Source organism: Polynucleobacter paludilacus (genome assembly GCF_018687595.1).
GTDB classification, from domain to species: Bacteria; Pseudomonadota; Gammaproteobacteria; order Burkholderiales; family Burkholderiaceae; genus Polynucleobacter; species Polynucleobacter paludilacus.
Map to the genome: position 1 here is coordinate 1,081,293 of NZ_CP061298.1, position 57,671 is coordinate 1,138,963.

The 57,671-nt window shown below is 46.2% G+C and carries 53 protein-coding genes, 3 tRNA genes and 1 pseudogene (2 of these 57 cut by a window edge); 18 read left to right on the top strand and 39 right to left on the bottom strand.

Going from position 1 to position 57,671, the window contains the following annotated elements:
• The 15 genes and pseudogenes from AOC06_RS05740 to acs all read right to left on the bottom strand — a co-directional run.
• Nucleotides 1-51 carry the 5' end (the start) of a ParD-like family protein gene (locus AOC06_RS05740; protein ID WP_112204498.1) on the bottom strand. The gene continues 177 nt to the left of window position 1, outside the view, so 51 of the gene's 228 nt are visible here — the first part of the coding sequence; the start codon lies at nucleotides 49-51; the stop codon falls past the left edge of the window.
• A 108-nt stretch (nucleotides 52-159) separates the two neighbouring features.
• Entirely contained in the window at nucleotides 160-3,054 is a 2,895-nt protein-coding gene (gene fdhF, locus AOC06_RS05745) for a formate dehydrogenase subunit alpha (protein WP_215346500.1), read from the bottom strand.
• Nucleotides 3,055-3,091: 37 nt separating this feature from the next.
• Nucleotides 3,092-4,894 (bottom strand): NAD(P)H-dependent oxidoreductase subunit E, encoded by a 1,803-nt coding sequence (locus AOC06_RS05750; RefSeq protein ID WP_215274875.1) that lies wholly within the window; start codon nucleotides 4,892-4,894, stop codon nucleotides 3,092-3,094.
• Nucleotides 4,895-5,070: 176 nt separating this feature from the next.
• Nucleotides 5,071-5,295: a hypothetical protein gene (locus AOC06_RS05755; protein ID WP_215379367.1), complete on the bottom strand. Its 225-nt coding sequence runs from the start codon at nucleotides 5,293-5,295 to the stop codon at nucleotides 5,071-5,073.
• Between the two features lie 9 nt (nucleotides 5,296-5,304).
• Complete coding sequence (locus AOC06_RS05760) at nucleotides 5,305-6,315, bottom strand: XdhC family protein (protein WP_215379369.1); 1,011 nt, start codon at nucleotides 6,313-6,315, stop codon at nucleotides 5,305-5,307.
• A gap of 23 nt (nucleotides 6,316-6,338) precedes the next feature.
• Nucleotides 6,339-7,007 carry a nucleotidyltransferase family protein gene (locus tag AOC06_RS05765; RefSeq protein WP_215379370.1) on the bottom strand — a complete coding sequence of 223 codons (669 nt, stop codon included), beginning with the start codon at nucleotides 7,005-7,007 and terminating at the stop codon, nucleotides 6,339-6,341.
• Nucleotides 7,008-7,057: 50 nt separating this feature from the next.
• Nucleotides 7,058-7,714 (bottom strand): peroxiredoxin, encoded by a 657-nt coding sequence (locus tag AOC06_RS05770; protein ID WP_215379372.1) that lies wholly within the window; start codon nucleotides 7,712-7,714, stop codon nucleotides 7,058-7,060.
• Between the two features lie 112 nt (nucleotides 7,715-7,826).
• A complete protein-coding gene (gene modA, locus AOC06_RS05775; RefSeq protein WP_215379375.1) occupies nucleotides 7,827-8,606 on the bottom strand; it encodes a molybdate ABC transporter substrate-binding protein in 780 nt (259 codons plus the stop codon).
• A gap of 226 nt (nucleotides 8,607-8,832) precedes the next feature.
• Nucleotides 8,833-10,069 (bottom strand): annotated as a pseudogene (locus AOC06_RS05780) (integrase core domain-containing protein).
• Between the two features lie 73 nt (nucleotides 10,070-10,142).
• Complete coding sequence (locus tag AOC06_RS05785; protein ID WP_215379378.1) at nucleotides 10,143-10,763, bottom strand: hypothetical protein; 621 nt, start codon at nucleotides 10,761-10,763, stop codon at nucleotides 10,143-10,145.
• A 453-nt stretch (nucleotides 10,764-11,216) separates the two neighbouring features.
• Complete coding sequence (locus tag AOC06_RS05790) at nucleotides 11,217-12,224, bottom strand: FAD-dependent oxidoreductase (RefSeq protein WP_215379380.1); 1,008 nt, start codon at nucleotides 12,222-12,224, stop codon at nucleotides 11,217-11,219.
• Between the two features lie 112 nt (nucleotides 12,225-12,336).
• Complete coding sequence (locus AOC06_RS05795; protein WP_215379382.1) at nucleotides 12,337-13,443, bottom strand: hypothetical protein; 1,107 nt, start codon at nucleotides 13,441-13,443, stop codon at nucleotides 12,337-12,339.
• Between the two features lie 213 nt (nucleotides 13,444-13,656).
• The gene (locus AOC06_RS05800; RefSeq protein WP_215379384.1) at nucleotides 13,657-14,238 is read right to left on the bottom strand and encodes a recombinase family protein; all 582 of its coding nucleotides are present in this window, start codon (nucleotides 14,236-14,238) and stop codon (nucleotides 13,657-13,659) included.
• 173 nt (nucleotides 14,239-14,411) lie between these two features.
• A tRNA-Ser gene (locus AOC06_RS05805) sits at nucleotides 14,412-14,502 on the bottom strand.
• Between the two features lie 47 nt (nucleotides 14,503-14,549).
• Nucleotides 14,550-16,523 (bottom strand): acetate--CoA ligase, encoded by a 1,974-nt coding sequence (gene acs / locus AOC06_RS05810; protein ID WP_215379386.1) that lies wholly within the window; start codon nucleotides 16,521-16,523, stop codon nucleotides 14,550-14,552.
• 145 nt (nucleotides 16,524-16,668) lie between these two features.
• Between acs and AOC06_RS05815 the strand changes: the two genes are divergently transcribed.
• Genes AOC06_RS05815 through AOC06_RS05835 form a run of 5 tightly spaced genes read left to right on the top strand, consistent with a single transcriptional unit; the run spans nucleotide 16,669 to nucleotide 20,875 of the window.
• A complete protein-coding gene (locus AOC06_RS05815) occupies nucleotides 16,669-18,192 on the top strand; it encodes a fumarate hydratase (protein WP_215379388.1) in 1,524 nt (507 codons plus the stop codon).
• 26 nt (nucleotides 18,193-18,218) lie between these two features.
• Complete coding sequence (murI, locus tag AOC06_RS05820) at nucleotides 18,219-19,043, top strand: glutamate racemase (RefSeq protein ID WP_215379390.1); 825 nt, start codon at nucleotides 18,219-18,221, stop codon at nucleotides 19,041-19,043.
• Nucleotides 19,043-19,762, top strand: coding sequence for an energy transducer TonB (locus AOC06_RS05825; RefSeq protein WP_215379393.1), 720 nt, complete (start codon nucleotides 19,043-19,045; stop codon nucleotides 19,760-19,762). Before murI ends, AOC06_RS05825 begins: the two co-directional genes overlap by 1 nt.
• A 4-nt stretch (nucleotides 19,763-19,766) precedes the next feature.
• Entirely contained in the window at nucleotides 19,767-20,459 is a 693-nt protein-coding gene (locus AOC06_RS05830) for a MotA/TolQ/ExbB proton channel family protein (protein ID WP_215379395.1), read from the top strand.
• A gap of 2 nt (nucleotides 20,460-20,461) precedes the next feature.
• Entirely contained in the window at nucleotides 20,462-20,875 is a 414-nt protein-coding gene (locus AOC06_RS05835) for an ExbD/TolR family protein (protein WP_215379397.1), read from the top strand.
• On the opposite strand, the gene AOC06_RS05840 is transcribed toward AOC06_RS05835, so the two are convergent.
• Entirely contained in the window at nucleotides 20,859-21,347 is a 489-nt protein-coding gene (locus tag AOC06_RS05840) for a hypothetical protein (protein ID WP_215379399.1), read from the bottom strand. The two genes, AOC06_RS05835 and AOC06_RS05840, sit on opposite strands and share 17 nt — an antisense overlap.
• A gap of 9 nt (nucleotides 21,348-21,356) precedes the next feature.
• Nucleotides 21,357-21,445, bottom strand: a tRNA-Leu gene (locus AOC06_RS05845).
• Between the two features lie 138 nt (nucleotides 21,446-21,583).
• Between AOC06_RS05845 and AOC06_RS05850 the strand changes: the two genes are divergently transcribed.
• The 4 genes from AOC06_RS05850 (at nucleotide 21,584) to purU (ending at nucleotide 25,760) form a co-directional block, all read left to right on the top strand.
• A complete protein-coding gene (locus AOC06_RS05850) occupies nucleotides 21,584-24,043 on the top strand; it encodes a penicillin acylase family protein (RefSeq protein ID WP_215379401.1) in 2,460 nt (819 codons plus the stop codon).
• Between the two features lie 66 nt (nucleotides 24,044-24,109).
• Complete coding sequence (locus AOC06_RS05855; protein ID WP_215379403.1) at nucleotides 24,110-24,514, top strand: surface-adhesin E family protein; 405 nt, start codon at nucleotides 24,110-24,112, stop codon at nucleotides 24,512-24,514.
• Nucleotides 24,495-24,866, top strand: coding sequence for a hypothetical protein (locus AOC06_RS05860; RefSeq protein ID WP_215379405.1), 372 nt, complete (start codon nucleotides 24,495-24,497; stop codon nucleotides 24,864-24,866). Before AOC06_RS05855 ends, AOC06_RS05860 begins: the two co-directional genes overlap by 20 nt.
• Before the next feature lie 39 nt (nucleotides 24,867-24,905).
• Nucleotides 24,906-25,760: a formyltetrahydrofolate deformylase gene (gene purU / locus AOC06_RS05865; protein WP_215379407.1), complete on the top strand. Its 855-nt coding sequence runs from the start codon at nucleotides 24,906-24,908 to the stop codon at nucleotides 25,758-25,760.
• Here purU and soxA read toward each other — a convergent pair.
• From soxA to AOC06_RS05895, 6 genes are read right to left on the bottom strand one after another with little or no spacing between them, the layout of a single operon-like run.
• Complete coding sequence (soxA, locus tag AOC06_RS05870) at nucleotides 25,757-26,527, bottom strand: sulfur oxidation c-type cytochrome SoxA (protein ID WP_255879897.1); 771 nt, start codon at nucleotides 26,525-26,527, stop codon at nucleotides 25,757-25,759. The genes purU and soxA overlap by 4 nt on opposite strands.
• A complete protein-coding gene (soxZ, locus tag AOC06_RS05875; RefSeq protein WP_215271663.1) occupies nucleotides 26,524-26,853 on the bottom strand; it encodes a thiosulfate oxidation carrier complex protein SoxZ in 330 nt (109 codons plus the stop codon). The genes soxA and soxZ overlap by 4 nt, the downstream gene beginning before the upstream one ends.
• Nucleotides 26,850-27,326, bottom strand: a complete 477-nt coding sequence (locus tag AOC06_RS05880) for a SoxY-related AACIE arm protein (protein ID WP_215379409.1) — start codon at nucleotides 27,324-27,326, stop codon at nucleotides 26,850-26,852. Before AOC06_RS05880 ends, soxZ begins: the two co-directional genes overlap by 4 nt.
• Before the next feature lie 4 nt (nucleotides 27,327-27,330).
• Nucleotides 27,331-27,789: a sulfur oxidation c-type cytochrome SoxX gene (gene soxX / locus AOC06_RS05885; RefSeq protein ID WP_215379411.1), complete on the bottom strand. Its 459-nt coding sequence runs from the start codon at nucleotides 27,787-27,789 to the stop codon at nucleotides 27,331-27,333.
• Between the two features lie 29 nt (nucleotides 27,790-27,818).
• Nucleotides 27,819-30,038, bottom strand: coding sequence for a xanthine dehydrogenase family protein molybdopterin-binding subunit (locus tag AOC06_RS05890; RefSeq protein WP_215379413.1), 2,220 nt, complete (start codon nucleotides 30,036-30,038; stop codon nucleotides 27,819-27,821).
• 10 nt (nucleotides 30,039-30,048) lie between these two features.
• Entirely contained in the window at nucleotides 30,049-30,498 is a 450-nt protein-coding gene (locus tag AOC06_RS05895; protein ID WP_215272562.1) for a (2Fe-2S)-binding protein, read from the bottom strand.
• A 154-nt stretch (nucleotides 30,499-30,652) separates the two neighbouring features.
• Between AOC06_RS05895 and AOC06_RS05900 the strand changes: the two genes are divergently transcribed.
• Together AOC06_RS05900 and AOC06_RS05905 are read left to right on the top strand one after the other, a co-directional pair.
• Nucleotides 30,653-31,003, top strand: a complete 351-nt coding sequence (locus AOC06_RS05900; RefSeq protein ID WP_112294444.1) for a CidA/LrgA family protein — start codon at nucleotides 30,653-30,655, stop codon at nucleotides 31,001-31,003.
• Nucleotides 30,996-31,724 carry an LrgB family protein gene (locus tag AOC06_RS05905; protein ID WP_215379415.1) on the top strand — a complete coding sequence of 243 codons (729 nt, stop codon included), beginning with the start codon at nucleotides 30,996-30,998 and terminating at the stop codon, nucleotides 31,722-31,724. The genes AOC06_RS05900 and AOC06_RS05905 overlap by 8 nt, the downstream gene beginning before the upstream one ends.
• Before the next feature lie 21 nt (nucleotides 31,725-31,745).
• Here the strand turns inward: AOC06_RS05905 and AOC06_RS05910 are convergent, their stop codons facing one another.
• The 4 genes from AOC06_RS05910 to AOC06_RS05925 form a co-directional block, all read right to left on the bottom strand.
• Nucleotides 31,746-32,564, bottom strand: coding sequence for a hypothetical protein (locus AOC06_RS05910; protein ID WP_215379417.1), 819 nt, complete (start codon nucleotides 32,562-32,564; stop codon nucleotides 31,746-31,748).
• A gap of 90 nt (nucleotides 32,565-32,654) precedes the next feature.
• Nucleotides 32,655-33,980 (bottom strand): ATP-dependent DNA helicase, encoded by a 1,326-nt coding sequence (locus tag AOC06_RS05915; protein WP_215379419.1) that lies wholly within the window; start codon nucleotides 33,978-33,980, stop codon nucleotides 32,655-32,657.
• A 34-nt stretch (nucleotides 33,981-34,014) separates the two neighbouring features.
• Entirely contained in the window at nucleotides 34,015-34,836 is an 822-nt protein-coding gene (locus tag AOC06_RS05920; protein ID WP_215379422.1) for a GGDEF domain-containing protein, read from the bottom strand.
• A gap of 3 nt (nucleotides 34,837-34,839) precedes the next feature.
• Nucleotides 34,840-36,060: an HD domain-containing phosphohydrolase gene (locus AOC06_RS05925; RefSeq protein WP_255879898.1), complete on the bottom strand. Its 1,221-nt coding sequence runs from the start codon at nucleotides 36,058-36,060 to the stop codon at nucleotides 34,840-34,842.
• A 139-nt stretch (nucleotides 36,061-36,199) separates the two neighbouring features.
• Between AOC06_RS05925 and AOC06_RS05930 the strand changes: the two genes are divergently transcribed.
• The 5 genes from AOC06_RS05930 to AOC06_RS05950 all read left to right on the top strand — a co-directional run bounded on the left by AOC06_RS05930 (nucleotide 36,200) and on the right by AOC06_RS05950 (nucleotide 43,509).
• A complete protein-coding gene (locus AOC06_RS05930; RefSeq protein ID WP_215379424.1) occupies nucleotides 36,200-36,691 on the top strand; it encodes a hypothetical protein in 492 nt (163 codons plus the stop codon).
• A 128-nt stretch (nucleotides 36,692-36,819) separates the two neighbouring features.
• Nucleotides 36,820-37,923 carry a non-hydrolyzing UDP-N-acetylglucosamine 2-epimerase gene (wecB, locus tag AOC06_RS05935; RefSeq protein WP_215379427.1) on the top strand — a complete coding sequence of 368 codons (1,104 nt, stop codon included), beginning with the start codon at nucleotides 36,820-36,822 and terminating at the stop codon, nucleotides 37,921-37,923.
• Nucleotides 37,924-37,925: 2 nt separating this feature from the next.
• Nucleotides 37,926-40,145 carry a glycosyl transferase family protein gene (locus AOC06_RS05940; RefSeq protein WP_255879900.1) on the top strand — a complete coding sequence of 740 codons (2,220 nt, stop codon included), beginning with the start codon at nucleotides 37,926-37,928 and terminating at the stop codon, nucleotides 40,143-40,145.
• Nucleotides 40,142-42,610 (top strand): NfrA family protein, encoded by a 2,469-nt coding sequence (locus AOC06_RS05945; RefSeq protein WP_215379430.1) that lies wholly within the window; start codon nucleotides 40,142-40,144, stop codon nucleotides 42,608-42,610. The genes AOC06_RS05940 and AOC06_RS05945 overlap by 4 nt, the downstream gene beginning before the upstream one ends.
• A complete protein-coding gene (locus AOC06_RS05950; RefSeq protein WP_215379432.1) occupies nucleotides 42,604-43,509 on the top strand; it encodes a DUF4434 domain-containing protein in 906 nt (301 codons plus the stop codon). The genes AOC06_RS05945 and AOC06_RS05950 overlap by 7 nt, the downstream gene beginning before the upstream one ends.
• Here AOC06_RS05950 and AOC06_RS05955 read toward each other — a convergent pair.
• The 5 genes from AOC06_RS05955 to AOC06_RS05975 form a co-directional block, all read right to left on the bottom strand.
• Nucleotides 43,493-45,046, bottom strand: a complete 1,554-nt coding sequence (locus tag AOC06_RS05955; RefSeq protein WP_255879901.1) for a sensor domain-containing diguanylate cyclase — start codon at nucleotides 45,044-45,046, stop codon at nucleotides 43,493-43,495. The two genes, AOC06_RS05950 and AOC06_RS05955, sit on opposite strands and share 17 nt — an antisense overlap.
• Nucleotides 45,047-45,052: 6 nt before the next feature.
• Nucleotides 45,053-46,363 (bottom strand): HD-GYP domain-containing protein, encoded by a 1,311-nt coding sequence (locus AOC06_RS05960; protein WP_215332231.1) that lies wholly within the window; start codon nucleotides 46,361-46,363, stop codon nucleotides 45,053-45,055.
• 77 nt (nucleotides 46,364-46,440) lie between these two features.
• Nucleotides 46,441-46,516: transfer RNA gene (locus AOC06_RS05965), tRNA-His, on the bottom strand.
• A 54-nt stretch (nucleotides 46,517-46,570) separates the two neighbouring features.
• Nucleotides 46,571-47,653: a tRNA dihydrouridine(20/20a) synthase DusA gene (dusA, locus tag AOC06_RS05970; protein WP_215379435.1), complete on the bottom strand. Its 1,083-nt coding sequence runs from the start codon at nucleotides 47,651-47,653 to the stop codon at nucleotides 46,571-46,573.
• On the bottom strand, nucleotides 47,653-47,952 hold the full coding sequence (locus tag AOC06_RS05975) for a hypothetical protein (RefSeq protein ID WP_215379438.1): 300 nt from the start codon (nucleotides 47,950-47,952) through the stop codon (nucleotides 47,653-47,655). Before AOC06_RS05975 ends, dusA begins: the two co-directional genes overlap by 1 nt.
• Nucleotides 47,953-48,033: 81 nt before the next feature.
• Between AOC06_RS05975 and AOC06_RS05980 the strand changes: the two genes are divergently transcribed.
• Together AOC06_RS05980 and AOC06_RS05985 are read left to right on the top strand one after the other, a co-directional pair.
• The gene (locus AOC06_RS05980; RefSeq protein WP_215379440.1) at nucleotides 48,034-48,807 is read left to right on the top strand and encodes a TSUP family transporter; all 774 of its coding nucleotides are present in this window, start codon (nucleotides 48,034-48,036) and stop codon (nucleotides 48,805-48,807) included.
• A 9-nt stretch (nucleotides 48,808-48,816) separates the two neighbouring features.
• Nucleotides 48,817-50,007, top strand: coding sequence for an MFS transporter (locus AOC06_RS05985; RefSeq protein WP_255879902.1), 1,191 nt, complete (start codon nucleotides 48,817-48,819; stop codon nucleotides 50,005-50,007).
• Nucleotides 50,008-50,022: 15 nt separating this feature from the next.
• Here AOC06_RS05985 and AOC06_RS05990 read toward each other — a convergent pair whose 3' ends face one another.
• The 7 genes from AOC06_RS05990 to nusA all read right to left on the bottom strand — a co-directional run.
• Nucleotides 50,023-50,439 (bottom strand): type II toxin-antitoxin system VapC family toxin, encoded by a 417-nt coding sequence (locus tag AOC06_RS05990; protein ID WP_112204560.1) that lies wholly within the window; start codon nucleotides 50,437-50,439, stop codon nucleotides 50,023-50,025.
• Entirely contained in the window at nucleotides 50,439-50,693 is a 255-nt protein-coding gene (locus AOC06_RS05995; RefSeq protein ID WP_215379442.1) for a type II toxin-antitoxin system Phd/YefM family antitoxin, read from the bottom strand. The genes AOC06_RS05990 and AOC06_RS05995 overlap by 1 nt, the downstream gene beginning before the upstream one ends.
• A gap of 127 nt (nucleotides 50,694-50,820) precedes the next feature.
• Nucleotides 50,821-52,638: a translational GTPase TypA gene (gene typA, locus AOC06_RS06000; RefSeq protein ID WP_215379444.1), complete on the bottom strand. Its 1,818-nt coding sequence runs from the start codon at nucleotides 52,636-52,638 to the stop codon at nucleotides 50,821-50,823.
• A gap of 63 nt (nucleotides 52,639-52,701) precedes the next feature.
• Nucleotides 52,702-53,613 carry a tRNA pseudouridine(55) synthase TruB gene (gene truB / locus AOC06_RS06005; protein ID WP_215379446.1) on the bottom strand — a complete coding sequence of 304 codons (912 nt, stop codon included), beginning with the start codon at nucleotides 53,611-53,613 and terminating at the stop codon, nucleotides 52,702-52,704.
• Nucleotides 53,614-53,617: 4 nt separating this feature from the next.
• Nucleotides 53,618-53,986: a 30S ribosome-binding factor RbfA gene (gene rbfA / locus AOC06_RS06010; protein ID WP_215351312.1), complete on the bottom strand. Its 369-nt coding sequence runs from the start codon at nucleotides 53,984-53,986 to the stop codon at nucleotides 53,618-53,620.
• Nucleotides 53,987-54,004: 18 nt separating this feature from the next.
• Entirely contained in the window at nucleotides 54,005-56,743 is a 2,739-nt protein-coding gene (gene infB / locus AOC06_RS06015) for a translation initiation factor IF-2 (RefSeq protein WP_215379448.1), read from the bottom strand.
• A gap of 13 nt (nucleotides 56,744-56,756) precedes the next feature.
• On the bottom strand, nucleotides 56,757-57,671 hold the 3' portion of the coding sequence (nusA, locus tag AOC06_RS06020) for a transcription termination factor NusA (RefSeq protein WP_215335870.1). The gene runs 567 nt beyond the window's last position; only the last 915 of its 1,482 coding nucleotides appear in the window; the start codon falls outside the window, past its right edge — the gene reads right to left on this strand; its stop codon occupies nucleotides 56,757-56,759.

Here is a 57,671-nt window from a genome sequence, read left to right on the forward strand (position 1 = left end):
TGATTTCGCTAACTCATACAAGTCGTCTTCTATTCGTACTGGCATTCCCATAAGACCTCCTATCGATAAGCTCATTTTACTACAAAAGTAGTAATACAGAAATAAGGGTCTTTAAACGAAAAAACCGCCCGTAGGCGGCTCTTTCAATGTGGCGGCTAATTAAGACGTTGCCACTACCGTCTGACGCTCAGGATCGTTGGTACCATAACCCAGAACGACTGCAGCCTTACCGCCTTTCACCAGCTTGACAGCGCAGTACTTGAATTCTGGAATCTTACCTACAGGATCCAAAGCCGGATTGGTCATCATATTCGCAGCTGCTTCATAGTAAGCAAATGGAATGAAGACAACGCCGCGTGGTGTGCCATCATCTCTACGCACGTGAATACCGACTTCACCACGTCGAGACTGAACGGTAATCACATCACCTGCAGAAACGCCAAGCTGAGTCATATCTTCACCATTCATGGAGACGGTAGCCATAGGCTCAATCGCATCCAATACAGTGGCACGGCGCGTCATACTGCCGGTATGCCAATGCTCTAATTGACGACCCGTAATCAACACAAATGGATAGTCCGCATCAGGACGCTCGTTCGCAGGAATGATATCTGCAGGGACAAGCTTCACTTTTCCATCAGCGGTTGCAAAGGCATCATCAAATACGATTGGACGACCTGGATCTTCCGGAGTTAAGCATGGATAAGTCACGCTGGACTCACGCTCCAAACGATCCCAAGTAATGCCGCTAATCGCTGCGTGCATTGCTTGACGCATTTCTTCATAAACTTCAGCCACACCCGCATCAGGACCTTGATAGTTCCAGTTCAAGCCCATGCCTTTAGCAATTTCCTGAATGATCCACAAATCCGGCTTAGCATCGCCGGGAGGATTGATTGCTTTTTTACCCATCTGCACCATACGGTCAGTATTGCTAACCGTACCCACCTTCTCAGGCCAAGCGCTAGCTGGCAGAACTACGTCCGCAAGCAAGGCTGTCTCAGTCATGAAAATGTCTTGTACAACTAAATGCTCTAAAGAAGCCAAAGCATGACGGGCATGATTCAAATCAGGATCGCTCATCGCAGGGTTCTCACCCTCGACATACATGCCGCGAATCTTATCTGGATCGCTATCAGGCGCAGTAATCTTGTGCATGATCTCAACCACGGTATAACCAGGCTTCTTATCTAATGGAGTGTCCCAGAACTTCTCGAACCAAGTGTGCGCGGCTTCGTTATCAACCCGCTGATAGTTCGGGAACATCATGGGGATCAAGCCAGCATCACTCGCACCCTGCACATTGTTTTGACCACGCAGTGGATGCAAGCCAGAGCCTGGCTTACCAATCTGACCGGTAATACTGACCAAAGCAATTAAGCAACGGGCGTTATCGGTGCCGTGAACGTGCTGGCTAATACCCATACCCCACAGAATCATGGCTGACTTCGTCGTTGCGAACTCACGGGCCACTTCACGCAAGAGTTCTGGTGGAATGCCACAAATTGGAGCCATTGCTTCTGGGCTGTAACCCTTGATGTTTTCTTTGAGGGCTTCGTAGTTATTAGCGCGATCATTCAAGAATTTTTGATCCACTAAGCCTTCTTCAATGATCGTGTAAATCATGGCATTGAGCATCGCCACATCAGTATCCGGCTTGAATTGCAACTTCCGCCAAGCGTGTTTGCTGATCTCGGTCATACGGGGATCAGCCAGAACAATCTTAGCGCCGCGTTTGGCGGCATTCTTAAACCACGTTGCTGCCACTGGGTGGTTTGCAGTTGGGTTTGAGCCAATCAACAAAATCATGGTTGAATGCTCAACATCATTCACCTGGTTGCTAACCGCGCCAGAACCAACACCTTCCAGCAAAGCAGCCACTGAGGACGCATGGCATAAGCGTGTGCAATGGTCGACGTTATTGCTACCGAATCCAGTACGCACTAATTTTTGGAAAAGATAGGCCTCTTCGTTACTACCCTTTGCAGAACCAAATCCTGCCAATACTTTATTACCGTATTGGTCTTTAAGTTTCTTGAGGCCGCCGGATGCAAAGGCTAAGGCCTCTTCCCAGGTGGCTTCACGGAAGATCTCTGACCAGTTCTGTGGATCTTGAGTCGCAGTTTCATCTTTAGGTACGCCTGCTTTACGAATCAGCGGCTTAGTTAAACGCTGAGGACTATGAATGTAGTCCATGCCAAAGCGTCCTTTAACGCAAAGACGCTCGTGGTTGGCTGGGCCATCACGACCCTCTACGCTGACGATCTTGTCATCTTTAACGTTATAGGTAATCTGGCAACCGACGCCACAGAATGGACAGACTGAATCCACCTTCGCATCGACGGTTTGTGAGCCAATCAAACCCTTAGGCATCAATGCACCAGTTGGGCAAGCCTGCACACACTCTCCGCAACCCACGCAGGTACTATCACCCATAGGGTCATTCAAGTCAAATACGATCTCACTATGGTGACCACGATTGGCATAACCAATCACATCATTAACCTGCTCTTCGCGACAAGCACGCACGCAACGATTACATTGAATACAGGCATCCAGATTGACTGCCATCGCTGGGTGTGAGTAATCCGCACCCACCTGCTCACGGCGGATCGCCTTGAGTTCAGGACGTACTGTCACGTCCATCCGGGTAGCCCAAGTACTGAGTTCACCGTGCTGCTGCTTTTGCTCCTCTGCGGGAGTGTCTCCTACCCATTTAAATCCTTCGTCCGGCATATCGGAGAGCAACATCTCCAAAACCAGTTTTTGACTCTTGACTGCGCGCTCACTTTTGGCCTTGACTTCCATGCCAGCAGTTGCACTGCGGCAGCAGCTAGGGGCCAAGGTGCGCTCGCCATTAATTTCGACAACGCAAGCACGGCAGTTACCGTCTGCGCGATAGCCATCTTTAAAGCACAGATGGGGAATATCAATGCCGTGGCGCTTAGCCGCTTTGAGAATGGTCTCACCTTCGTATGAAACGATGGTCTGGCCGTCGAGCTTGAACTCGACGGTTTGTAGTTGGAGTTCTTTTGGATTGGTTGGTGCGTTCATATTCTGTCTCTTCCCGTTTTTTCTTTAAGTAACTTCCTTATGCGACTTCATTCGGGAAATATTTATTAGTGCAACGAATTGGATTGGGGGCCGCTTGACCTAAACCACAGATCGAAGCATCGACCATCACCGTAGCGAGATCTTCTAAAGTACTTTGATCCCAGGATTTGGCTTCCATGAGTTGGGCTGCTTTACCAGTTCCAACGCGGCAAGGCGTACATTGACCACAGCTCTCGTGTTCGAAGAAGCGCATCACATTAAGAGCTACATCACGTGCACGATCTTTATCACTAAACACCACTACTGCAGCGGAACCAATGAAGCAACCATAAGGTTGCAAGGTGTCAAAGTCGAGTGGAATGTCATTCATAGTGGCTGGCAAGATACCGCCCGATGCGCCGCCAGGCAAGTAACCATAGAAAGTGTGACCGTCTTGCATACCGCCACAGTAATCATCAATCAGTTGCTGAATCGTGATACCAGCTGGAGCCAATTTGACACCAGGGTAGTTCACGCGTCCGCTGACGCTAAAGCTGCGCAAACCTTTACGCCCGTTTAAACCAAAGGCACTGAACCAATCAGGGCCACGTTGCACAATATCGCGCACCCAGTAGAGGGTTTCCATATTGTGCTCAAGGGTTGGGCGACCAAATAAACCAATTTGAGCAATGTATGGAGGACGCATCCGTGGCTCACCACGTTTACCTTCAATACTCTCGATCATGGCGGATTCTTCACCGCAGATGTATGCACCAGCGCCACGACGCAATTCAATTAATGGCAACTTGCAAGGCGGATTGGCTTTAAGCTTCTCCAGCTCGGCTTCGAGCAATTCTCTGCAACCATGATATTCATCGCGCAGGTAGATATAGCAAGCATCAATTCCGACGACTTGCGCCGCTACCAATAAACCTTCTAGGAAGCGATGGGGATCGCGCTCTAAATAAGTGCGGTCCTTAAATGTTCCGGGCTCACCTTCGTCGATGTTTACTGCCATCAATCTTGGGGCTGGATAATCTTTCACAATGCGCCACTTACGACCCGCTGGGAAACCAGCGCCACCAAGACCGCGCAGGCCTGAGTTTTCCATGGCCTTAATTACGCTCTCAATGCTGTGCTTACCTTCAGCAACTTCTTTAGCTAGTACATAACCACCTTTAGCCTTGTAAGCCTCAAAGCCTACATAGTTTGGCGACAGCAATTGATCGGCTCCTTTTGGAGAAACGCTCTTCTCCGCCAACGCTGCAGGATCAAATTGAGCATCATCACGCGCCATTGGCTGTGTGACCATATCGTTTTTCACGGCAGCAGTGATTTTGTCCAGAGTTGCAAATAAGACCGGATGTTGATGTACAACTGCGATAGGAGCTTGCTCACAGCGACCCACGCAAGGCGCTGGAATGACCTTCACTTTGGGGTTGCCTAAAAGGCTAGGCAATTTTTCAAGGAGATTTTTAGCCCCTGCTAATTCACAAGAAACACCGTCACAAACACGTACGGTGATATCAGCTACTGGATCATCTCCACGTACGACTTCAAAGTGATGATAGAAAGTCGCAACTTCGTAGACTTCCGACATTGGAATATTCATCTCTTTAGCAAGAGCGGTCAGATGACGATCATGCAAGGCACGATATTCATCGTTGAGCTTATGGAGGTATTCAATTAAAAGATCGCGGCGATGTGGTGCATTGCCAATCAACATCCGTACCTCTTGCAAAGAACTGTCGTCGGCTTGACGGCCCTTCAATTTACTTTTGCGGCGAATGGTTTCTCTTAGATCATCGGCCGTTGCAATGGCGACGGCTTTGACTGCGTCAGAGGGCTTTGGATGATTCATATTGTGCGGTCTTTAATAAATTAATTTGTGGCGCAATTTTCGCGATTTTTCACAAAAATTGCTGTGCATATGCGAATTATTGCCGATATGTGACAGGTTTGTCAGAATTGGCATTTTTTTGTGGCCTTCATCTTTATTGCTGCCAAAAGATGAGCCATAAAAACTAGGGTTAACCCTTAAAGCAGAGAAGGTCTTGGCTGGTCACCCGGGGGATTGGAATAGTCGATATTTCGCTCATTAACCCGATCTTTGAAACAACGGTCATAGCCGGGTGAGCCGACTTGCCAACCAATCGAGGTGCAATCCTCTTTAGCGGCAGATTCCACCGTGCCGCAAGCGCCTAAACAAAGGCACAAAGCTAGAGGGGTCAATATGAGGAGGCGAACTGAGAATGTCTTCATAGGCAAAGTCTACTCGAAATTAAAGATGTCTTTTGCATAACTGACTTGTGAGGACTGTGGCAGAGTGACTCCATTCTTGACTGCCAATATTTCAGCCATCACGCTCACCGCTACCTCTGGGGGCGTCTTGCTACCAATGTAAATTCCTACCGGGCCTTTGAGTTTAGCAATGGACTCTTCAGAGTGTCCAAAATGCTCAATCATCCTTTGGCGTCTAGCATCGCTATTTCTGCGTGAACCAATCGCACCAACATAAAAGGCTTCGGTTTGCAAAGCATCTAATAAGGCAAGGTCATCTAACTTGGGGTCATGGGTTAGGGCGACCACACAACTGCGACTGTCGAGCTTCATCTCTTGAACTAGATCATCGGGCATCTCTGAGCTGAGCGTTATACCAGGGAGCTTCCAGCTGCTACGGTACTCTTCACGGGGATCACAGATGGTCACGCTAAAGCCATTAAATAAGGCCATGGTTGCCAGATACTCTGATAGCTGACCGGCACCGATAATGAGCATGCGGTATTCAGGTCCAAAGGTGTTACTGAGTACCGTCTCATTAATTGACAGCGCTTCAGGCTGAGCAATCACCTTCAAAGTGACTGTACCTGTTTTGAGTTCCGTCTCACGCGCAACCAGCTTGCCATCAGTTAACTCGTTGATGAGTTTTGCTAATGGTTCTATATCGACATTGAACTCAAGCAGGATCTCTAGAGTGCCGCCACAAGGTAAACCAAAACGATGGGCCTCATCTGCTGTCACACCATATTTAAGAAATTGGGGTGCACTTTGCTGGTCGAGCGGAAAATGCTGAAGCCCACTGTAGTTCCGAATCAGATCATCCTCAATGCAACCACCTGAGACACTACCAACCACGCTTCCATCTTCGCATAAGGCCATGATTGATCCCACGGGCCGAGGGGATGAACCCCAGGTTCTCACTACAGTTGCTAGCAGCGCTTTTTTACCGGCGCGTCTCCAATCAAGCAGTGCTCTCAATACGATGAGGTCTAGATTTTCCATAGCAGGAAATAATAATCCGATTTCTAGACGCTATTGGAATTCGGGAGACTGAAGATCAGGCCCATCTTTGTAGAGAGTGTTTTGAGATCTTCGGGTGTATCCAGGTCTACCACGTAGTGATCGTTTTGAGTTTGCCACTGATAGACCAACTCAGGATGTTGATCCATAAAATTACGGCACACCATTTCTGCTCCGGACGCCAAAATGGTTTTCATGACAGAACCACTCAACATAATAGGGTTGCCTCGTTGCCCATTAAACATTGGCAAAATAATCTCGCCAGTAGTTCTTTTCTTGAAAGTGGCAATCAACGCTTTGATATCTTGAGAGTCAATGAAGGGCTGATCAGACAGTGCCATGATCACTGCATCAAAATCACTCCCCAAGGTTTCTATCCCTACTCGGACTGATGTAGCTTGCCCCTTATCCGCATGCGTATTTCGTATCACTCGCATTGGATATAGCACCTTTAATGTCTCCAGCTCGCGCTCTACAGCCAGATGGTGATGACCACTCACTACCACGACTGCATCAACGCCGGCCTCTGTTAAAGCAATCAGCTGTCTTTGCAACAGTGTCTGGCCATCAAGCTGAATAAGGCACTTCGGGATATTGCCCATCCGACTACCCTCGCCTGCAGCCAGTAATACGGCGCAGACTCGAATCTGGGCATAAGGCTTACTTTGGGTCATGAGGTCCGAGTGGATAGTAAAACAGCCCAAAGCGGGCTGTTATTGGATGCTTACTTAGGCTGCTTCACAATTCGTAAATAAGGCTTTGGCGCTTTCCATCCCTCAGGAAACAGAGTCTTCGCATCCTCATCCGAAACAGAGCCCGCGATGATGACATCGTCACCATGATTCCAGTTCACAGGTGTAGCAACTTTATGTTTGGCAGTCAACTGAATCGAATCGAGTGCGCGCAGAATCTCATTAAAGTTACGACCAGTAGTCATTGGGTAAGTCATGGTCAGCTTAATCTTCTTATCAGGACCAACAATGAATACCGATCGCACGGTAGCATTTGTTGCCGCAGTTCTGCCATCAGAAGCCACGTCACCCGCTGGCAACATGTTGTACAACTTAGCAACGGCTAAATCCGTATCACCAATCATGGGGTACTTGACTGCATGGCCTTGGGTCTCTTCAATATCTTTTGCCCAGCCACTATGGTTTTCAACTGGATCAATCGACAAACCAATCAGCTTGGTATTGCGCTTAGTGAACTCTTCCTCGATCTTCGCCATATAACCCAATTCAGTGGTACATACCGGCGTGAAATCTTTTGGATGAGAAAACAAAATCGCATAAGAATCGCCGATCCAGTGATGGAAGTCGATCTCGCCATGGGTAGTCTTGGCTTTGAAGTTTGGGGCAATATCATTAATTCTGAGGGACATACGATCTCCAGGTCACAAATACTAAAAATTCACTTTACTATAAATTGAAAAGCGCTTCATGCCGCTTTGCTTATACCTTTAGATTAATAAATCATACAAGTCTGAGTAAGGCCTATGGTTGATTACCAGGCAGACTATAGCCATTTTGGATCAGAATCTGTCTTGCCTGAGTAGATTGCATAAATTGGTAAAGATCGCTGGCCTCTGGCGGCGCACCCTTAATCAAGACCATTCTTTGTTTAATTGGGGTATATGAGGTTTCCTCAAGCACTAGATAACTCGTATCTTTTACAAGCTCAGGCGACTTGGCGAGTGATAAGGCGGTAAAACCCAGATCGGCGGCACCAGTCGAGACAAACATCGTTGCCATGCCAATATTGTCTGCATAGACCAGTTTATCTTTCGCAACATCCCAAAGACCTACTGCCTTGAGATACTCCACTGCCGCTCTGCCATAAGGTGCAAGCTCGGGCTTAGCAATCGCAATCTTATTGGCCTTAGCAATGACTCTTGCTAGCTCAGTTTTATCTGTATTGAGTTTGATGCCACTAGAGTTCTTGGTCAACATCACTAACTTACCAATGGCATAGACTTTACCTGCATCGACTGTCTTGCCATTTCTATAAAGCTCAAGTGGATAACTTTCATCTGCAGAAATGAAGACATTGAATGGAGCGCCATTCATGATTTGAGAGGCAAAGTTACCGGATGAGCCGTAGGTGATTCGCATTTCTGGTTTGCCGCTAGCAATGAATGCACTGTTAATCGCAGCAAATGCATCTTTCAGATTAGCAGCGACGGCTACCGAAGTGGTTTGTGCTGATATGGGATTACTTAGCAGTAAGCAAAAAGACAAAACCCCTAAGCACTTGCCGATCAAAAAAGATTTCATGGAAGCTTAGGGGGTCTGATTAATTGAATGTGGCGGAAGGGGCGTCGAATAGAGCCCATGTATGGCTTTAGACTAACTGATACATGGTTATAGGCTTTAGACAACCTCAAATCCCTGTTTTTAATAATTAAATTTGATATTACTTAAGTAATAACTTTTTATCAATCGTCTTAATGAACTGCTGTCAATTTAGGTCCACTACCAAAGAGAGTTTTTCTATAGTAAATCATTGCAGCAACATGGGTTGATTTTGTATTATTTGGGGTACTTGGGTTTGGGGTGCTGGTGGTCTGTAACCTAAAGCGCTATGCGGCCTGACATGGTTGTAATGCTTAACCCACTCCCCCACGATGATCTGGGCTTCTTTTAAGCTATAGAAGATCTCCCCATCCAAAAGATTGTCTCTAAAGGTGCCGTTAAAGCTTTCACAAAAGCCATTCTCCCAAGGGCTGCCCGGTTCAATGTAGGCTGTCTTTACTCCAATGCCAGATAACCAACTACGCAGCTCTTTAGCAATAAATTCTGGGCCATTATCACTTCGGATGTGCTCGGGGATGCCGTGAGTAATCATGGCGTTGGCCAGTTGTTCAATCACTTGGATTGAGCCAATTCGTCTAGCGCAGTGGATCGTTAAACACTTTCTACTGAACTCATGACCAAAGGAAATCCCTTTAGGGACAATCATGGTCAGCATCCGGATCTTGCCACCATAAGCGTCCCTGATAAAGACAAAGTGACCGAAGGAAATCCCTATGGGACATAACTCCAAACATGATTGGTATGAGTAGCTCGCAACCTCATACAGCTGCCATCGTTAAACCAGAGTCTGCCTCTAGGAGGTTGCTTTTGTGGGATCTTTAGGCCTTCTTGCCGCCAGATGCGAGCAACCTTGGCGGTAGTCGCTTGCCCCCAACCAGCGTTACGCATCATGCCCGCAATAAATCTATAACCGTAACGGCCATAGGTGCTGGCCATGCGGATGACTTCGGCTCTAAGGGGCTCTTCGTCATCTCTAGGCAATGGCATATAGCGATACGCTGCTCTAGATAGCCCCACTAAACTGCAGGCAGTCCGCTCAGAGATAGAATGCTGGTCCATGAGCAGCTGCGCTGCATTTTTACGCCTAGTCCCTGAAGGGACTTCCGCTGGTCGTAAGCTTAGAAGTTTCCCTTAATGACTTCCTTAAGCATGACTTCTCGTAGCGATAAGTCCGCTACGAGCTTCTTGAGTCGGGTATTTTCCAGTTCTAGATCTTTGTACTTACGAGCTTGATCAACTTTGACCGCAGGGAATCCCTTTAGGGACATGCCGCCATAAATCTTGCGCCAACGATAGTAGCTTTGCTCTACCGTTCCCACTTCTTTACAGGCCTGGGCTAGGGTTTTGCCGTTCGTTGTCAGGACATCGATTTGACGCAATAAGGTGACGATTTGCTCGGGTTTAAGACGTTGGCCTTTTGCCATATTTAGCACTCCTTTAAGGTGAGAGATTATCAAAAATCCTCTCTTCTGGAGTGGTACTAAAAATCAGGTCAGTTCAATTTAGAGATTCTGTGATCTCAGGATCCTCAAAGCGAATCCATCCTTTATTCCTATATTCAGATAGTGTCTCTACCACCCGATCAAAATCTGATTTAGGCAAATCACGAACAATACTGATTTCAAACCTGTTTATCTTATTGATAACCCTTGATAGGGCAAGTGGTTTAGATCTCAAAGACGGTGGATTTAGCAATTTGTTTTTAGCAAGAACAGAGGACTTATTCATCATTTTCTTAAGATGCTCAAGTGTTATCTCCTTAGAAAAAGCACTTCTCACCACAAATCTCTCAAAGTCGTCAGCATCTAAAGTTGCCATTTCATAAAGCACTGAGAATGATGATGGCAACTTATCCATATACAGTCTAAATTTATTGGCATTTCTACCAATTGCCTTGTATTTTCTAAAAGATGAACCCTTGGAGTCTAAATTGACAGACTTACAGAAATACTTCAAATCATCCTCAGGAATCTCTCCTATCTTAAATTTTGTATAAATCTCGTAGACTGCCTCGCCCATATTCAAAATACCCTCAATAGCGTTTTTAGTCGATTGCTGATATCTACGAACATATTCATCTGCAATACTCTTATTAGTTGTAACCAAAGCTGTACCCATATCAATCTCCTTTAATTCGTTGATAAATTTTGAGCGAAGGAAGTAACGATCCAATGAAGGATTAACAAATTTTGCTTAATTCGATTTACTTAAAAAGTGACTTTTTTAGAGTTTTTAGTTGTCACTACTTCGTGGTTTCGGAGGGCATTGGAGCACTCTTATGGGAAGCACGATTACATCTATTACTATGAGACTATTGTAGCAAAAAACAGCCTATTTGTCAATACCTACATGGGTTTCGTGGCATTTACGCACTTGCACATTTAATAAAAATCAGGGAAATATTTGTTCACGATGAGAACAAAATGAGTGTTCAATAAGTCGAAAAAAATACCCCTGATTTAACGCTATCAGGAGCATGATTTTTAATAGATTTTGAAGTGTTCAGTAAGTTGATACATTTAGACTCAGGCTTTGTCATCTCCCTATAGAATATAGGCGCCCTGGACTTTATTAATTTCGTTCTGAAAATCGTTTTACTGTTTTAAGGGCTGAATTTATAGCTTGATGCATATCCATATAAGCATACAAACCACATCTACCAATAAATTCCATATTGTGAGGTACTAGACCCTCATAAAGTTTATAGATCTTTCTATTGGCCCCAAGCACATCCTTGACTGGATAGTACCTTTCATAATTATTTTCAGTAAAGTCGCAGGGCTCTTCGATGGTCAACGATGTGTGCGACTGTGAATCACCATGATTGGGTAAATTTTTCCATTCAGTCACTCTTGTATAAGGCTCAGAATGTGTAAAGTTCACTACAGATACTGGGAATAAACGAGGAATCGGCAAAGTAAAGTTGTGAAACTTGATTGATCTATAAGGAAGAACGCCGCAGGAATAGTCAAAAAATTCATCAATAGGCATCGAATTAAAAATAAAGTCAAATGCTGCCTCAATGCCATTGCTATACGGTTTATTTAACAAAACCTTAATTTGAGGGTGGTCAAATATATTAACAAACAGGTTTGTATACCCCTTAGATGGCAAACCCTGAAATTTATCATCTGGAAAATATAATTCATTTTGATCATTGCGTATGGGCACTCGATTTAATATTTCCGCATCAATTTCCTCAAGGTTTAGACCCCACATTTTTTTGGAATACGGTCTAAAAAAAATGTCTAGAATATTTTTTTCACCAACAATCTCTATGGTTTCTTGATTTACTGGAAGAGTTACTAATTGGCCAGAAGAAAGCATTGCTTTAACTTTATGGAAATAAGGGGTCCATTCTGTAAAGCGTGAAAGCCAATCAACCACTTCTTGATTAGATGTATGAAATAAGTGTGGGCCATATAAATGCTGGCGAATCCCATGCTCATTAAGAAAATCGTACGCATTGCCGCCTATGTGATTTCTTTTTTCTATAACAGTAATTTTATGGCCTTGATCCGCCAACTCTCTTGCGATAACGGCACCAGAGAAGCCTGCCCCAATAATTAATATGTTCATTTTTTTATATCAGCTTACTTGTAACAAGTAATAATCTCATTCTTTTATAAAGTAAAAGTTAATTTTTAATACAAGTTGTAAAAACTATATAAAAAGCACTTTCTAAATGGTTTTAGACTAATTCATTGAAAGCATTTAGGTCTGCAATATGAAGCATTTGAGTCATTGCGGTGTGCATCGAATATTTCTCACCTAACTCATTTCTTGCTAATATTGTTGCCTCAATAGCATCAGATCTATTAGATAACAAGTTATCTGCTGCCATTTGAATTGATTCTTCTGATAGATTAAAACCTAACGATCTAAGTTTTGATAAATTCTTAATGCTAAATCGATTATTGTTATAAATAGGTGGGACACCAGCTGCAATTCCAAAAAATACCCTGTCATGTACAGAGTCCTGTACAAGGGGATTTAAACTTAAACATCCTAGATAGTTAGGCAGCTTTGCAATATAGTCAGGAAAGCTAATTGATCCTTTGTATTGAGCCGTGGCTTGATCCCAATTGATGTGATCCCAGCCACCTCCATAAACATCAACCGGATATGATTTCAACGATTTCATAACCATATTTGACTGCCAAACTCTAATATACAAATCTAGCTCTACTAGAAGGGCCATCGTTAGCTTATTACCCCCATTCATCAAAATCCCATATTTTTCCGAAACCTCGTTCAAGATTTTTACAAAATCTTCGACATAGGCATGTTTTAGTAAAGGAGCAGATTCGAACAAAATTTGCTTGATAGCAGTTGGATAGGTCGCCCATTTATTTTCAAAGCTCTCTAGGCTAGCTGATGACTTAGAAAAAATGATTCGCTCAACTCTACTAGAAAGTGGCAGATCAATTTCTTTAAATACATTTTTTGGGGCGCCTAAATGAAGTGAAAAACATAGTCCATTTTTATTGATATGCTGCAGACTATATTTAGCATGATCAGGAAATACGTACCCATGGTATACATATTTGCTTTGAATTAAATGTCTACTAGGAAAATAACATGGGTGATCACAATTCCAATTAAATATTGGTAGCTTGAGCTCATCCCATAATAACTTTCCATTAGTTAATAACTCTAAACCCATACCCGACATACATAGCGCAAATTTAAATTGATTTTCTTGAAGTAATTTTTGAAGATTTGCAACAAAATTATCTTCATTTAAACTGCATATATAAGATTCACAGCCAATATCTGATAGCTCTTTCTTGGCCATCTCTAATAAAATCCTCAATGAGTCATACCCTGATGAGTTGGAAGTCAATATAAGTATTTTTGTATTCATATCTATAAAAGTTATCTTTTTTATATAATAACTCAAACGATACTTGAGATAGGGGTATAGGAAACTATGTGTCCGGCACGGACCCTACCGACACAAGGATTTTCAATTCTCTGCTAAACGCGGCTGCTTATAGCCAAAAGCTGACTATCCAGTTACAGAATAAATAGTCCCAATGCCCACTTTGCAGGATTTTGCAATTTGACGAATGCTCATTCCGCTTTCATGCATTGCTTTAATGGCTGAACGCATTCCATCATTCATTTTGGTTGGGCGCCCAATAAGAACACCAGATGCCTTTGCCCTTTGTTGACCTGCAATCACCCTCTCACGAATCAAATTTCGCTCAAACTCCCCAATAGCCCCAAATACCGAGAAGATCATGCGCCCGCTGGGCGTTGTCGTATCCATTCCCTGCTGCATGAAAAATAGATCAATCTTCATTGCTTGTAGTTCATTTAGTATTTCAACCAGATGCTGAAGACTCCTACCTAAGCGATCGATTGACCAACACATGACCATCTCAAACTTACGTTGAGTAGCTAATTTCATCATTTCATCTAGTGCAGGTCGATCTTTTCTTGATTTGGCACCCGAAACGCCGTTATCAATGAACTCCGAGACGATTTCGTAACCCATTCGTTCAGCAACTGCTCGAAGCTCCCTGAGTTGATTCTCAGACGTTTGATGTGTAGTTGAGACTCGACAATACAGACAGACTTTTTTCATCTCCAAACCCCTTCTAAATGCGTTCTAGAAGTGGTGGAAGGTAAAGGTTCTGGAGGGGATTACAAGTTTGTTCTTAGTCAGAACAAACTAACTTCAGACATGGGTTGAAAACATGGGTTGATTTAATAAAAAAAGTCCTCATAAACTATTGATTTATAAGGACTTTATGCTACTGGCGGAAGGGGCGGGATTCGAACCCGCGGTAGGCTATTAACCTACGCACGCTTTCCAGGCGTGTGACTTAAACCGCTCATCCACCCTTCCGGAACCCACGATTATACGGTTCCCGAAAGGGTGTGTCTGAGAAAGGCTTATAAAGACTGCTTGAGCTGGTCCAAAATCGCTGGATTCTCAAGGGTGGAAGTGTCTTGAGTGACCTCCTCCCCTTTAGCAATAACTCGCAAGAGACGGCGCATGATCTTGCCAGAACGGGTCTTAGGCAAGTTATCACCGAAGCGCACATCTTTGGGTTTTGCGATCGGACCGATTTCTTTACCAACCCAATTGCGCAACTCAGTTGCAATCTTCTTGGCCTCATCGCCAGTGGGTCTGCCACCCTTAAGAACTACGAAAGCACAAATTGCTTCGCCAGTCATATCATCAGGACGGCCAACTACGGCCGCTTCAGCAACCAATGGATTGGCCACTAAGCAAGATTCGATTTCCATCGTGCCCATGCGGTGTCCGGAAACGTTCAAGACATCATCGATACGACCAGTGATGGTGAAGTAGCCCGTCTCTTTATTACGGATCGCACCGTCACCAGCAAGATATAAAGTGCCGCCCAACTCTTCCGGGAAGTAAGACTTTACAAATCGATCAGCATCATTCCAAATCGTACGAATCATGGAAGGCCATGGGCGTTTGACTACCAAGATACCGCCACTGCCATTAGGCACGTCGTGACCTGCTTCATCAACAATCGCGGCCATGATGCCAGGTAATGGCAAGGTGCATGAACCTGGAATCATCGGTGTTGCACCAGGCATTGGAGAAATCATGTGGCCGCCAGTTTCGGTTTGCCAGAAAGTATCGGCAATCGGACAACGTGATCCACCAACATGCTCGTAGTACCACATCCACGCTTCAGGATTAATTGGTTCGCCTACTGAACCTAAAAGACGGAGTGAAGACAAATCGTAGTTCTTAGGATGAATAGATTCATCTCCGCTTGCGGCTTTGATTAAAGAACGAATCGCCGTCGGTGCTGTATAGAAAATCGTTGCTTGGTGTTTCGCAATCATGTCCCAGAAACGGCCTGCATTCGGATAAGTTGGCACACCCTCAAACACAATTTCAGTGCAGCCTACCGCTAATGGGCCATAGGTAATGTAAGAGTGGCCAGTAACCCAACCGATATCCGCCGTACACCAGAAGATGTCACTAGGCTTAATGTCAAAGGTCCACTTCATTGTCAGAATCGCCCACAATAAGTAGCCGCCAGTGGAGTGTTGCACTCCCTTAGGTTTACCTGTAGAGCCTGAGGTGTAGAGGACAAACAAAGGATGCTCTGCACTCACCCACTCTGGTTCACAAGTAGTGGGCTCATTGGCGACCACATCGTGCATCCAAGAGTCGCGCCCAGCGGTCATCGGAATATTGCCGCCAGTGCGTTTGTAGACAATCACGTTTTTGACTTTTTCACACTCGCCTAGGGCCAATGCTTCGTCTACGATCACCTTGAGTGGCAGTGCTTTACCACCTCGCAACTGTTCATCAGCAGTAATCACCGCAACTGCGCCAACGTCAACAATGCGTTCTTGTAAAGATTTGGCGGAGAAGCCGCCGAAGACTACCGAGTGGGTTGCACCAATCCGAGCGCAGGCTTGCATCGCCACAATGCCTTCAATCGACATCGACATATAAATAATGACGCGATCGCCGGACTTGATGCCCATCTTGCGCAAGGCATTGGCCATCTTACAAACGCGTTCGAGCAAGTCTTGATAGGTGGCCTCGGTAACTACTCCATCGTCGGCTTCAAAAATAATGGCCTTCTTGCTGCCATTTCCTTTTTGAATATTGACGTCTAGGCAGTTATAGGATGCATTGGTTAGGCCATCTTCGAACCACTTATAGAACGGTGGCTGGGATTCGTCTAAAACCTTAGTAAAGGGTTTTTTCCAGTAAATATTCTCTTTAGCTAAGCGCGCCCAAAAACCTTCGTAGTCTTTCTCGGCCTCAGCGCATAACTTGTTATAGGCCTCCATTCCAGGAATGGCGGCATCCTTTACAAAGTCCTCGGGTGGGTGAAAAACACGGTTTTCGTGCATTAATGGTTCCATGCTGACTGCCCTCTATGAATTAACTCTAATTAGCCACTGGGGAGATGTATCCTCTAGACCCTAGAAGATAAGTGAAAAAACGGGGGATTTGCTCTATGGCAAACCCTTAAAATATGGCAAACATGACAAATTTGGGTAGAAAACCATGACCAAGATCAAACAAAACGACCTCATTCAAAGCATCGCCGATGCCTTCCAATTCATTTCTTACTACCACCCTAAAGACTTTATTCAAGCCATGGGTCGCGCTTATGGGCTGGAGCAAGGTGCTGCTGCTAAAGATGCTATTGCTCAGATTTTGACCAATAGTCGCATGTGCGCCGAAGGTCATCGCCCGATGTGCCAGGACACTGGCATCGCTGTGGTCTTTCTTAAAATTGGCATGAACGTGCAATGGGAAGACGCCAAGATGAGTGTGAGTGATATGGTCAATGAGGGGGTCCGCCGCGCTTACCTTAATCCCGACAATATGTTGCGCGCTTCTGTGCTAGAGGATCCTGCGGGTAAACGTCGCAATACAGGCGACAACACCCCAGCAGTCATCCACTATGAGATCGTGCCTGGCGACGGTGTTGAAGTCATTTGTGCCGCCAAAGGGGGCGGCTCTGAGAACAAAGCCAAGATGGTAATGCTCAACCCTTCCGACTCGATTGTCGACTGGGTTTTGAAAACCGTTCCCACCATGGGTGCCGGTTGGTGCCCTCCTGGAATCCTAGGAATTGGTATCGGCGGCACACCTGAGAAGGCGATGCTGCTCGCCAAAGAATCCTTAATGGGTCCTGTTGATATTCAAGAGCTGATCGCTAGCGGTCCAAAAAACCGCGCTGATGAATTGCGTCTGGAGCTGTACGAGAAGGTCAACAAATTGGGTATTGGTGCGCAAGGTTTAGGCGGTCTCGCAACAGTGCTTGATGTGAAGATCTTGGATTACCCAACCCATGCTGCCTCATTACCTGTAGCAATGATTCCAAACTGCGCGGCAACACGGCACATTCATTTCCACTTGCATGGTGATGGGCCTGCAGTATTTGAGAAACCATCACTTTCAGACTGGCCGGATGTGACTTGGACTCCCGATGTTCAAAAATCTAAACGCATCAATCTCGACACACTCACTCCTGAAGAAGTTGCGGCTTGGAAGCCCGGTGACACTCTATTGCTGAACGGCAAAATCTTGACAGGCCGCGATGCTGCCCATAAACGTATTCAGGACATGCTCGCTAAGGGTGAAGAGTTACCGGTGAGCTTTAAGAATCGTGTGATCTACTATGTCGGTCCTGTGGATCCCGTGCGCGATGAAGTCGTTGGCCCAGCAGGTCCCACCACCTCCACCCGCATGGATAAATTTACGGAAATGATGCTGGCCAAAACGGGCTTGATTGCCATGATCGGCAAAGCTGAGCGTGGCCCAGTTGCGATTGAAGCGATTAAGAAACATCAGTCCGCGTATCTGATGGCAGTTGGTGGCGCAGCTTATCTCGTCTCTAAAGCAATTCAGAAGTCACGCGTGCTTGCCTTTGCGGATTTAGGCATGGAGGCGATTTATGAGTTCGATGTCAAAGATATGCCAGTCACTGTTGCAGTGGATTCTCAGGGCGTATCAATGCACATTGAAGGGCCTAAAGCGTGGTCAGCAAAGATCGGTAATATTCCGGTCACGATTGCTTAAGCCTGTAACTTCTTTGGATCAATCCTTTGGCACTCATCGGCGTATTTGATTCTGGTGTAGGGGGCTTATCCATTTTGGAAGAAGCCCTTCATCAATTACCCGAGCATGACTACATCTACCTAGCGGACTCTGCTAACGCGCCTTATGGTGAAAAATCCAGCGAGTGGATTAGCGCAAGAAGCTTGACTCTATGTCATCATTTAGCAAAGCAAGGTTGCGATGCCATAGTAGTAGCTTGCAATACCGCTACTGCTGAAGCAATTGCCCAGATTCGAGCCGAGCTCAGGGAGATTCCCATCATTGGAGTTGAGCCTGGTATCAAGCCTGCTGCGATGCAAAGCCAAAATAGTGTCGTTGGAGTCTTAGCAACTGAGGCCACCCTCAATAGCGATAAATTCAATGCCTTACTTGCCACCTTACCTGCTCACTGTCGAATCATCAAACAAGCCGGTGCTGGATTGGTACCCTTGATTGAAGCAGGTGCCGCAAATGATTCTGAAACTCTAGAACTGTTAGCCACCCACTTGCTACCGATCCAGGAAGCAGGAGCGGATACCCTCGTCTTGGGATGTACTCATTACCCTTTTTTAAGACAGTCAATCCGCAAGCTCTTGGGTGACTCCATGACAATCATTGATACCAGTGAAGCGGTGGTCCGTCAGCTCAAAAGACAGTTAGAGACAAGATATCCCGGGAAGGAAGATGAAAGCCCTAGACCTGCTCTGGGAGCAGTCTGTTTTGTTAGTAGTAAAGATGAAGTCAAGCTACTGCAAATGGCTCAAGAGCTGATCAATGCTGACCTACTGGGTCATGCGCTGAGTGCCTTTCGCTTAACAGTGCTGGAATCCTAATGGCATCTTTACTCAATCGACTCGATGCCTATCTGCCGTTTAATAAAACGGAGCGCACTATTATTGTGATCGTGCTCTTGTTGCACTGCCTACCCTTCCTCAGTTTGCTTCATTTTCATTTTGCTGCAGATACCCCAAATGAAGAGCGGGTTGCGATTAGCTTGACCTCGCCTGAAGCTGCACCACCTGCTGCCTCAAAAGCGGCGACCCCACCACCTAAACCAGTCACCCCACCAACGCCACCAACCCCCAAGCCACAGCCCAAAGAAAAAACGACTCAGGACAAATCCAGCAAAGCACCCAAGCCCCCAGAGACTCAGCAACAAAGCTCACCACCTACACCTCAAAGCAGTCAGCAGGCTCCTAGCAATAGCCCACCCAATGCGGCTGTTGCTCCCGCCTCTTCGGCAGGTGCGGGCGGGACTCCCATTCAAACTGACATTGGTAAACTTGAAGTCATCTATGAGCCTGATGCTGACGCTTACTATCCATCCTTCTCGAAGCGCTCTGGAGAACAAGGTGCAGTGGTTGTGAGACTGATCATTGATCAAGCTGGTAATGTAGAGAATGTGGCTTTGTTGAGGTCTAGTAATTTTCCACGCTTAGATCGTGCAGCAATGGAAATTGGTCAGCGCTATCGCTTCAAACCGTATTTAGTCAATGGTGTACCGAACAAAATTTCTACCAACCTTTTAATTAAATTTAATCTCAAGAATTAATCTTATGCATACTCCATTCGGCATCGCAAATCTTTGGATCACAGGTGACTTCGCTACTCGCTTTGTTGGCATCATTCTGTTGACGTGCTCAATCATTACTTGGGTCATCCTCTTCAATCACCTCTGGGATCTTCGTAAATTGCGCAAGCTCATGCCCGAGGTAGAGCGCTTTTGGCGTGCCACTTCTTATGAAGATGGTTTACATAGCTTTAGCAATGACAGCTTTAATCCGTATTACAAGATTGCTAAAGAAGCTTCATCAGCATCAAACCATCATCAAAGCCAATCTACCAATCATCGCGAGTTACTTCAAACTCTGAACTACTCTGAGTGGATGGCTCGGAGTATTAAAAATAGCATTGATGGTGTGGCAGCACAATTTCAGAAAGGTTTAACTTTTCTGGGGTCAACCGGCTCCATCGCTCCTTTTGTGGGCTTGTTTGGAACTGTTTGGGGCATCTACCACGCCCTGATTTCGATCAGCAGCTCTGGTAGCGCACAGATCGATCAAGTTGCAGGACCGATTGGTGAAGCGCTCATCATGACTGCCCTCGGCTTATCTGTAGCAATTCCAGCCGTTCTTAGCTTTAACGCAATCAATCGCGCCAATAAATTACTGATTGCCGATCTCAATCGTTTTGGCAATGATCTGCTGGCGTATTTTGTGACCGGCGCACGCGTGAAGTCTGGAGAATAAGCATGTCGTTTAATATTCAAAACGATCAAAACGAAGACAGCATCATGTCGGAGATCAATATGACGCCGATGGTGGACGTCATGTTGGTGCTCTTGATCATTTTCATTATTACCCTCCCCGTCATTCAGCAAGCTGTAAAAGTAGAGTTACCTAAAGCCAGTAGTGCGCGCAATGAAGTCAAGCCGGAGTCAGTGCAAGTGTCTATTGATGCAAAGGGTCAAATCTATTGGAATAGCACTCCAGTAAGCCTCAAAACCTACAATGAGAATGCAGATAAAGCATCACAAGAAAATCCGCAACCGGAAATCAATCTGCGCGCAGATAAATCGGTGCAATATGATTATGTAGCTAAGGTCTTAGCCGCTTCTAAGCGAGCCGGCTTAACGAAGTTGGGCTTTATTACTGAACCGGATTAAGCACTGCTTGACACTTTTCGGTGTAGACCTTAGTGCCCTCGCCCAAGGTTTTTGACAAGATACCACCCGCAACCGTTTCCACTTTTTTGAGTTGTCCAGTATCTCGCTGGATGCTTGTGACAGCGACTACTGTTCCGGACGCATACTTCACACCATCTAATATTTCTGGCTCAAAGAAAGTGTCCGTCATAAATGACACAGCACTTTTTGTGATTTGAACGTTCTTGATCTCCTGATAGCCTTGCGCATCACGTTGATCCAAATCCCGACCATCCAAGAAGACCTTCGCTTTATCTTTGGGGTTTTTAGGATTCGGTGAAACGATCTTGAGGTCGTATTCCTCAGAGTAAGCCCCATCAGATCGAACGCATGTGAATGCAATGGTTTCAGCGTTGGCAATTCCAAAGCCCATCATCAGGCCAATCAAGCTCAACTGCATTGCGAGGTTAGGAGTGCGCTTTTGTAAACTCATATCGAATGGTGGTGCCCGAGGCCGGAATCGAACCGGCACGACTTTTTTGAGTCGGCAGATTTTAAATCTGCTGTGTCTACCGATTTCACCACTCGGGCTCGCACTAGCAGAAACTGCAGCGCTAAATAAATCAAGACCTTCGAATTTTAGCATGCAGAAGGGGTTTTCTCCTGTAGAGCCCCGTCTAGAGGGCTTTCTACAAGGGAGCAGAGTTTCAAAACCACTAAACTACCGACATGAAGCGTTTTTTAGAATTCAAGGAAATTGCCCCCATCATCAGAATCATGCTCTTGGCGGTGGGAGTCCTGCTAGCAATCGCTGCTTTTGCGATTGTCTTTTATCTGGTCTCAGCTCAGTCTAACGTTTCTGGCAAACGGACCCTCAGGGGTTTAGGCGACGATGTTGTCATTAGCTTTGATCAGGCCGACATTCCTCATATCAAAGCGAATAACTCAGCAGATGCTCTATTTGCACTTGGCTATTTACATGCCACTGAGCGCTCTTGGCAAATGGAAATGAATCGCCGCATTGCGAGTGGTCGCCTCTCTGAAATACTAGGAAGCGAAACCGTTCCGATCGATCGATTTTTAAGAACCCTGGGCATTAAACATGCTGCCGAAAGACAGTTCGATCGATACCCTGTTGCGGCTAAACGTCTCTTGCAAGCCTATGCTGATGGTGTCAATACCGGAAATGCGCAATTAGGCTGGGCTTTACCCATTGAATACTTTCTCACTGGATCTAAACCAGGTTACTGGACTCCGAGCGATAGTCTGGCCTGGATGCTCATGATGAGCTTAGATCTTGGAGGCAATTGGCAGCGTGAAGTACAACGCTTCGAGCTCTCACAATATCTCAGCACCAAAGAGATCTGGGATGTCATGCCGCCCTATGATTCTGGTGAGCAAGTCACTCAGATGGACTTTGCTAAGTTATATCAAGACATGGGCATCTATAAGCAAGCGAAACAGGATCAGCAAAGCAAAGTCCCCATGAGTCCTGCCATGAAGATGGCAATGGAATATTTTCCAGGGGGTCAAGAAGGCATCGGTTCAAATAACTGGGCGATTGCCGGCAAACATACCGATACCGGAAAACCTTTATTAGCAAATGACCCACACCTGGGCTTATCAGCGCCATCCGTTTGGTACTTTGCTCATCTCGATGCGCCTGGACTGAATGTCATGGGCGGCACACTACCAGGCATTCCTGCAGTAATCCTGGGTAGAACTGACAAACTGGCGTGGAGTTTTACCAATACCAATCCCGATGTACAAGATCTCTATATCGAGCAGATTGATACGAAAAATCCAGTGATGTATCACGGCCCAGATAAGCAGCTCCCCTTTAAGGTCCGTCAAGAGATTATTGATGTCAAAGATTCTGAGCCCGTGCGCTTCTTAGTCAAAGAGACTCGTCACGGTCCAGTCATTTCGGATAGCTTCTCCAAACTCAAGAACATTATTAATACCGACAAGTTTGCAATAGCCTTACGCTGGACTGCGCTTGATGAAGAAAATCAATCGGTTGCCGGCCTGCTGGAATTGAATCGTGCCAGCAGTATGGATGAGTTCAAAAAAGCCTTGCGCCAAAATTACGCTCCGATGCAAAACGTCGTCTTAGCAGACCTTGAGGGCAATATCGCTTACCAGGCTGCTGGCATGGCACCCAAGAGAATTCTGAATCAAGGTCTATATGGTGTTGCTCCAGCGCCTGGCTGGGAAAAGCAATATGACTGGACTGGCTATGTTCCATTTGATCAATTGCCTGCCAGCACCAATCCCGAGCAGGGTTGGATTGCTACAGCCAACCAAGAGATTATTGCAAGTAACAACCCCAATCCACTGACAGCAGACTGGGATTTTCCAGCACGCTATGACCGGATTGTTCAGCTGATTAAGGCCAAAGACATTCACAATATGGACAGCATGAAAGCTATGCAGAGCGACACACTTTCCTTGGGCAATACGCCAATGCTGGGGCTCTTTAAATCGATTCAATCAAATCATCCACTCGCTGCAAAAGCACAGGCTCTCAGCAAGGATTTTGATGGTGATATGAAAAAGGACAGCGTTGGAGCACTCGTCTTCAGTGCCTGGGCAGATCAACTCACACGTCAACTCTTTGGGCGCTTAGGTACTTTGTTTGATGAATACTACGGTCCACGCAGCTTTAGACAATCCCTACTAGTGCAACTAAGAAATCCCGATAGCCCATGGTGTGATAACTCAAAAACAGCCAATGTCGAAACTTGCGCCGACGCTGCCAATATTGCTTTTAATAAGGCCTTAGATCAACTGAGCAACCAATTTGGTAATGATCCCCAAAATTGGACCTATGGCAAGGCGCATATTGCAATCTCAGAGCATCGCCCTTTTAGTCAAGTACCATTTCTAGCGAAATTCTTTGATCTTGAGGTCCCAGTTCCCGGTGATAACTACACCATTAATGTAGGTCGCCTTGAGCTGATGAAAGCGGTCAACCCCTATGAGACTAAGCAGGCACCTAGCCTAAGGGCCATTTATGATTTATCGGACCTCGAAAAATCTCTGTTCATTTACCAGACCGGCCAATCAGGCTGGGTCCAAAGCCAGCGATACCGGAATATGCAAGCGCTCTGGGCCAATGGGCAGTACCTACCCTTGCAGATGAAACCAGAGAAGATCGATCGTCAGCTTGAACTAAATCACCGCTAAAAATTGGCAGTACGTCATTTAGGCTGTTTAGAATAGCCATGTCACTCTTGAATAATAGAAATTACCATGAAAAAACTGTCCCTCACCACCATCGTCGCTCTCTCAATGATCCCAATGATGAATGCTTTTGCAGCATGGCAAGAGCTGGGTTACAACGAACTCATGAGCGTTTCAGTAGACGTTGAGACACTCCAACAAAATGGTGATAAAGCCCAAATCATGTCAATGTTGAATTTCAAGAAACCTGGTGAAAATCAACAGACTAAAGCGCCTGTGAATTCCATCATTGGCTTAAATGAATTCAATTGCTCCAACGCAACTTATCGACCAATTGAGTTCAAAGAATTCAGTGGTAAGAATGGTGGCGGCAAACTGGTCTCTACCAACCCTACTCCTGACAGTCCTTACGAGGCTGTTCCTCAAAACTCCTGGCAAGCTGGAGTGTTTAACGTTGCCTGCCGCAGCAAGTAATAGCCGCTTCATTCAAGTCCTGGTCAACAGACTATGGGCTCCTTTGCTGTGTATCTTGCTACTCAATGGCTGCGCTGCGCCACTTGCAGCGATTGGTAGCTCTGCGGGAAGCACCGTCACTGCGACAGCGGCAGCTTACCCAGTAACAACCGCCAGTGCGGCAACCTCAGTGGCTACTGGCAAGTCGCCACTAGAGCATGCTGCCTCTGCAGCAACTAAAAAGGAGTGTAATTTTTTCAATGTGGTGGACTCAAAGCCCATTTGCATTGATAAAGAATTTCCACCAATTACTGACAAAAGCGAGCCTTACTTGGGGCCAGCAGACACTACCTCCAGCGCAAATTCTCAATAAGCCCCGCCCAAATTACTTACCTAGGTCTAAAATCATCTTATGACATCTGAAAACTACTACCTCACCCTCACCTGCCCCAATAAACCCGGCATCGTTGCCGCTGTTTCTACCTATATCTTTCAAGCTGGTGGTGATATTGAAGAAGCGCAGCAATTTGATGACAAGGCCTCCAAGCGTTTCTTCATGCGCGTGAGTTTTAGTTGCCCCGTAGATGCGGCTACTTTGAGATCTGGTTTTGTTGAGATTGCCAAGCGCTTCGAGCTGACCTGGAACTTGCGTGCCGTTAAAGATCTCAAGCGCGTCTTAATCATGGCCTCCAAACTAGATCACTGCCTAGTTGATCTGCTTTATCGCTGGCGCATTGGTGAACTACCCATGATTATTTGTGGCATTGTTTCTAATCATCCGCGCGAGGTGTATTCCAGTATTGATTTCTTTGATATTCCCTTTTATCACCTGCCCGTCACTCCAGAAAACAAGCCTGAGCAAGAGAGCAAACTACTCGACATCATTGCCAAAGAAAAAGTCGATATGGTGATTCTGGCGCGCTACATGCAAATTCTGTCCGATCATCTTTCTAAAGAATTAACAGGTCGCTGCATTAACGTGCATCACTCATTCTTACCTAGCTTCAAAGGCGCTAAGCCCTATCACCAAGCCCATGCGCGGGGCATTAAGCTGATTGGTGCTACTGCACACTTTGTGACTAGCGATTTAGATGAAGGCCCCATCATTGAGCAAGACGTCACTCGAGTCACTCATGGCGATACTCCAGATGATTTAGTACGTAAGGGTCGCGATCTGGAGCGCACAGTGCTCTCCCGCGCACTCCGTTATTACTTGCATGACCGTGTCTTGAATAACGGAGCGACTTCAGTCGTCTTTTCAGACTAAGGCCGAACTGCAGGCGTCTCGAGAGGCATCCCTCTAGCGCGCCACATTAAATAGAGCTCTAACTGCGCCATCTCAGTAGAGCCATATTCAAAAGGCTGAGCGCGTACCCCACTCATACAGTTGCGTAGACGACGTTCTAATGAGCCCAAGCTTTGCCATTCAATGCGATAGATTGGATACCCAGTAGGATGTGCTTGTGGAATGATGCTGCCTCCTAGCTTCAAACCAGCGCGTTCTTCATGGCACTGAGCGCAAGAGAGGTTGAGCTGACCCATGCGTTGATAGAACCAGTCATGGCCTTTTTTCAGATCAGATTGATTATTTGCTGTTTTCTGAACATCTATGGGCAAACCTTTTGATTGGTTTGCTACAAAAGCGGTAAGCGCTAAGAGCTCTTTACTCTCATATGCAAACTGAGGAAGACCTTGATTGAATGTACGACATTGATTGATTTGTCCCTCAAGGGTTTGCAATTTTCCGTTTATCACCTTCGGGTAGTGGGTTGCCACTCCCTTCATGGATTGCGCAGATTCACCGTGACATGAGGCGCAAGACTTTTGCTTGAGCCCAAGGGATTCTTTCCAAAGTGTTTGACCATCCATTAACCAGAAGAACGCAGGATTGGCGCTAGGATCATCCTGTAAGGCTTTGTTTTCTACAGACATCGATTGATAGCCTGATTGTCTGGCTGGAGTTTGCGCATCAGCAGTCACTAGGTAGGCGCCAGTAATCCCGATACAACAGACAATGATGCGAATAATTCTCACGTAACCGTAATCTGAGCTTGATTCAGCGCTTCATAACCATCATCACCAGTCCATTCGAACTGAAGGGTTCCGCTTTCAGTAGCGATCGTAGTGAAGATCACCATCGGGTTGGCGCCAACGCCTGGATAAAAATCGGCTTTAAATACTTCGACACCGCCATAAGAGCAGGTGAAATTTCTGATGATGTCCCGCGGAATACGTTTACCGGTTTGGTCGTATCGAAAGCCGGTCTCCATATCATGCTGTGCAATTGCCCGAATTTCAATAATCTCACCCCGCTTGGCTTTATCGGGCATGGTGATGACGGTGCGGGAGGTTTTACTCATGGCTCCTCCGTGCAAGCAGAAGTGGTCACCATGGTTTGTACAGAGCTTTGCCAAAAACTGTTATCACTCAACTGGGCAATTGCCCAGACTTTTTGTGACTCTGCCAAGCGCACTCGAGTCGTAATATTGGCGGTACCTGAGCGAGGCGTTAGATAGGCACTAAACACATTCGGCAATGGGTTTCCCTCTGCAATGATATGAATCGCCTTCACGTAGTTTTGCTCAGTCATCGGGTGATCGACGCTCACTTTGAGAACAACCAGATTGCCATTCTCTACCAACGGGGGAAGGACGAGCTTGACCTTGCCCTCATTTAAAGTATTTGAACCAACAATCTTTTGAATTGCCTCTAAAGCTTCGGGCTTTTTAGCCAAGGCTAATAAGGGCTGTAGGCAGACGGAAACACCGAGCAGCAATGCTCGAGTAAGCCAATCACGCCTTCCTAAATTGTGTTTAGTCTGTATTGCTCTCATGTTTTCACTCAGTGGCTTTAGTTTTCAGAGTTTGTAAAAAGGCGATCACGTCTTCTATCTCTTGTCCCGATAGTATCGTCTGACCTGCATATTTTGGTGCGACTCGAGTAAATCCCTCGCTTCGGTAATACGCAGGCATGATGGTGCTGGGATTGAAATATGCAGGATTTACTAGACGAGCTCTCAGTTGAGCTGCACTATAGTGGGCCACACTTGCCCCAAGCTCAGGAGCCAAATTTCCCTGAAATTGCTCCTCCGGAAACGGGCCGTTATGGCACAAAATGCATAGGCCACTTTGTCGACTTAATACAATGACGCGCCCTCGACTGAGATCACCTACTTGACTTGCAAGGGGTTCGCTAATCGCGCCATTCACAATCGTGGCTGCAGATACCAGCTTCGAATGACTAAAGAAAAAGAGCGTGAATAGTAAATAGATTACTAATACACGCCCTGTTCTCATACGAACTTCTAAAAAATGGCTAAGCTGAATTAAACCAACTTAATACCGCTATTTTTCAGAGGCACATCCCGATAGCGTTTGCCAGTGGCACGATACAGTGCATTTAATACTGCTGGTGCAGCAACTGCAATCGTAGGTTCACCTACACCACCCCACTCGCTTCCGCCACCCTGAATCAAGATGGTTTCTACTTTAGGCATCTGCCCTAAACGAATCGAATTAAAGGTATCGAAGTTCTTCTGAACAACAGCACCATTCTCGATTGTGATTTCTTCTTCAAAGAGTGCAGATAAGCCAAACACAAATGAACCAGCCACTTGACGCTCAATCTGAGCGGGATTCACGGCATAGCTTGGATCAGTTGCTGCCACAATGCGATGAATCTTCACTTCATTGCCGTTTTTCACAGAGATCTCGCAAGCGGCAGCAACATAGCTACCGTAGGCTTTGATCTGGGCAATTCCGCGATAGACACCTGGCGCCGCAGGTTTAGTCCAGCCGATACCGTCTGCAGCTGCTTGGAGTACCGCCATATTGCGGGGATACTTTTGCATATGCTTGAGGCGGAATTGAACTGCATCCATACCTACTACTTCAGCCAACTCATCCATAAAAGTTTCGATATAGATGGCGTTCTGATTGACGTTCACACCACGCCAGAAGCCTGGCGGAACATGGGTATTGCGCATTGCGTGATCCACATTTAAATTATCGAAGCTATAGCCAAAGCCATGCTCACCTTGTGGGTCGTAGCCTTGGAATACTGCTGGATCCTTGCCTTGGTTGGCTTCCAAAATAAATGGACGCACTGCAGCCAGAATCGACTGGCCTGAGATACGGATATTGAGCGCAGTGACATTCTTTTTATCGTCAATTGCTGCCGTTAATTTGGCCATCGTCGCAGGGTGATAACGACCTTGGGTCATATCCTCCTCACGAGTCCAGATCAATTTAATAGGCGTACCTGGCATCTGCTTGGCAATCGTTACCGCCTGAACAGCATAGTCCTGGAACGCGCCACGACGACCAAAGCCGCCACCAATATTGACCTTATAGACTTCGCATTTTTCAGCAGGAAGGCCAGATGCCGCAATCACCGCCGCCAAGGAGGCTTCGCCATCCTGGGTTGGAACCCATGCTTCACAAAGCTCAGGCGTCCACTTCGCAGTGGCATTCATCGGCTCTAGGGTTGCGTGGTTTAAGAATGGATAAGAGTACGTTGCCTGAATCACTTTGCTGGCACCAGCAATAGCAGACTTAGCATCTCCATTGCTGTTGTGTACAAAGGCATCATTTGCATTTAAACCTTCCTCGAAGATTTTTTTGATCGATGCGCTGGAGACATTGGCATTGGCGCCGTTGTCCCAAACAATCGTCACTGTATCCATCGCTGTTTTAGCCTGCCAGAAAGTATCGGCTACGACTGCTACAGCTGACTCACCTACTGGAACGACCTTCTTGACACCTTTCATGCTCATCGCTTTAGTAGCGTCGTAGCTTTTGACCTTGCCACCAAAGACGGGCGATTGCCTGATGTTGGCAACCAACATGCCAGGCATCTTTAAATCAATTGCATAAACTTGGCGGCCGGTCACTTTATCGGCTACACCGTCGATGCGATTGACGGGTTTGCCAATCAAGGTCCAATCTTTCGGATCTTTTAAAGGAATATCCGCTGGAACTGGGAGCTGTGAAGCGGCTACTGAGACCTTACCAAATGTTGTCTTCCGACCAGATGGAGTATGAGTAATCACACCATTCAAAGCAACGCACTCAGAAGCGGGAACACCCCATTGATTTGCGGCTGCTTGAACTAACATCATGCGCGCTGCTGCACCACCCTTGCGAACATACTGTTCAGAAGTGCGTATACCACGGCTACCACCAGTAGAGAAGCTACCCCAAGCTTGTTTGCGACGCAAACTCTCGCTTGGTGATGGATATTCGTAGCTGACTTTGCTCCAATCACATTGCAACTCTTCAGCAACCATCTGCGCTAAGCCGGTGATAGTCCCCTGACCCATTTCTGAGCGAACCACACGAACAACGACATCGTCATTGGGCTTGACTACAACCCAGACTCCAATCTCTGGAGATGAGAGTGGCGCCATGGAGGTCATGCCAGAGCCTTCAGCAGCAGATGCTAAAGACATGAAATTCAGATCAAAGCCAATAGCTAGGCCAGTCGCAATGGCTGCTGAACCGACAATGAAACTTCTACGGGAAGGGTTTGTTGTATTGATAGTCATCGTTTTCCCCTTAAGCTTTAATCACAGCGTGAATCGCATCACGAACTTGTTGGAAAGTGCCACAACGGCAAATATTGGATACCGATGCGCTGATTTCTTCATCGCTTGGCTTAGGATTATTCCGCAGTAATGCCGTAGTTGCCATCACCATGCCGGACTGGCAATAGCCACACTGTGGAACTTGCTTTTCTACCCATGCTTTCTGAATCTTCGAAAGCTGGCCACTCTTCTCCAAGCTCTCAATCGTTTCGATCTTCTTGCCTTCAGCAGCAGAGACCGGTAAAGAGCAGCTGCGCATCGCCTGGCCTTCAAATAAAACTGTACAAGCGCCGCAGGCACCGATACCGCAACCGTATTTAGTACCGGTCAAACCCACTTGTTCACGAATGACCCATAGCAAGGGGGTATCTGGATCGACATCCACCGCATATTTTTTGCCGTTGATATTTAAATTAGCCATTCGTTATCTCCTGTGGATTGACCCTAATTGAATACTCTGTTTTTCTGAAAGTGCTTTTCGCAGAACTATATAGAAGCCCTACTTTAAGTGGTCTTATCTTAAACAATAAATATGATATTGCGGTGCAACAATCATCGACCTGTAAGATCTCATCATGATCTGGGGTCTAGTACAAATTCTGCTATTTCAAGGTATCGGTGAGCTGATTTCACAGTTCGCCTTACCCACTCTGCCTGGGCCGGTGATTGGTCTCGTTTTACTCATCCTTTGGCTGGTCTTGCGCAAGGGAATTAATGCGGATTTAGCAATGGTCGCCGATGGCTTTAGTCAATATTTTGGCATCCTATTTGTGCCAGCCGCAGTTGGAGTAGTCCTATTTTTGCCTCAATTGAAGGCAAATGCATTGGCGATTATTTGCGCTTTGGTGGGTAGCGTGATTCTGACGATTGCCTCTGCGGCTATTGTGGTTCGCTTTCTGAGTTTAGAGAAATCATCCCATGACTGAGAAACACTCCATCGTCGAGATTTGGGTCTACCTCTCAGGTAGCCCCCTCTTTGCTTTATTCATCACCTTGACCGCCTATCAAATTGGCCTATGGATTTATCACCACTTCAAAAATAATCCTTTAGCCAATCCCGTAGCAATTGCCATTCTCTTAGTGTGCTGCGTGATTCAGGCAATCGATATGCCCTACTCAAGTTACTTTGAGGGCGCCCAATTTATTCACTTCTTACTAGGGTCAGCAACCGTGTCTTTAGCAATACCGATTTACCGAGGGCTTCATAGTCTCAAGGGAAGGTCCCTGCCACTGATTGCCTCTTTGGTAACCGGCGGACTGGTCTCCATCATCAGCGGTGTTGGGATTGCAAAGCTACTCGGAGCTGGATCAGAGATCACGGGGGCGATGTACTCTAAGTCGGTCACTGCACCAATTGCAATGGGAATTGCTGAACGGATAGGCGTATCACCAACCTTAACGGCGATCTTCGCAGTTGCTACCGGAATTCTGGGGGCCATCTTGGCACCCTTTGTGCTCAATACCTTGGGCATGAAAGCCTGGTGGCAAAGAGGCTTTGCGATTGGCATTGGCGCCCACGGTATTGGCACCTCGCGCGCCTTTAGCATTCATCCAGAAGCAGGAACTTATGCCAGCCTAGCGATGGGCATGAATGGCGTGATCAGTGCAATAGCTATACCGGTTCTGTATCACCTACTCAATCGGTAAATTCAAATACCAGTATTTCTCTTAGAAATTAATCGTGGCAGAAAGTTGTGGACCCGCATTGGTGTAATTGGTATTACCGTTCGTCGCTTTCAAATGAAAGCCCATCGCGCGATAAGCCAAGGTAATGTCGCCCCAAGAGAAGGCATCCCCAACACCAATTAAGGTTTGCCAGGTACCGTTGTTTGAACCGGGGCCTTTACCAGCATCAGCGTAGTAAGGAATAAACCAGGAGCTATCCATGATTCTGGCGCGACCTTTGAAACCAATGACAGGATCAGTTGTCTGATTAGTATAAGAAGGATAGTTCGTCGCGGTAGCAGTTCTTCCGCCAGCACTATCCACAATGAAGTTTGAAGTTACGGTCGTTGTGCTGGAAATATATCTGGCACCCAATAATCCATCTAAGTAGACGCTAGGCGTACTGAATGCTGCATATGTTCCAGCCATCGTAAGCATGGTTTGCGTCTGCTGAGCGTTATAACCACCATACAAGCTACCGTCCCCAGGACGACGTGTGTAATAAGTAGCTCCGCCACTTCCAGAAAATTGCCAATAGACTAAGTCGCCCATTAAACCCCAGTTTCCTTTGTGCGCCTCTAAAGTAAACATCCCTACTGAACCCGTATTGTTCAGATTTTGGTTCATGGATGTATCAGAAGTAGCCGAGTATTTACCAGCAGTTGTTGTTACCCAAGATGCAGGCACCCATCCAGAAATGGTTCCTGCAAAACGCCAGTTGTCATTCACGGTCGGCATCGGATTGACAGTTTGAGCTTGACCTGCTGAGATCAAACCAAGCACCAAGGATGTAACTAAAAGAGATTGAATGTGGAGTTTCATAGTGGAGAGATAGGGTTGGGATTATGACTACTTAAAATGGATCAAAGATAAATGTATCTCGCGGTTACATCATTTGTGACTAGAGACTCTTTAATTTAAGCAATTGAGATAAAAGCGTTTGATTTCTGCATCACAGCTGACATCTTTTGGCTGGATGGGTCTTTGCAACGTGATACCTTCAATTGATCTGCACCGACTTAGTGCTACATAAACTTGGCCTGAGGCAAAAGCACCTGAAGATAAATCGACTTTGACCCTATCCAGAGTCTTGCCTTGGCTTTTATGAATCGTCACCGCCCAAGCTAGCATGAGCGGAATTTGTTCATAGGTGCCAATGATTTGAGGTGAGATCTTTCCTGACATCATGTCGTGCTCGTAGCGATAAGATTCCCATTGATGGGTCGTGACTTCAACTGTATTGCTGTAGGGACCCTTCTGCACCAGCACCTTCACTTTATCGGGTAACAGCTCGCGTACCACACCAACAGTGCCGTTCACCCAGCGCTTCGGGAAATTGGGATCGGTAGCAGTGAACATCACTCGAGCACCAACCTTGAGTACTAAGTTTGCTGCTGAGGGCAGATTACGCTCATCGACGCTGAACTTGCCAGTTGATTTACTCGAATAGGTTTTGACTTCTGTTTCTAGCGCTCTGAGTCCTGCGCCATTAATTTGATCTGCTCGCGCATTGGTGGTGGTGAGCGTAATCGTTTGATCGTCAATCTCTTTAGCATTAGTGAAGCACTCGTGATTGAGAATATCCAAGGCTTCATCAATGTTTTGATTAATCCGAATGCGATTGAGTAACTCTGCAAAGCGTTCATCTTTTTGCCGAAAGATCTTGCTCAGCTCAATCATGGTGACATCTTTACGATGCAGGGCCATGGCATAGAAAAAATAAGGTCCTTCGTAACCGCGCTGGGAAAGCACTTCCATATCGCTACTAGAGACTACTGGCGGTAATTGAAATAAGTCGCCTACGAATAGGACTTGAATGCCACCAAACGGTTTGCCTTTGTGGGGGCCGTTTTCTCGTAAGAAAAGATCCATCGCATCGACCACATCAGCGCGCACCATGGAGATCTCATCAATGATGAGCAAACGAATATCTTTATAGAGTCGTTTATCGCGCAGTGGCTTGATGTCTTCTTCAGGAAAGATGAGACGTGGTGGCAATCTGAAGAAAGAATGAATCGTGACACCCTTGACCTGTAGCGCAGCCACACCCGTTGGGGCAACCACGACAACATTGCCGGGGATATGCTCTCTGAGATAAGAAATCAAGGTAGTCTTGCCAGTTCCCGCTTTACCGCTGACAAAGATATAAGGGTCTTGCCGCTCTATAGCGTCTATCACAGCCTGGTAATCAGGGGTGATCTCAATATCGGATGAATCAGGGGTGCTATGTAAGGACATGCCCTATTGTTTCATGCTCGGGCAAGACTAGAAGCTATTTCGAAACCACGCACTGATTTCTGCCTGCTGTTTTAGCCTGATACATGGCTTGATCGCAATCTTGATAAGATCGACTTAAGACATTTGCAGCCAATCCATCATGCCGATCTGAGGGATTAAATACGGCAATACCAATACTAATTGTGATGTGAACTTCAGCGCCAGCAACATCAGCGAGTATCTCTTTTGTAGCATGCTTGCGAAGGCGTTCTGCAACTTCGAAAGCTTGAACTTGGTCGGTATCAGGAAGCACTACCAAAAATTCTTCACCTCCTACTCGCCCAAAAATATCAATCGCCCTTAATTCTTCTTGACAACATCTTGCAAGATTAAGCAGTACGGTATCACCAACCCAGTGACCATAGGTGTCATTAACCAGCTTGAAGTGATCAATATCAATCATCAAAAAGGCTAATTTATGTTTAGTTCGAAAGCTTCTTTCAACTTCCAATAAGGTCCTTGAAAAGGTCTCTGGACGACTGAGTGCGCCAGTTAAAGAATCCGTCTTATTAATTTGCGCAAGCGTTAGATTAGCATTCTCTAAATCCTTTAGTAAGTGCTTGATATAGAGAGTGCCCAACAAAATGAGTGTAGAAATCATTGCGGCAAGCACCGCATCTACTAAATTCAGATTCCCATCATTCGAGAAATCAATTAATGGGGTTATGCGTCTTCCAAGCATCAGAATGTATGCAATAGAAAGACATGCAAAAGTTTTACGGTAAGACTGGGTCTTTAACAGCAAGTAAATTGACCATCCAGCCGCCGTGAATTGGGCAATGAACGCTAATAGATAGAGTCCAATACCCATCATCATGATTTATTTACCCTCAAGGATTTTTTGCAAAACTTGCTCACTCTCAAGCGCAAATGCAGCATCAACAATAGAAGCATCTAATTTGCTACCGGCTTCGGCGCGAATCTCCTTCATGGCGGCATCCAAGCCCAATCCTGGGCGATAGGGACGATGTGAGGACATTGCTTCAATGGTGTCTGCCACCGCAAGAATTCTCCCTTCAGGACTAATCTGATCCCCCTTTAAACCCTGTGGGTAGCCACTTCCATCCAATCGTTCATGATGTTGTCGGACCATGTCTGCAATCGGCCATGGGAAAGGAATATCTTTTAAGATTTGATAACCCGAATCTACATGCCCCTGGACTAATTGCATCTCAATACTGGTTAAGCGGGATGGCTTAGTCAAGATCTCGGAGGGCACTGACATCTTGCCAATATCATGAACCATGGCCGCCATATAAAGAGCCTGTACCCGCTCTTCAGGCCATTGCAATTTACGAGCAATCGCCATTGAAATTTCGGCAACTCTTTTTTGATGGCCCGCAGTGTAGGGGTCTCTCCACTCCATCGTCCTAGACATCGCCTCAATAGTCGCTCGCAGCGATGTTGCAAGGCGCTCTTGAATCAGCTCTTTTTCATGAATCTGATCATCTAATTGATGTTGACGCTCAATCGCCCTGAGACCAAACCCAATTTCCTTTGCCAGACTTTCAAAAAGAATGGCATCAGTGGGAGCAAAAGCACTGGGAATCTTTGAGTAGACCAACAAGACTCCGAACGGATGATCGCCACCATCGGGAATGGGTGCGCCCATCGCAGAGCGGATGCCAAAATTTTCACTGAGTTTGCGCCAAGCTAAAAAATTGTCATCTGTTTGTGTATCTTCAATAATGCAAGACTGTCCAGTTCGAATGACCACCCCCGCAGGACCAAGACCACTTGCCTGTTGATCTGACCAGCTCACTTGAACTTCATTGGTGTAGGCAATAGCTTCACCAGCACCGCCTAAAAATTTGACTGTCTTGTTTTCATCATCCTCCGCCTTGCCAACCCAAGCCAAGACATACGGTCCTTGCGCCGCAATCGCTGAGCAAACTTCCTGAATCAATAAATTGGTTGACTCCGCCCTCGCCAAGGCCGCTGCAGCCTCCGCAAAAGCCGATAAAGCCCACCGCTGTTTCTGCAAATCGAGCATAGGAACACTCGGGGCTGGGCTGGGTGCGATATCTTTTAAATTGCTCATTGCTTCATTATGAATCTAAAAAAGCGCTATTAATATTTATTTAAATTCAAGGTATATATTTGATCTAGAACGAGTAAATGCCTTGTAAGTTCAATTAAAAAGGCTAGATACTGAGAGGGTCAATAAATCGAGAATAAAAATGACTAGCGAAATTGAAAAAATTTATGCCAAATTACTTAGCCTAGAAGCTGAGGTAAGCAATCTACGTCAGGGGTATATTGTTGTGAATCAACGTTATACAGAGGCTGTTGGCGCACTAAAAACCCTCACTAACAGCGCCTTAGAGGCTGCCAAGCGCGCTGCCATTGCTGCTGAAAAGGCTTTAATCGCCGCGAAAAAATCATCGGATGCTGCCAATCTAGCCGCTTCAAAGCAAGTGATTGACGCTGCTGAGGCAGCCGCAGATGCAGCGGCGGCATCAGCTCAGGCAGCGATTGAAGCAGCGGCAGCGGCAGCAGCGGCAGCAGCGGCAGCAGCTGCCGCAGTCGCTCATCAAGCAGAAGAATCATCGATCCGAGCTTCTGCTGAAGCTGCAGAGGCTACCAAGAGGGCTGCAGAGGCTGCAGCCGAGGCGGTCAGAATTTCCAACACGACTTTTGAAAGTATTCGTTCAGCCCGCAACAAAATTTAAATTAAGCACCAATGGTTAACTATATAATGCTTTAAGTCTTTGTTCTATATGGTTTATTTTGATTAATTACGAAAGGGTATCACGGGCTAATACCGTAATGCCCTTAGTCCAATACCTTTTGCCACAATATGCCGAAGATTCTCATTGTTTGTGGCACCCGCCCTGAAATTATTAAATTAGCTCCGGTCTACCATTGCTTAAAAAAAAAGTCTTGGGCTGATGTCCTTTGGTTGCATACAGGACAACATGACGAGATGTCAAAAAAGATCTTGGCTTGCTTCGACATTAACCCTGACATCACTTTGGTTCGAGAGGGAGAAAACCTTTCTGATTTCACGATTGGTCTGCGCAGACAACTCGACAAAGCACTTCAAGAATTGCATTGCGATATGGTGATCGTACAAGGCGATACCGAGAGCGCATTCGTTGGGGCACTTGCCGCTTTCTATCAAAGAATTCCAGTGGCCCACGTTGAGGCAGGTCTGCGGACCTATAACCTCGACCGCCCCTTCCCCGAAGAGGGCTTGCGCCAGATGATCACCAGAATTACCACCTTGAACTTTGCCCCCACCCCGGGAGCAGAAGCAGCACTTCTTCGGGAAGATATTAAGCCCTCTGCCATATTTTTGACTGGCAATACGGTGATCGATGCGCAACATTGGATTATCGAGCACCATCATATTCGAGCCCAGACACTAGAGCAGAAACAAATATTAATCACGATGCATCGTCGTGAAAATTGGGGCGATGAAATTGAGCAAGCCTGTCGTGCGATTGCCCATTTAGCCCGGCAGCATTCTGAAATGCAATTCCTATTTCCGGTCCATCTCAATCCCTTGGTCAAAGACCAGGTCTACCCCATACTCGGAGAGTTGGCCAATGTGCGCCTAGTTGCCCCTTTGGATTATTTGGAGATGCAACAAGCGATTGTAAATTCTTGGCTCATTCTGACTGACTCTGGTGGTATTCAAGAGGAAGCCCCCACCTTTGGCGTCCCCGTGCTAGTTCTGAGAAAAGAGACTGAGCGACCAGAGGCAATTCATGCTGGCTGTGCCAAAATTATTGGCACTAATCAATCGAACATCATCACTGAAGTCGAGATGCTGTGGAATAACACTGATTTGTATAGCTCAATGCAAGCTAAGCAAAATCCTTTTGGCGATGGTAAGGCGAGTGAACGAATTGCAGACACGATTCGTCAACACGTATCTCAAAACCGATCTGTAAGCTAGCATTGATTTCTGATATTCAAATTTGGCTGGTCGATCTTGTATCGATCTATCTGTATAGCTTGAAGTATCTTGCTATGGTCATAGCCATCATCATTTTTTTTAGCAGTATCGATGATGTATTAATTGATATCACTTATTGGATCAGGCGAGTTTGGCGCTCACAAACCATTTATAAGAAAAATGAGCATCTTCAGTACACCGCTCTCAATGAGATCCCTGAAAAACCCCTAGCCATCATGGTTCCCGCCTGGAACGAAACTGGCGTGATTGGCAAGATGGCCGAGTTAGCCGCCACCACCATGGAGTATGAGAACTATCACGTCTTTGTTGGTACCTATCCCAACGATCCCGATACCCAGAAGGATGTGGATCGCGCCTGCGCTATCTTTCCCAATGTGCATAAAGTGATTTGTGCACGACCAGGCCCAACCAGCAAGGCAGATTGTCTTAATAACGTCTTAGATGCCATCTTGCAATTTGAGCGTCAAACCAACCTCGAATTTTCTGGATTTATTCTGCATGACGCAGAAGATGTCATTTCTAGTATGGAGCTCAAGCTCTTTAATTACCTAGTTAATAAGAATGATTTGATTCAGGTTCCCGTTTATCCATTTGAGCGTAAGTGGAATAACTTCACCAGTATGCACTATTTAGACGAGTTTACAGAGCTACATGGCAAAGACATTCCGATTCGTGAAGCAGTGGCTGGACAAGTACCGAGTGCGGGGGTTGGAACCTGCTTTAGTCGACGTGCAGTTCTAGCCTTACTGGCTGATGGCGATGGCATTGCCTTTGATGTCAAGAGTCTGACAGAGGACTATGACATTGGTATTCGCCTAAAGGAAAAAGGACTTAAAGAAATCTTCGTACGCTTTCCCGTCCTCAAGCCAGAAGAACTGGAAAGTGAAACATCCAAACCATTCGGACAAGACATTCTGGATGCCAATGTGATTTGTGTCCGAGAATATTTTCCAGATACGATCGAAACGGCTGTGAGACAAAAAGCTCGCTGGATTACCGGCATTGTTTACCAAGGCTACAAAACGCATGGCTGGACCAAGAATTGGTTGCTGAACTATTTTTTGTGGCGCGATCGCAAGGGTGCAGTTACCAACTTCATTAGCTTTGCCGCAACATTGATTTTGATTCAACTTACGCTTCTGTGGCTCTACCAGCACCTATGGCCAGATGCATATCACTTCCTATCCATCTTCTCGGATGACAAGTGGTTTGTTGCTGTTTTGATGATTAATCTCTATCTCATGATAAATCGCATGCTGCAGCGAATTTATTTTGTCTCCAGCTATTACGGCTTAAGAGAAGGCCTGATGTCTATTCCTCGTCTATTTTGGGGAAACTACATCAACTTTGTTGCCAATTGGCGCGCGCTCAGAGCCATTATCAAACAAGGGGACCCCCATCGAGTAGCGTGGGATAAAACCATGCATGACTTCCCGTCACTCGGACAAGAGAATCACGAGCGCCAGATGTTAGGTCAAATATTGGTTGAGCAAGGCGCAATTAGTGAAGAGGAGCTTAGTGCCGCGCTACTGAAGAAAACTAGGGGCCTCAAGATTGGTAACTGGTTGATTCATATCGGCAAGATTAATTCGGAAGAACTGGTTAAAGCCCTATCCACTCAATCAGGTGTGAGCTCTGAATCGGTCGATGCTTATGCTATTCCTCAAAATATCATCAAGCTACTACCCCCAGCACTCGCACTTCACTATGCAGCTTTACCAATTCGCAAAGAAGGTAGCAAACTAGTATTGGCCTCGGAGTCCAATATCGATCCCGTCTCTTTAGCTGCGATCGCTCGCAAGCTCAAGATGCCAGTTAAAAACATACTCGCAAGACATGGTGAAATTACTGTCGGCCTCAGGCACTGGTATGCGAATATCAAAACAGAGGACCCCAAGCAACTTCTCGAGAATGCCGTTAGTGCCGGAAAGATTGCCAGGGGCCAAGCAGAGAAAATTTGGGATTATTTTGTCCCGCGCCAATTTTTGTTTGCTGAAATCTTAATGTCTCTTGGGCGCATTGATAGAGCTTCATTAAATGCCCTACTTCTTCAACATGAGAATAGTGAGGAAAACTTAAGTCAGTTCTTGGTTGGGAACCATATTATTTCCGATGAGACCCTAAAAGAAGCCTTGGATCTCCAAAAGGAGTTGCAGCCTAATATCAAGGATTTGATTGAAAAAGAAGCCGAAGCCAGATGAAACTCAATCTCAAAGCCCTTGTTCTTCTCCCTCTCATCGCCTTGCCAAGCGTTTTTCAAATGGCGAGCGCAGAGAATGCCCCAGAACAGCCGCGCTCTTTTCAAGAATTCTTAACGTACCCGCATGTGGAAAAAGGCTTATCCGCTATTACGAATCATGATTACGGTAGAGCAGTCACAGAATTCAAGCAAGCTAGGTCTTGGTCAACCGAGAGCCCTGAGACTGCACTGTATTTGGCAAATGCCTACTACCTTGATGGCCAGTATCAAAATGCTGTCGAAGTTCTCGAGGCGCAATTGGTTTACACCCCCAAAAATGCCGCCATCGCAAGCGCGCTCGGAAATAATCGCAAAGCCTACGATCTCCAACTGCTCGAAAAAGGTCGCGAACTAGAAAACAATATTTCCGAACTTCAGGCATATCTCACTGATACCAAGCCTTATTTCTACGATGCTTACGACGAACATGGCTGGGTTGATTTATTAGCCAAAGCCTTCTCTAGAGAGCCTGAGCGCATATTGAGTTTTACCCCACACTTTGCCTCCAATCAAGCATATCAAGACCAGATCGTATTGGAAGCTGCTATCGCCTCTGGAAATAAGATCTTTGCCTCCGCTTACATCAAAGAGCTGACTTCAAAACTGAATCAAGATCCTCAGCTTGTTGAATTTCTGAGTTATCAGCTCTTGAAGGATGGTGGAACCGGGCAAGCTATTCAAATTTTGATGCAGGCTTATCCTTTTACTGATGCTAGTCCACCGCTACAAAAGAAGTTGGTTCTCCGTTTAGCAACTCTGATTGAACAAAACCCCAAACTGGTGAGCGCCACCGAGCTAAGTTTTCTGGCCAAGCCGATGCATTCCTCTGACCTCAGAGGCATACAAGCTAATTTATTTGCAGCACTCAAAAACTGTAGCGTAGTCCGATCTCTCTTGAGCGATTTTTCAATTCCCCATAGCGAAACCGAATGGCGCCTGCTTGGACAATGCTATCAAGTTGACCAGCCAGGATTGGCTGAATATGCTTACCAAAAAGCAATGGCAATGAACCCCAACATCGTCAATACTCGCGCTTATGCCTATCAAGCATTTACGGTTAAAAATTATCCTCAATCGCTTTCAGCATGGCGCTCAATGGATATCCAGGAAATGTCCAATCGAGATCTTGAAAGTGCGGCCCTCACTGCAATCAGCGCACAAGAACCGCAATATGCTTCAGGTTGGCTTGCTCAACTCGATCAACGCAATACCCCAAAAGATGCGCTCTACTGGTGGCTCGAGGCGCAACTTGTACTCAAAGAGCAACCCAGCATTGCGGCTGATGATCTGAAAAAAGCGATTGCACTTGCTCCTACGGTAGCTTATTACACTCAACTCGCCTCAATCCAACAAGAATTAAATCAAACTGCTGAAGCCACCAGCTCTTTGGAGGCTGCCCTCAAGCTTGATCCTAGTAATACCAACACCCAAGCGTCTTTAGGCTATGCCTATTATCAAAATGGACAAATGACTCAGGCGCGCGCGCTCTTACTATCGGCAAATCAAGCTCAGCCTGACGACTCTCAAACTATTAAGCAACTCGCTTATACCGATCAAAAGCTAGGCCTCAATGAAGAAGCGCTCAAGTACACCAAACTCGCGATTGATGATTACCATCTCCAAGCACCAGTCGATTTAACTGCTGACAACCAAAATCAGCTATTTGGCTTACAGCGAATGCATGAAGACCTGACTCGCCGCTGGACATTCTCAGTGGATGCTACAGGCGGAAATCAAGTGACTACAGTTCCGAGCTCTGGTCAGCCAGGCCTCACGTCTCGGAGCTACTCACAAGCTGAGGCTGCCTATCGCCTAGGGGATCCTGCGATTGATGACGGCAAAACCATCTCGGCATATTCCAGGGTATTTGCAGGAAGTGGAACCTTAGATACTGCGCTTCCCCTATATGCACCAATGGCTGCTGGAGGGTTAAGATGGAAACCGATCGGTAGTCAAAACATCAATCTTGCTGTTGAAGAGCAAACTCCGCTAGATCACGTAGCAGGCAATCAAACTCAGGCCATGCTGAGAGCGAGCGCCTCATTCTTGAATAGTGGTAACTATAGTGATGATTGGCATCCAACTGGACCAGGCTGGATTGCTCAAAACCTCTATCTCGATGCAGCTCACTATATGACCAGCGGCCTTACATCTCTCACCTCAGATTACCGAATTAGCTATCACGACAAAATTGAAATAGGGCAAACGATTGAGCCTTATACCCACCTACAATTAAACACACTCAATAATCAAGTGAATCATGATTTACGGGCTGGTCTAGGCGTGCGCTGGAACTGCTGGAGCGGCAATACTCAGTACAACGCCTATCCCAGCAAGGTTTATATTGGACTTGAGGCTCAGCATGCTTTCACCACCTACTTAAATGAAAAGAATGTGATCTTTTTATCTCTAGGGGGTAGATGGTGAAAAAGTTCAGTGCTCAAATCCTATTACTATTTGCCCTCCTCTTACCACTCAGCACGATGGCTGTTACAGCCATTTTTTACCAGCCCCAAGAGTCTGATAAACAGATTCCCTCTCAAGAATGGCGGAGTATCTTTCATCATTTAAAGAAAAAGGGATTCGATACTTTAGTCATCCAATGGACGCAATACGGAGACTTTCTCAAAAGTGCAAAAAATCAAGCTTGGCTCAAAGAGCGCGTAGATCAGGCAACTGGAGAAAAATTACAGTTGATTATTGGCCTCTCTAGTGATCCAGAAATGTTTAATCGCTTAAAAGAGCCTTCTGCTGAGAGTAAAGACTATTTAACGAAGCTTACTAGAGTCGATCTACTCCTAGTAGATTATTGGAAGAAGAATATCCCACAGGACAAGATAGCAGGCTGGTATCTTCCGCTAGAAATTGATGACCGCGCTTGGCGCGACCCAAAGGCATTTGACATTCTCAGGAAACATCTTAGAGATGAGAGTCAAAAAATTCGGATGCAATCAGAAAAGCCGATTTATATTTCGAGCTTTTTTACTGGGAATATGTCGCCCGATGACTACAGCAAGATGATTGCAAGCCTACATGAAGTCACTGGTCTCCATATATGGATTCAAGACGGCGCCGGTACTGGCAAGCTGAATCCATCTGAGAGGGCTTTATATTTGGTGCCGCTCACAAAATGCAGCGCACCAATAGCTTCAGGATTAATCTTCGAGGCCTTTAAGCAAACCCAACATGACCAAACCTTTGCGGCTGAGTCTCTGCCACCACAATTACTAGCGCAAAGATTAAAGCTCAGAGCGCCTTGCCAGCTTGATAGTGTTTTCTTTGAATTGCGCTATCTATTCAAGGACAGCTTTAAAGCGAAGACTTGATTGGCTTTGGTCCGCTATAGATTTGAATATTATTCTTGCCGGCATTCTTAGCAAGATACATTGCGGCATCGGCATTCTTCATCAGCCCAACATCATCGAGGGCGTGATCCGGGAAAAGTGCGATCCCGATACTGACCGAAGTATGCAGTACTAAATTATCCAATGTAATCGGCATCGATATTGCAGAGCAAATTTTTTCAGCAACAACATAGGCGTCTTTTTCGGACTCAACCTTTGGCAAGAGGACAACAAATTCATCACCCCCTACTCGGCCGATGATGTCCACATCCCGTATAGCCCCCATCATACGCTTTGCAACAGTAATCAGCAGGCCGTCTCCAACGCCATGACTGTAAACATCATTCGTTGTTTTAAGGTTATCTAAATCAATAAATAACAGAGCCAGTTTTTCATTGTTTTTTCTGGCCCGATCTAAAGCTTGCTCAAGGCGATCAGAGAAAAACAATCGGTTAGGTAACTTAGTCAGAACATCATGATGCGCAAAGTACTGCGCTTTTGCATTGCGTTTATAGGCGCGAATCAGCAAGTAAGCACCCAAGCAAATAATAGCGATACTGAAAAGTGTCGTGTAGGCCAAGCTAATGAGAGCACTATACCAACGCGCTAAATAAATTTGCTTACTGACAATCGCTCCGACAATGAGTGGGTAGCCCTCAACCTTACGGTACGAGAGCATCCGCTCACCCGGATTACTACCCCGTGTAAATCCTGGCAAATCAGTAATGATGACTCCATCATCGATATTTTCTTGGGACAATGAGGACTGAATCAGGCCTCCCGTATTAAGCCCCCCAATCAGGTTATCCACCAATGGCCACCGAGTAAGAAGGCGATGGTCATCTCGATATAGCACCACTGAGGAACCCTCCCCAAGACTCATGCCAATCTTTTCATAGAGAGAAGAAAAAATTTCTACAGAAACACCAACCAATATCAAGCCTAAAAACTCATGTCTTGCACCGTTCACTCGTTTAGCTAGATAAAAAACCCATTTACCAGTGCCCTTATTTCTGACGGGCAAACCAAAATATGTGGCTGAATCATCGTGTTTGCTTAACCATTGAAAATAATCTCGATCGGCTAAATTGATGTCTGGGGGCGGAAATGATCTTGTGAAATTAAGAACCTTACCGTTGTTATCGACAAAGGTTGCCACATCGAGAATTGGATTAGATTTCACCTTATCCAAAAGCAAGTTATATTGCTGCTTTTGAGAAGCAAAGTGTATAAATTCTTTCTCTGTAGTGATCTCAGAGAACTTTTCAATTTCATCCAAACTTTGCAGTGCAGTATTAGCCGAATAAATCGTTTGCGTTGTATGGGCAGATAGGATTTCAGTCAAATTAGCAACCTGATCAACTCGCGCCTTGATGATGTTATCGCGCAAAATCAGGGCTGAAATGAATGCATTCAAAGCAAAGATAGAAACGAGGGCGGCACTCACTAAAGTGATGAGCTTGATGTTTCTACGTACTTTATTTTGTGTAGCGTAATCCATGACTAATAGCTCTGCCATTACCACTTACTCCTCGGCATATTGTTGAGCAATTTGCTGGAAAAATGACTTTTCCAGAATAAAGGCCTCCACCACAGCAGGATCGAAGATCTTCCCTTTATGGCGCGCAATTTCTTCGCACGCTGCCTCATGTGTCCATTTTTCTTTATAAACACGCTCATTGACTAATGCATCATACATATCTGCGAGCGACATAATGCGAGCTGCTAAAGGAATCTCTTCACCAGAGAGGCCACGAGGATAGCCGCTACCATCCCACTTTTCATGGTGGCCGCCAGCAATATCAATTGCCATTTCTAAGACCTTTAAGCTCTTATCGCTATCGGCATTGGCCGCTTTTAATACCCGCTCACCCAACGCTGCATGGGTCTTCATCACCTCCCACTCTTCTGGACTGAGAGCGCCATTCTTTCTCAAAATATTATCTGGAATACCAACCTTACCAATATCATGGAGGGGGGCTGCATGAACCATGTGCTCGATATTGGATGGGGTAAGCTGGTCTGCGTAAATCCCCATACTTTTCAGTCGCTCTGCCAATCTTTTTACGTAAGCTTGCGTACGCAAGATATGGTCTCCCGTTTCGTTATCACGAACCATCGACAGTGCATTCAAGCTATGAAGCAACCCACTCTCAATCGCTCTAGAACTACTCCGGTGCATCTTCCACAGGGCGTCTAAATAGTAGTGCGCAATCACCATGCATGCTAGGATCAGCATCAAAGAGGATATGATGCGAATTGAAAAACCGACTTCACCCTCGTGGAATATTCTCTCTATGTACTCGCTTGGGAAATAATACAAAACGAATATTCTTGACGCACGTAAAACTATTTGAATGACGATGATCCCAATCAAAATCTTTATTTGGGGTGCCTTATTGTGTTTTATAACAGCTCGTAGTTCCCATAAATTCCATAGAGAAAAGCCTGTTATGAAAGTGCTCGTAATATAAATTCGACTTACCGGATCTCCGCTCCAAAATAGGAAAAGAAAAGTGATCGATAGGACAGAAAACCCAACCCATACATAGGGGCTGATTTCTTGAGAAATATTGGTGCGCCATGATCTGAATAACAAGGCAATACAAAGCATTCCGCACATGAGCAGAAAATGACATAGGGTCAGGAAAAATAAACTGCCCCAAGAAGCGATGAAGAAAGAAAATGATGCTAATGCGAGAAAGAAGAGGCCAGCAGGCCAATACCAAATCTTCTCAGTTTCTTTGTATTCATCGCGTTGAGAAACAAAGCCCAACATCAAACCCATCAAAATAATGAAGGCGGAAAAATAAAAAATTTGATTGAGCAGATCCATAAAACCTATTCTAGTGGCACTTTCAAGAAAAGTACCTCATGTCAAATTAGGGAAATCGAAAGGTGGAATGGAGTAAATGGGGCGAACGACGGGGCTCGAACCCGCGACAACCAGAATCACAATCTGGGACTCTACCAACTGAGCTACGTCCGCCGTTGTAGAGTTGAGATTATAGCTTCTTGCTCAAAACCTGCCAAATACCCCGATTTAGGCGCTTTCGAGCTCAAATGCAGCCCAATCCCCAAGAGTTAGACTGGCATCGAGGAAAAAGTCAGCAATCGCCGCTTTACTCTGGACTTTGGCTAAAGCATGGTGGTCTGAGAGCCTTTGGCGCCAATAGCGTGAACCTGCCCTACCATGGGCGAGGCCCAAAATATGTCTTGTGAAAGCGCCAATATAGAAAGGCTTGCCTTTGGCGTGGCATTCTTCAAACCAGGCTTGTACTTGCTTAACCAAGGTAATCTGAATCCGGTGCCATTCAGTTTCACTGAAGAGGTAGCCGGCTGCTTCACCGTGGGTACTAATTAAATCATCCCACCCCAATAACATTGCCGGAAAATGATAGGCCGCCCTACCCACCATGAAGCCATCAAAATCTTCCCAATGGCCAGCGATCTGATCATTGGTCTCAAGACCGCCATTCAAAAGCACCTTTAGGTTTGGGAATTGTTTTTGAGCATCAATACGCAACTGTTTCGCTACTTCGTAATGTAAAGGCGGCTTGCTACGATTTTCTTTAGGAGATAAACCTTTCAGCACTGCATTACGCGCATGAATCGTCACTTGACCAGCTCCTGCATCAGCCACGGCAAGAATGAAGTTGAGAGCAAATTGATAATCTGCTTTGGAACTAGATGCATCCATATGATCTAAGCCTAAGCGATGCTTAACAGAAATCGGAATGTTTACCGAATTCTTCATCGTCTTGACACAATTCGCCACCAACTCGGGCTCTGCCATAAGGCATGCACCGAATGCACCTCGCTGCACACGCTCTGAAGGGCATCCACAATTCAGATCAATCTCATCATAGCCCCACTGTTGAGCAAGTTCTGCTGACTTAGCCAAATCACTGGGTTCTGATCCACCCAATTGCAATACCACTGGGTGCTGATCTTCCGAATAATCTAAATGACGAGGCACATCACCATGTAGTAGAGCTCCAGTAGTCACCATCTCGGTATACAGTACTGCTTCTTTTGTCAGTGTGCGATGAAATGATCGGCAATGGCGATCGGTCCACTCCATCATAGGCGCGACTGCGAGACGTTTTTTATGAATATCTGTCATCAGTCAAAAGTGAAGCGATGCTTTAATGTTCCCGTTGCACCCCCAGGTCTGGTATTGGTGCCACTGCCGCCATTGAGATTGAGGATATTGTTATTGGGTGCTTTCTTTGGCTTATCGATATCATCCAGATTCACATCAGTTGTACTGGACTGATTCTGCACTGGTGGAGCGTAAGGACTCTTTTGCACTGGGAAGGCTTGATTAGAATTAGCTGCACTAGTTTGATCAGCATGCGTATTTATGCTGTAGCTAAAAACTATAGCAAAGAGAGCCGCGAGGAAGATCTGTATCAGGCGCATAGGGCTCCATTATAAAGGGGGCTATACAATGCAGATATGGCACCCCCCGCTAAGCTAAGGATGCAATTTTTGTGATGCAAGATGTTTGATCTTTCTCTATTTAATCTCATCGTTCTAGTATGCGCAGCTCTACTCGCAGGGCTAATTGACGCCATTATGGGTGGTGGTGGAATGATTCAAGTTCCAGCGCTATTTGCAGTCTTTCCGGGTCTGGCGCCGGCCACCCTTCTCTCGAGCAATAAAATTGCCTCAGTGATCGGCACAACTGGCTCAGCCTTTCAGTACACCCGTGTTAATAAGACCCCTTGGCGTTTAGTCGTCATCTCTTGTTCGGCAGCTTTTTTAGCTTCAGTTGCTGGGGCTTATTTAGTAACTCAGATACCCAATCAGTGGTTACGAGTTGCACTACCTTTTATCCTGGCTGCCCTCCTGATTTTCAATCTTAAATCGAGTGCAGGCCTAGTACATGCGCCACGTCATCAGAACCATAAACAAAGTGCGATTGCCTCATTAGGCGCAAGCGTGATTGGTTTCTATGATGGCTTCTTAGGACCCGGAGCAGGCTCCTTCTATAAATTGCTTTACACCCGTGTTTTAGGCTTTGACTTTATTAACACCGCCGCACCATCGAAGTTCCTCAATGTCGCCTCTAACCTAGGAGCCCTTTGTGTCTTCTTCTATTTGGGGTTCTTTGATTGGCGGCTCGGTCTCTTTATGGCTGTAGCCAATTTTATTGGCGGTCAGATTGGTAGCCGCATTGCACTGAAATATGGCAATGGCTTTATTCGTAAGGCCTTCTTTATTTCGGTTTCGATTTTGACAATCAAAACCTTTTATGACGCTTTCTTAAATTAAACTCAGACGATGAACCCAGCTCACACCCCCCATTCTTCCGCCTCACATCCATCCCATATGCCAGGCTGGATGGTCTTTCTCTTTGCCTGCGCCTGCGGCCTGATGGTCGCTAATTTGTACTACTCTCAACCGCTGATTGGCTTGATTGCCCCTGAGATTGGTTTAAGTGACTCCGCAGCAAGCTTAATCGTGACCTTGACCCAAATTGGTTATTGCGCTGGTCTCATTTTGCTGGTCCCACTAGGTGATTTGGTTGAGAATCGCAAGTTGGTGATCTTCACAATTTGCGGCGCGATTCTGGCGCTCTTCATTGCGATGCTGGCCCAGAATGCGACTTGGTTCTTAATGGGCTCTTTATTAGTCGGCATTGGTACCGTCGCCGTACAAATGCTCATTCCGATTGCTGCCCACATCTCCCCAGAAGAAACACGGGGTCGTACTGTCGGCAACATCATGAGTGGTTTGTTGCTCGGCATTATGTTGTCACGCCCAATCTCCAGTTTGATTGCGCACTCATTTGGCTGGCGTCCTGTATTTGGAATTTCTGCCTGCTTACTGGTTTTGCTGGCCGTGATCTTGTGGCTACTCTTACCGATTCGTAAACCGAATTCTCATCATCACTATTTTTCTTTAATTGCTTCACTCTGGCCTTTATTGCGCGATACCCCCATCCTGCGTCGTCGCGCTATTTATCAAGCCTGTCTATTTGCTTCCTTCACTTTATTCTGGACAATCTCTCCAGTCCTGCTTGCTGGCCCAATGTATTCCTTAACCCAACTCGGAATTGCCTTGTTTGCCTTGGCAGGAGCAGCGGGTGCCTTAGCAGCTCCGATTGGTGGTTGGCTAGCAGATCACGGTCACACTAAGGTCGCAACAGCGGGCTCTCTATTGACTGTAGCTGGCGCATTTTTATTATCCCAATTGGGAGGTATGGGCTCTTTACCAGCCCTAGTGTTCGCTGGCATCTTGCTTGACTTAGGCGTGCAATGTAACGTTGTTTTAGGTCAGCGTGCGATCTACTCACTTGGTGCAGATATTCGTAGCCGTTTAAATGCACTCTATATGGCCATCTTCTTTGCAGGCGGTGCGATTGGATCGGGTATTGCGAGTCTGGCTTATGTCACTGGCGGCTGGAGCCTCGTAGCTTGGATTGGCTTTGCCTTTCCGATCGGCGCCTTTATTTACTATTTGACTGAATAGAAAATAGTAAAAATATTAGGCCCACGGATCGAAGATTTTTACCCCTGACTGACTAAAATCCGAGACATTTCTAGTAACAATCGTCATGCGATGTTCAATTGCAGTTGCAGCAATCATAGCGTCGCGCTCTGACTTTGGATTGGGTACATGAAGGCTAGCACAGCGCTGGGCAACGGCCGTATCAATAGGAAGAACTCTTTCAGAAAATGTTCCTAAAACATTTTTGTTTAGCCATTTTCTTAAGACCGAACCCTGCTTCTTATCGCGTCTTTCAATTTGCAAGATCCCCATCTCTAATTCAAATATCGAGATAACTGAAATAAACATTGAATTTGCAGAAATTCCTTCAGCCCACTGCTCAACTCGCTTGCTAATTCTGCCGGTACCCGCTTTTCTAAATTCTGACACAACATTTGTATCTAATAAATACATTACAAAGTATCTCCGGTTGGCTTAGACAAGCTGTGTATTTTCTCAGGCTCGAACTCAATATCGCCTGCACTCTTCATACTCAAAAGATCTAGAATGCTTTTGCTTTTTCCTGTAACTCTTTCATACTCAGAAAATGTCATCAAGACGTGTGCGGGTCTTCCGCGATCGGTGATTAAAACAGGTCCAGTTCTGGCTGCTTTTTTAGCCCTGCTGGTATCTTGATTAAATTCACGACTTGAAAAGGTAGTAATCATTAGCGCAACCCCATGCTTTCTCTATAATGTAGCAATGTTACTACAAAATTAAGATATCGCAAAACTCCTATTAATTAGGAGAAAAGGTTGAAAAAAAGCCACCCGAGGGTGGCTTTTCTGTTGGCGATTACTCGCGTGATGCTTTCTTGCGATCGTGCTCTTTCAGGTGACGCTTACGAACACGAACACTCTTTGGAGTGACTTCGACCAATTCATCATCACTGATAAATTCAACTGCGTATTCCAAAGTCAAATCAACAGGGGTAACCAAGCGCACAGCCTCATCGGTACCTGATGAGCGAACGTTGGTTAATTGCTTACCTTTAATCGGGTTTACAACCAAATCGTTATCTCGACTATGGATGCCGATGACCATGCCTTCATATACAGGGTCACCATGCTTCACGAACATACGGCCACGATCTTGTAATTTCCAAATTGCGTAGGCTACTGCTTCACCATCGTCTTGGCTAATCAATACGCCGTTATGGCGCTCACCCAATACACCGTCTTTGGCAGGGGCATAAGCATCAAAGGTATGACTCATTAATCCATTACCGCGAGTCATGGTCATGAAGTCGCCCTGGAAACCGATCAAGCCACGCGCTGGAATGCGGTACTCTAAACGGGTACGGCCTTTACCATCGCTGACCATATCAAGCAACTCTCCTTTACGCCTACCCAAGTCTTCCATGACGGCGCCTTGGGTAGCATCTTCAACGTCCACAGTCAGGTTCTCAAATGGCTCCATCTTGACGCCATTCTCTTCGTGGAACACCACACGTGGACGGGAAACCGCCAACTCGTAGCCTTCACGACGCATCGTCTCCACCAAAATCGTGAGATGTAGCTCACCACGACCAGACACTTCAAATACAGTGTCATCATCAGTCTCTTTAACGCGCAATGCCATATTGGATTTGAGCTCACGATCTAAACGCTCACGAATCTGACGGCTTGTCACAAACTTGCCTTCACGACCGGCCAAGGGGCTGGTGTTCACCATGAAGTTCATGGTTAAAGTGGGTTCATCAATCTTGAGCATTGGCAATGCTTCTGGAGTGTCAGGCGCACAAATGGTAGTGCCAATCGCGAGATCTTCGATACCATTGATCAAAGCAATATCACCAGCAATCGCCTCATCCACGACCTCACGCTCTAAGCCTTTAAATTTGAGAACTTGATTGACGCGGCCTTTAAAGGGGGTGCCATCTGGGCCATTCATACAAATGACTTCCATGCCTGATTTAACACGACCACGATTAACACGGCCAATACCGATTTTGCCAACGTAGCTGTTGTAATCAATCGAAGAAATCTGGAATTGCAAAGGACCATCTGGATTGTCATCACGAACAGGTACATACTTCAGCACCGCATCAAACAAGGGGCGCATATCACCTTCGCGGACATCTTCCGTCATGCCTGCAAAACCATTCAAGCCAGAAGCGTAAATGATGGGGAAGTCGAGCTGTTCTTCGGTAGCGCCTAATTTGTCAAACAACTCAAAGGTTGCGTTAATCACATAGTCAGGACGAGCGCCTGGGCGATCAATCTTATTCACAACGACGATTGGCTTTAATCCCAGTGCCAAGGCTTTCTTGGTCACGAAACGGGTCTGGGGCATTGGGCCTTCAACCGCGTCAACTAAGAGCAATACACCATCAACCATCGATAGCACGCGCTCTACTTCGCCACCAAAGTCTGCGTGTCCTGGTGTATCAACGATATTAATATGAGTGCCGTCGTATTCCACTGCACAGTTCTTCGAGAGAATAGTAATACCACGCTCTTTTTCGAGATCGTTTGAGTCCATGACGCGTTCGGTCATTTTTTCATTGGAACGGAAGGTGCCAGATTGACGCAAGAGCTGGTCAACCAAGGTAGTTTTGCCGTGGTCAACGTGGGCGATGATGGCGATGTTACGGAGTGCGCGTTTAGTCATGTGAAGCTTCTAAAGTTAAGGTAAAAGTGAAATCAGGTTAATAAATAAATAAGTCAAAATGGTTTAATGGGCCTGAGAAATCAAGCGCTTGGGATGCAAGACCCCAGAACGCCAATCCGCAGTACCAATGAAGTTGTGAGGAGCCGCAGTCGCACGATAAATACGCACTAAAGCTTCAATCGAAGGCAGGCTCATAGGAACTCTTTGCCCCATCTCTAAACGTTTAGCCTGTTGCTCATCCACAGTTAAGTGGGGCAAGGTTTGCAATAAGGCGTCGACTGGCAAGATATAAGTGGAGCTTTCTTGCAGACCTTTTTGGATCGACTCCAAAGTAAAGGATTGCTCAAGATTGAGGTGCCCTACTTCGGTTCGGCGCAAACCGATTAAATGGGCACCGCAGTGCAGTGCCGCACCAATCTCTTCAGCGAGAACACGGATATAAGTGCCCTTACTGCAGCTTACTTCCAGGGTGGCTTGTGGCCACTGAATATCGGTCCATCGAATGCGATGAATGATGATCTCTCTTGGGGTACGCTCGAGCTCTACACCTGCACGGGCATATTCATATAAAGGTTTGCCATCTCGCTTGAGTGCGGAATACATTGGTGGCACTTGTTTAATGGCGCCAGTAAATTGGTGAAGAACTTGATCTAGCGCCTTCTGAATTGCTGTCTGATCTGCAAAGATTGGAAGGTCAAAGGTTTCGACTATCTGACCTTCAGCATCACCCGTATCGGTTCTGCTGCCAAATTGAACTTTAGCAATATAGGTCTTATCGGCGTCGAGTAAGTCTTGTGAATACTTGGTAGCCTCACCCAAACAAATCGGGAGTAGGCCTGTAGCCATTGGATCTAAAGTACCGGTATGGCCCGCTTTATCGGCATTGAAAGCGCGTTTAACAGCAGTAACAGCCCCTTGAGAACTCATTCCGGCTGGCTTATCTAACAATACAACTCCATCGATGCGAACTGACATAGGATTACTTATTTTCGTCCCGATGATCACTATCAACCGCTTGATCAATCAGTTTAGACATTTCAATGCCGTGCTCGACTGAGACGTCATAGTGAAAGTGTAGTGTTGGCACCGTATGAATATGCAAACGTTTAAATAACAAAGAATGTAGGTAACCCGCTTTTTCTTGCAAAGCTTGTAATGCATGATCAGGCTCTGCACCCAAAACAGTAAAGAAGACCTTAGCATGGGCCAAATCAGGAGAGAGCTCAACACTTTGCAAGGTAATTAAACCTAAGCTGGGATTGCGCAACTCTCTTGGAATCAGCTCAGCCAGATCTCGCTGAATTTGATCGGCGAGACGCTGGTTACGATGTGGGCTAGCTTTATGCATAGGGGCTTAGTGATTAACTTAGAGGCTTCTAGCGACTTCAGTCACTTCGAATACCTCAAGCTGATCGCCTTCCTTGATGTCGTTATAGCCCTTCAATGACAAGCCACACTCAACACCGGCACGCACCTCTTTGGCATCATCTTTGAAGCGCTTGAGCGAATCCAATTCGCCTGACCAGACCACGACGTTATCGCGCAAGAGACGAACGCTTGAATTGCGTTTGACCACGCCATCCAAAACCAAGCAACCTGCAATCGCACCGACTTTAGAGACCAAGAAGACCTGGCGAATCTCGACCATGCCAGTGATTTCTTCTTTCTTATCGGGAGTCAACATGCCACTCAAGGCTGCTTTCACTTCATCAACTGCGTCATAAATAATGTTGTGGTATCGAATATCAACACCATTGTTTTCAGCCAGCTTGCGAGCAGCAGCATCAGCGCGGGAATTAAATCCAATAATCACAGCCTTCGAAGCGACGGCCAAGTTCACGTCAGTCTCGGTAATGCCACCTACGCCAGCGTGAACGATTTGCACCTTCACCTCTGGTGTAGACAATTTTTGCAATGATTGAGAAAGTGCTTCTTGCGATCCTTGAACGTCAGCCTTGATGATTAATGGCAAGAGCTTCGCTTCAATTGCGCCCTCACCCATATTTTCCATCATAGTCTCGAGCTTGACAGCTTGCTGTTTGGCCAACTTCACGTCACGGAACTTGCCTTGACGGAAGAGTGCAATCTCGCGCGCTTTACGCTCGTCAGGCACAACTTGTACTGCCTCTCCAGCTGCAGGAACTTCAGACAAGCCCTGGATCTCAACCGGAATCGATGGGCCTGCTTCATTACAAGGCTTACCGTTCTCATCCAACATCGCACGGACACGACCAAAACTTGAACCTGCTAAGAGCATATCGCCGCGCTTGAGGGTGCCCGACTGAACCAAAATGGTTGCAACAGGACCCTTACCTTTATCGAGACGTGCCTCAATCACAAGACCTTGCGCAGGAGCATCTTTAGGTGCCTTGAGTTCAAGCACTTCTGCTTGGAGAAGAACGTTCTCTAGGAGTTCGTCGATACCAACGCCAGTTTTTGCAGACACTGGAATAAATGGCACATCACCGCCGTACTCTTCTGGCACGACTTGCTCAGCAACCAACTCTGTCTTGACACGCTCTGGGTTAGCTTCGGGTTTATCAATCTTATTAATAGCAACCACGATAGGTACACCAGCGGCCAGCGCGTGGTGAATCGCCTCTTTAGTCTGAGGCATCACACCATCATCCGCAGCCACAACTAGAATCACAATATCTGTCGCCTTAGCACCACGAGCACGCATCGCCGTAAAGGCTTCGTGACCTGGAGTATCCAAGAAGGTAATCATGCCGCGCGGGGTTTCCACATGGTATGCACCAATGTGTTGAGTAATACCGCCCGCTTCACCAGAGGCTACTTTTGCTAGACGAATCTTATCGAGCAAAGAAGTTTTACCGTGGTCAACGTGACCCATCACCGTAACAACTGGTGGGCGTGGCAATAACTCAGCATCGTGGGGTTCGGCACCAATATCTAAATCAGGGTCATCAAGCTTAGCAGCATGGGCTGTATGACCCATCTCTTCCACAATGATCATTGCAGTATCTTGATCGAGCACTTGGTTAATGGTGACCATTTGGCCCATACCCATCAACAACTTAATTACTTCAGCACTCTTCACTGCCATCGCGTGCGCTAATTCAGCGACGGTGATGGTTTCAGGAACATGCACATCACGAACTACTGGCTCTGTAGGCACTTGGAAATTGGTATCGACATTGGCTTCAGCAATTTGACGTTGCTTCTTACGACCACCGCCAGAGCGCCAACCACCAACACCGCCGGAGCTATCGCCACGGGTCTTCAGACCACCAGGACGTTTTGCACCCTCTTCTTGCCACGTGGAGGAAGTTTCAGCAGACTTAATCGTTTTGCCGCCAACCTTAACGACTTTTTTCTTATCGTCAGCACCTTCAACCTTGGCGGGCTTGTGAAGTGTGCCTTTTTTGGCTTCTTCAGCAGCAGTCTCACTGGGCGCCTTGAGAACGCGGGCTGGCGCACTCATCATGTCCCGAATCGCCAATGCTTCAGCTTCCGCAGCAGCACGACGCACTCGTATATCAGCGAGTTCTTTTTCTTTAGCCGCTGCCAAATCTTTAGCAGCCTTCTCAGATGCGGCTTTCTTTTCAACTGCGGCTTCGTCATTCGATTTAGCTGGGGGTTCGACAGCAGCAACTTCCTTCTGACGTGCATCTTCAGCAGCCTTCATCTCTGCTTCTTGGCGTGCTAAAAGTTCAGCCTGACGAGTTGCTTCAGCAGCGCGTTTTTCCAACTCTTCTTCAGAAAGAATCGACTTCGCTGGTGTGTTTGCTACAGCTACCTTGACTGGCTTTTCTTCTTCTACTTCAGGAGCGGCGGCGGCTTCACCACCCTTAAGCAACACGCGTTTTTTGCGCACCTCAACTTGAACGGTACGAGTCCGCCCAGCAGAGTCTGCCTGACGAATCTCAGAGTTCTCGCGCTTAATCAGGGTAATCTTTTTACGATTCCCTGCATCGGCATTACCGTGCTCTTTTTGCAAATGCTCAAGCAGGACTTTTTTGTCCTTCTCGGTAATGCTGTCGTCTTCAGAACCCTTATCGATCCCCGCCGCCTTTAATTGCTCCAAAAGGTCAACCGAAGTCCGTTTAAGTTCCGTAGCGAGTACTTTTACTGTTGTTGCCATTCACTGCTTCCTCTTATGAAGTAAACCAATGTTCACGCGCTTTCATGATGAGCGCTTTCGCAGTTTCTTCGTCAATTTGTGTCGCCTCAACTAGCTCATCAACAGCCAATTCAGCAAGGTCGTCACGGGTATGTACTTGATTGTCAGCAAGCTTCGCAATCAACTCAGGAGTCATGCCATCTAGTGAACGCAAGTCTTGGGAAACTTCACCAATGCGCTCTTCTTTAGCCAACTCCATAGTCAATAAAGAATCGCGTGCACGAGTACGCAACTCGTTCACAGTATCTTCATCAAATGAATCGATTTCCAACATCTCTGAAAGAGGAACATAAGCAACCTCTTCCAAAGTATTAAAGCCTTCTTCAATCAAAATATCTGCCACTTCTTGATCAACGTCTAATTTGTCCATAAACAATTGACGAATTGAAGAAGCTTCTTTTTCTGTTTTCTCAGCAGACTCTTCTGGAGTCATGATATTGATTTGCCAACCCGTTAGATCGCTCGCCAAACGGACGTTCTGTCCGCTACGGCCAATCGCAATCGCCAAGTTTTCTTCATCAACCACGACATCCATTGCATGACGCTCTTCATCAACTACGATTGAAGAGACTTGTGCTGGAGCTAAAGCACCAATCACAAACTGAGCTGGGTCTTCTGACCACAACACGATATCTACTGCCTCGCCAGCCACTTCGTTACGCACAGCAGTCACACGTGTTCCGCGGACGCCAACGCAAGTACCGATAGGATCGATACGCTTGTCATAGGTGACAACTGCGATCTTGGCACGGATGCCAGGATCACGAGCCGCGCCCTTGATCTCTAGCAAGCCCTGCTCCATTTCAGGAACTTCATTCTCAAACAACTTGATCAAGAAATCAGGGCAGGTACGAGATAACTCAATCTGTGGGCCACGGGCTTCGCGATC

Bases quoted from the DNA above. Each gene is read 5' to 3' on its own strand.
- AOC06_RS05905 (WP_215379415.1), top strand. From the start codon at position 30,996: ATGACTGAGAAACACTCCATCGTCGAGATTTGGGTCTACCTCTCAGGT.
- AOC06_RS05850 (WP_215379401.1), top strand. From the start codon at position 21,584: ATGAAGCGTTTTTTAGAATTCAAGGAAATTGCCCCCATCATCAGAATC.
- AOC06_RS05890 (WP_215379413.1), bottom strand. From the start codon at position 30,038: ATGACTATCAATACAACAAACCCTTCCCGTAGAAGTTTCATTGTCGGT.
- AOC06_RS05995 (WP_215379442.1), bottom strand. From the start codon at position 50,693: ATGATTACTACCTTTTCAAGTCGTGAATTTAATCAAGATACCAGCAGG.
- AOC06_RS05910 (WP_215379417.1), bottom strand. From the start codon at position 32,564: ATGAAACTCCACATTCAATCTCTTTTAGTTACATCCTTGGTGCTTGGT.
- AOC06_RS05900 (WP_112294444.1), top strand. From the start codon at position 30,653: ATGATCTGGGGTCTAGTACAAATTCTGCTATTTCAAGGTATCGGTGAG.
- AOC06_RS05765 (WP_215379370.1), bottom strand. From the start codon at position 7,007: ATGACCCAAAGTAAGCCTTATGCCCAGATTCGAGTCTGCGCCGTATTA.
- modA (WP_215379375.1), bottom strand. From the start codon at position 8,606: ATGAAATCTTTTTTGATCGGCAAGTGCTTAGGGGTTTTGTCTTTTTGC.
- AOC06_RS05955 (WP_255879901.1), bottom strand. From the start codon at position 45,046: ATGGCAGAGCTATTAGTCATGGATTACGCTACACAAAATAAAGTACGT.
- AOC06_RS05835 (WP_215379397.1), top strand. From the start codon at position 20,462: ATGTCGTTTAATATTCAAAACGATCAAAACGAAGACAGCATCATGTCG.
- typA (WP_215379444.1), bottom strand. From the start codon at position 52,638: ATGACTAAACGCGCACTCCGTAACATCGCCATCATCGCCCACGTTGAC.
- wecB (WP_215379427.1), top strand. From the start codon at position 36,820: ATGCCGAAGATTCTCATTGTTTGTGGCACCCGCCCTGAAATTATTAAA.
- AOC06_RS05925 (WP_255879898.1), bottom strand. From the start codon at position 36,060: ATGAGCAATTTAAAAGATATCGCACCCAGCCCAGCCCCGAGTGTTCCT.
- soxZ (WP_215271663.1), bottom strand. From the start codon at position 26,853: ATGAGTAAAACCTCCCGCACCGTCATCACCATGCCCGATAAAGCCAAG.
- AOC06_RS05755 (WP_215379367.1), bottom strand. From the start codon at position 5,295: ATGAAGACATTCTCAGTTCGCCTCCTCATATTGACCCCTCTAGCTTTG.
- AOC06_RS05785 (WP_215379378.1), bottom strand. From the start codon at position 10,763: ATGGGTACAGCTTTGGTTACAACTAATAAGAGTATTGCAGATGAATAT.
- AOC06_RS05815 (WP_215379388.1), top strand. From the start codon at position 16,669: ATGACCAAGATCAAACAAAACGACCTCATTCAAAGCATCGCCGATGCC.
- AOC06_RS05990 (WP_112204560.1), bottom strand. From the start codon at position 50,439: ATGTATTTATTAGATACAAATGTTGTGTCAGAATTTAGAAAAGCGGGT.
- AOC06_RS05830 (WP_215379395.1), top strand. From the start codon at position 19,767: ATGCATACTCCATTCGGCATCGCAAATCTTTGGATCACAGGTGACTTC.
- AOC06_RS05790 (WP_215379380.1), bottom strand. From the start codon at position 12,224: ATGAACATATTAATTATTGGGGCAGGCTTCTCTGGTGCCGTTATCGCA.
- rbfA (WP_215351312.1), bottom strand. From the start codon at position 53,986: ATGCATAAAGCTAGCCCACATCGTAACCAGCGTCTCGCCGATCAAATT.
- AOC06_RS05750 (WP_215274875.1), bottom strand. From the start codon at position 4,894: ATGAATCATCCAAAGCCCTCTGACGCAGTCAAAGCCGTCGCCATTGCA.
- AOC06_RS05770 (WP_215379372.1), bottom strand. From the start codon at position 7,714: ATGTCCCTCAGAATTAATGATATTGCCCCAAACTTCAAAGCCAAGACT.
- AOC06_RS05915 (WP_215379419.1), bottom strand. From the start codon at position 33,980: ATGTCCTTACATAGCACCCCTGATTCATCCGATATTGAGATCACCCCT.
- AOC06_RS05930 (WP_215379424.1), top strand. From the start codon at position 36,200: ATGACTAGCGAAATTGAAAAAATTTATGCCAAATTACTTAGCCTAGAA.
- AOC06_RS05975 (WP_215379438.1), bottom strand. From the start codon at position 47,952: ATGCGCCTGATACAGATCTTCCTCGCGGCTCTCTTTGCTATAGTTTTT.
- infB (WP_215379448.1), bottom strand. From the start codon at position 56,743: ATGGCAACAACAGTAAAAGTACTCGCTACGGAACTTAAACGGACTTCG.
- dusA (WP_215379435.1), bottom strand. From the start codon at position 47,653: ATGACAGATATTCATAAAAAACGTCTCGCAGTCGCGCCTATGATGGAG.
- AOC06_RS05825 (WP_215379393.1), top strand. From the start codon at position 19,043: ATGGCATCTTTACTCAATCGACTCGATGCCTATCTGCCGTTTAATAAA.
- AOC06_RS05895 (WP_215272562.1), bottom strand. From the start codon at position 30,498: ATGGCTAATTTAAATATCAACGGCAAAAAATATGCGGTGGATGTCGAT.
- acs (WP_215379386.1), bottom strand. From the start codon at position 16,523: ATGGAACCATTAATGCACGAAAACCGTGTTTTTCACCCACCCGAGGAC.
- truB (WP_215379446.1), bottom strand. From the start codon at position 53,613: ATGTCAGTTCGCATCGATGGAGTTGTATTGTTAGATAAGCCAGCCGGA.
- AOC06_RS05760 (WP_215379369.1), bottom strand. From the start codon at position 6,315: ATGGAAAATCTAGACCTCATCGTATTGAGAGCACTGCTTGATTGGAGA.
- purU (WP_215379407.1), top strand. From the start codon at position 24,906: ATGACATCTGAAAACTACTACCTCACCCTCACCTGCCCCAATAAACCC.
- AOC06_RS05960 (WP_215332231.1), bottom strand. From the start codon at position 46,363: ATGGATCTGCTCAATCAAATTTTTTATTTTTCCGCCTTCATTATTTTG.
- AOC06_RS05840 (WP_215379399.1), bottom strand. From the start codon at position 21,347: ATGAGTTTACAAAAGCGCACTCCTAACCTCGCAATGCAGTTGAGCTTG.
- AOC06_RS05795 (WP_215379382.1), bottom strand. From the start codon at position 13,443: ATGGCCAAGAAAGAGCTATCAGATATTGGCTGTGAATCTTATATATGC.
- soxX (WP_215379411.1), bottom strand. From the start codon at position 27,789: ATGAGAACAGGGCGTGTATTAGTAATCTATTTACTATTCACGCTCTTT.
- AOC06_RS05920 (WP_215379422.1), bottom strand. From the start codon at position 34,836: ATGATGATGGGTATTGGACTCTATCTATTAGCGTTCATTGCCCAATTC.
- AOC06_RS05945 (WP_215379430.1), top strand. From the start codon at position 40,142: ATGAAACTCAATCTCAAAGCCCTTGTTCTTCTCCCTCTCATCGCCTTG.
- AOC06_RS05950 (WP_215379432.1), top strand. From the start codon at position 42,604: ATGGTGAAAAAGTTCAGTGCTCAAATCCTATTACTATTTGCCCTCCTC.
- AOC06_RS05800 (WP_215379384.1), bottom strand. From the start codon at position 14,238: ATGAAAAAAGTCTGTCTGTATTGTCGAGTCTCAACTACACATCAAACG.
- AOC06_RS05985 (WP_255879902.1), top strand. From the start codon at position 48,817: ATGAACCCAGCTCACACCCCCCATTCTTCCGCCTCACATCCATCCCAT.
- AOC06_RS05855 (WP_215379403.1), top strand. From the start codon at position 24,110: ATGAAAAAACTGTCCCTCACCACCATCGTCGCTCTCTCAATGATCCCA.
- fdhF (WP_215346500.1), bottom strand. From the start codon at position 3,054: ATGAACGCACCAACCAATCCAAAAGAACTCCAACTACAAACCGTCGAG.
- AOC06_RS05980 (WP_215379440.1), top strand. From the start codon at position 48,034: ATGTTTGATCTTTCTCTATTTAATCTCATCGTTCTAGTATGCGCAGCT.
- AOC06_RS05880 (WP_215379409.1), bottom strand. From the start codon at position 27,326: ATGAGAGCAATACAGACTAAACACAATTTAGGAAGGCGTGATTGGCTT.